General features: G+C 48.9%; 54 protein-coding genes and 1 riboswitch (2 of these 55 running past the window's edge). Of the genes, 37 read left to right on the top strand and 17 right to left on the bottom strand.

Annotated elements, in window-relative coordinates:
• Positions 1–472 carry the 5' portion of a nucleotidyltransferase family protein gene (locus EA58_RS10550; RefSeq protein WP_036752248.1) on the bottom strand. 302 nt of this gene lie to the left of the window's left edge, so only the first 472 of its 774 coding nucleotides appear in the window; its start codon is at positions 470–472; the stop codon falls past the left edge of the window.
• A 201-nt stretch (positions 473–673) separates the two neighbouring features.
• Here EA58_RS10550 and EA58_RS10555 point away from each other — a divergent pair, with 201 nt between their 5' ends.
• A complete protein-coding gene (locus EA58_RS10555; RefSeq protein WP_036752251.1) occupies positions 674–1,000 on the top strand; it encodes an HI1450 family dsDNA-mimic protein in 327 nt (108 codons plus the stop codon).
• A gap of 87 nt (positions 1,001–1,087) precedes the next feature.
• On the opposite strand, the gene emrD is transcribed toward EA58_RS10555, so the two are convergent.
• From emrD to EA58_RS10570, 3 genes are all read right to left on the bottom strand, one after another.
• Entirely contained in the window at positions 1,088–2,269 is a 1,182-nt protein-coding gene (emrD, locus tag EA58_RS10560; protein WP_036752495.1) for a multidrug efflux MFS transporter EmrD, read from the bottom strand.
• A gap of 328 nt (positions 2,270–2,597) precedes the next feature.
• Complete coding sequence (locus EA58_RS10565) at positions 2,598–3,197, bottom strand: GTP cyclohydrolase II (RefSeq protein ID WP_036752254.1); 600 nt, start codon at positions 3,195–3,197, stop codon at positions 2,598–2,600.
• A 283-nt stretch (positions 3,198–3,480) separates the two neighbouring features.
• Positions 3,481–4,776, bottom strand: coding sequence for an alpha/beta fold hydrolase (locus EA58_RS10570; protein ID WP_036752257.1), 1,296 nt, complete (start codon positions 4,774–4,776; stop codon positions 3,481–3,483).
• A gap of 158 nt (positions 4,777–4,934) precedes the next feature.
• On the opposite strand from EA58_RS10570, the gene EA58_RS20895 reads away from it, so the two are divergent.
• Complete coding sequence (locus EA58_RS20895) at positions 4,935–6,485, top strand: EAL domain-containing protein (protein WP_051642013.1); 1,551 nt, start codon at positions 4,935–4,937, stop codon at positions 6,483–6,485.
• On the opposite strand, the gene EA58_RS10580 is transcribed toward EA58_RS20895, so the two are convergent.
• Positions 6,478–7,680, bottom strand: a complete 1,203-nt coding sequence (locus EA58_RS10580; RefSeq protein WP_036752259.1) for a patatin-like phospholipase family protein — start codon at positions 7,678–7,680, stop codon at positions 6,478–6,480. The two genes, EA58_RS20895 and EA58_RS10580, sit on opposite strands and share 8 nt — an antisense overlap.
• A 357-nt stretch (positions 7,681–8,037) precedes the next feature.
• On the opposite strand from EA58_RS10580, the gene EA58_RS20900 reads away from it, so the two are divergent.
• The 5 genes from EA58_RS20900 (at position 8,038) to panP (ending at position 13,194) form a co-directional block, all read left to right on the top strand.
• Complete coding sequence (locus tag EA58_RS20900; RefSeq protein ID WP_051642014.1) at positions 8,038–8,664, top strand: hypothetical protein; 627 nt, start codon at positions 8,038–8,040, stop codon at positions 8,662–8,664.
• A gap of 385 nt (positions 8,665–9,049) precedes the next feature.
• Entirely contained in the window at positions 9,050–10,531 is a 1,482-nt protein-coding gene (locus tag EA58_RS10590) for a sodium-dependent transporter (RefSeq protein WP_036752262.1), read from the top strand.
• Positions 10,532–10,533: 2 nt separating this feature from the next.
• Positions 10,534–10,632 carry a MetS family NSS transporter small subunit gene (locus EA58_RS21575; RefSeq protein ID WP_152547988.1) on the top strand — a complete coding sequence of 33 codons (99 nt, stop codon included), beginning with the start codon at positions 10,534–10,536 and terminating at the stop codon, positions 10,630–10,632.
• Positions 10,633–10,889: 257 nt separating this feature from the next.
• Entirely contained in the window at positions 10,890–11,402 is a 513-nt protein-coding gene (locus EA58_RS10595; protein WP_036752265.1) for a hypothetical protein, read from the top strand.
• Between the two features lie 124 nt (positions 11,403–11,526).
• Complete coding sequence (gene panP / locus EA58_RS10600) at positions 11,527–13,194, top strand: pyridoxal-dependent aspartate 1-decarboxylase PanP (protein WP_036752268.1); 1,668 nt, start codon at positions 11,527–11,529, stop codon at positions 13,192–13,194.
• 79 nt (positions 13,195–13,273) lie between these two features.
• Here the strand turns inward: panP and hutZ are convergent, their stop codons facing one another.
• Positions 13,274–13,819: a heme utilization protein HutZ gene (hutZ, locus tag EA58_RS10605; RefSeq protein ID WP_036752270.1), complete on the bottom strand. Its 546-nt coding sequence runs from the start codon at positions 13,817–13,819 to the stop codon at positions 13,274–13,276.
• Complete coding sequence (hutX, locus tag EA58_RS10610; protein ID WP_235199597.1) at positions 13,816–14,301, bottom strand: heme utilization cystosolic carrier protein HutX; 486 nt, start codon at positions 14,299–14,301, stop codon at positions 13,816–13,818. The genes hutZ and hutX overlap by 4 nt, the downstream gene beginning before the upstream one ends.
• A 336-nt stretch (positions 14,302–14,637) precedes the next feature.
• Here hutX and EA58_RS10615 point away from each other — a divergent pair, with 336 nt between their 5' ends.
• The 12 genes from EA58_RS10615 (at position 14,638) to EA58_RS10675 (ending at position 27,508) form a co-directional block, all read left to right on the top strand.
• Positions 14,638–15,474, top strand: a complete 837-nt coding sequence (locus EA58_RS10615; RefSeq protein ID WP_200872175.1) for a heme/hemin ABC transporter substrate-binding protein — start codon at positions 14,638–14,640, stop codon at positions 15,472–15,474.
• Positions 15,464–16,546, top strand: coding sequence for a FecCD family ABC transporter permease (locus tag EA58_RS10620; protein WP_412177943.1), 1,083 nt, complete (start codon positions 15,464–15,466; stop codon positions 16,544–16,546). Before EA58_RS10615 ends, EA58_RS10620 begins: the two co-directional genes overlap by 11 nt.
• Entirely contained in the window at positions 16,543–17,364 is an 822-nt protein-coding gene (locus EA58_RS10625; protein ID WP_051642015.1) for a heme ABC transporter ATP-binding protein, read from the top strand. Before EA58_RS10620 ends, EA58_RS10625 begins: the two co-directional genes overlap by 4 nt.
• A 386-nt stretch (positions 17,365–17,750) precedes the next feature.
• Positions 17,751–18,761: an HTH-type transcriptional repressor PurR gene (purR, locus tag EA58_RS10635; protein ID WP_036752276.1), complete on the top strand. Its 1,011-nt coding sequence runs from the start codon at positions 17,751–17,753 to the stop codon at positions 18,759–18,761.
• 208 nt (positions 18,762–18,969) lie between these two features.
• Positions 18,970–19,073: riboswitch (cyclic di-GMP riboswitch) on the top strand.
• 131 nt (positions 19,074–19,204) lie between these two features.
• A complete protein-coding gene (locus tag EA58_RS10640; RefSeq protein ID WP_036752278.1) occupies positions 19,205–19,816 on the top strand; it encodes a TfoX/Sxy family DNA transformation protein in 612 nt (203 codons plus the stop codon).
• Between the two features lie 190 nt (positions 19,817–20,006).
• Positions 20,007–20,411 carry a hypothetical protein gene (locus EA58_RS10645; RefSeq protein WP_051642016.1) on the top strand — a complete coding sequence of 135 codons (405 nt, stop codon included), beginning with the start codon at positions 20,007–20,009 and terminating at the stop codon, positions 20,409–20,411.
• Positions 20,412–20,501: 90 nt separating this feature from the next.
• Entirely contained in the window at positions 20,502–21,107 is a 606-nt protein-coding gene (locus EA58_RS10650) for a carboxymuconolactone decarboxylase family protein (RefSeq protein WP_036752280.1), read from the top strand.
• A complete protein-coding gene (locus EA58_RS10655; protein WP_036752282.1) occupies positions 21,104–23,323 on the top strand; it encodes an FAD-dependent oxidoreductase in 2,220 nt (739 codons plus the stop codon). The genes EA58_RS10650 and EA58_RS10655 overlap by 4 nt, the downstream gene beginning before the upstream one ends.
• A gap of 13 nt (positions 23,324–23,336) precedes the next feature.
• Positions 23,337–24,527 (top strand): ABC transporter substrate-binding protein, encoded by a 1,191-nt coding sequence (locus EA58_RS10660; protein ID WP_036752284.1) that lies wholly within the window; start codon positions 23,337–23,339, stop codon positions 24,525–24,527.
• A 54-nt stretch (positions 24,528–24,581) separates the two neighbouring features.
• Positions 24,582–26,276 (top strand): ABC transporter permease, encoded by a 1,695-nt coding sequence (locus EA58_RS10665; RefSeq protein WP_036752286.1) that lies wholly within the window; start codon positions 24,582–24,584, stop codon positions 26,274–26,276.
• On the top strand, positions 26,242–26,895 hold the full coding sequence (locus EA58_RS10670) for an ATP-binding cassette domain-containing protein (protein ID WP_036752508.1): 654 nt from the start codon (positions 26,242–26,244) through the stop codon (positions 26,893–26,895). Before EA58_RS10665 ends, EA58_RS10670 begins: the two co-directional genes overlap by 35 nt.
• Positions 26,888–27,508, top strand: coding sequence for a CDP-alcohol phosphatidyltransferase family protein (locus EA58_RS10675; RefSeq protein WP_036752288.1), 621 nt, complete (start codon positions 26,888–26,890; stop codon positions 27,506–27,508). The genes EA58_RS10670 and EA58_RS10675 overlap by 8 nt, the downstream gene beginning before the upstream one ends.
• Before the next feature lie 48 nt (positions 27,509–27,556).
• Here the strand turns inward: EA58_RS10675 and EA58_RS10680 are convergent, their stop codons facing one another.
• Entirely contained in the window at positions 27,557–27,787 is a 231-nt protein-coding gene (locus tag EA58_RS10680; RefSeq protein ID WP_152547989.1) for a hypothetical protein, read from the bottom strand.
• 237 nt (positions 27,788–28,024) lie between these two features.
• The gene (gene punR, locus EA58_RS10690; RefSeq protein ID WP_036752295.1) at positions 28,025–28,927 is read right to left on the bottom strand and encodes a DNA-binding transcriptional activator PunR; all 903 of its coding nucleotides are present in this window, start codon (positions 28,925–28,927) and stop codon (positions 28,025–28,027) included.
• 131 nt (positions 28,928–29,058) lie between these two features.
• Between punR and punC the strand changes: the two genes are divergently transcribed.
• From punC to EA58_RS10725, 7 genes are all read left to right on the top strand, one after another.
• Positions 29,059–30,285 (top strand): purine nucleoside transporter PunC, encoded by a 1,227-nt coding sequence (gene punC, locus EA58_RS10695; RefSeq protein WP_036752511.1) that lies wholly within the window; start codon positions 29,059–29,061, stop codon positions 30,283–30,285.
• A gap of 219 nt (positions 30,286–30,504) precedes the next feature.
• Positions 30,505–32,991 carry a putative bifunctional diguanylate cyclase/phosphodiesterase gene (locus EA58_RS10700; RefSeq protein ID WP_051642017.1) on the top strand — a complete coding sequence of 829 codons (2,487 nt, stop codon included), beginning with the start codon at positions 30,505–30,507 and terminating at the stop codon, positions 32,989–32,991.
• A 50-nt stretch (positions 32,992–33,041) separates the two neighbouring features.
• Positions 33,042–33,392, top strand: coding sequence for a hypothetical protein (locus EA58_RS10705; protein WP_036752521.1), 351 nt, complete (start codon positions 33,042–33,044; stop codon positions 33,390–33,392).
• Between the two features lie 140 nt (positions 33,393–33,532).
• Positions 33,533–34,009: a YdcH family protein gene (locus EA58_RS21985; protein ID WP_235199591.1), complete on the top strand. Its 477-nt coding sequence runs from the start codon at positions 33,533–33,535 to the stop codon at positions 34,007–34,009.
• Positions 34,010–34,249: 240 nt separating this feature from the next.
• Positions 34,250–35,491, top strand: coding sequence for an L-lactate MFS transporter (locus EA58_RS10715; RefSeq protein ID WP_036752298.1), 1,242 nt, complete (start codon positions 34,250–34,252; stop codon positions 35,489–35,491).
• A 403-nt stretch (positions 35,492–35,894) separates the two neighbouring features.
• Positions 35,895–36,527 (top strand): LysE family translocator, encoded by a 633-nt coding sequence (locus EA58_RS10720; protein ID WP_036752301.1) that lies wholly within the window; start codon positions 35,895–35,897, stop codon positions 36,525–36,527.
• 476 nt (positions 36,528–37,003) lie between these two features.
• Positions 37,004–38,368: an FG-GAP repeat protein gene (locus EA58_RS10725; protein ID WP_081819623.1), complete on the top strand. Its 1,365-nt coding sequence runs from the start codon at positions 37,004–37,006 to the stop codon at positions 38,366–38,368.
• Between the two features lie 33 nt (positions 38,369–38,401).
• Here EA58_RS10725 and fliJ read toward each other — a convergent pair whose 3' ends face one another.
• From fliJ to EA58_RS10765, 8 genes are read right to left on the bottom strand one after another with little or no spacing between them, the layout of a single operon-like run.
• Entirely contained in the window at positions 38,402–38,836 is a 435-nt protein-coding gene (gene fliJ / locus EA58_RS10730; RefSeq protein WP_036752309.1) for a flagellar export protein FliJ, read from the bottom strand.
• 12 nt (positions 38,837–38,848) lie between these two features.
• Positions 38,849–40,165, bottom strand: coding sequence for a flagellar protein export ATPase FliI (gene fliI / locus EA58_RS10735; RefSeq protein WP_051642031.1), 1,317 nt, complete (start codon positions 40,163–40,165; stop codon positions 38,849–38,851).
• A gap of 19 nt (positions 40,166–40,184) precedes the next feature.
• On the bottom strand, positions 40,185–41,006 hold the full coding sequence (gene fliH / locus EA58_RS10740; RefSeq protein WP_235199593.1) for a flagellar assembly protein FliH: 822 nt from the start codon (positions 41,004–41,006) through the stop codon (positions 40,185–40,187).
• Between the two features lie 3 nt (positions 41,007–41,009).
• Positions 41,010–42,038: a flagellar motor switch protein FliG gene (locus tag EA58_RS10745; RefSeq protein WP_081819630.1), complete on the bottom strand. Its 1,029-nt coding sequence runs from the start codon at positions 42,036–42,038 to the stop codon at positions 41,010–41,012.
• Complete coding sequence (gene fliF / locus EA58_RS10750) at positions 42,016–43,725, bottom strand: flagellar basal-body MS-ring/collar protein FliF (RefSeq protein ID WP_152547990.1); 1,710 nt, start codon at positions 43,723–43,725, stop codon at positions 42,016–42,018. Before fliF ends, EA58_RS10745 begins: the two co-directional genes overlap by 23 nt.
• Before the next feature lie 3 nt (positions 43,726–43,728).
• On the bottom strand, positions 43,729–44,079 hold the full coding sequence (fliE, locus tag EA58_RS10755; RefSeq protein ID WP_036752318.1) for a flagellar hook-basal body complex protein FliE: 351 nt from the start codon (positions 44,077–44,079) through the stop codon (positions 43,729–43,731).
• Between the two features lie 19 nt (positions 44,080–44,098).
• Positions 44,099–45,463 (bottom strand): sigma-54-dependent transcriptional regulator, encoded by a 1,365-nt coding sequence (locus tag EA58_RS10760; protein ID WP_036752321.1) that lies wholly within the window; start codon positions 45,461–45,463, stop codon positions 44,099–44,101.
• Positions 45,463–46,347 (bottom strand): MotY family protein, encoded by an 885-nt coding sequence (locus EA58_RS10765; protein WP_036752324.1) that lies wholly within the window; start codon positions 46,345–46,347, stop codon positions 45,463–45,465. Before EA58_RS10765 ends, EA58_RS10760 begins: the two co-directional genes overlap by 1 nt.
• A 512-nt stretch (positions 46,348–46,859) precedes the next feature.
• On the opposite strand from EA58_RS10765, the gene EA58_RS10770 reads away from it, so the two are divergent.
• From EA58_RS10770 to fliD, 11 genes are all read left to right on the top strand, one after another.
• Complete coding sequence (locus EA58_RS10770) at positions 46,860–47,675, top strand: FliM/FliN family flagellar motor switch protein (protein WP_051642018.1); 816 nt, start codon at positions 46,860–46,862, stop codon at positions 47,673–47,675.
• A gap of 27 nt (positions 47,676–47,702) precedes the next feature.
• A complete protein-coding gene (gene fliN, locus EA58_RS10775) occupies positions 47,703–48,104 on the top strand; it encodes a flagellar motor switch protein FliN (protein WP_412177945.1) in 402 nt (133 codons plus the stop codon).
• A 2-nt stretch (positions 48,105–48,106) separates the two neighbouring features.
• Entirely contained in the window at positions 48,107–48,883 is a 777-nt protein-coding gene (gene fliP / locus EA58_RS10780) for a flagellar type III secretion system pore protein FliP (protein ID WP_036752327.1), read from the top strand.
• Positions 48,884–48,893: 10 nt separating this feature from the next.
• Entirely contained in the window at positions 48,894–49,163 is a 270-nt protein-coding gene (gene fliQ, locus EA58_RS10785) for a flagellar biosynthesis protein FliQ (RefSeq protein WP_036752330.1), read from the top strand.
• Positions 49,163–49,942: a flagellar biosynthetic protein FliR gene (gene fliR, locus EA58_RS10790; protein WP_036752333.1), complete on the top strand. Its 780-nt coding sequence runs from the start codon at positions 49,163–49,165 to the stop codon at positions 49,940–49,942. The genes fliQ and fliR overlap by 1 nt, the downstream gene beginning before the upstream one ends.
• On the top strand, positions 49,939–51,066 hold the full coding sequence (flhB, locus tag EA58_RS10795; protein ID WP_036752335.1) for a flagellar biosynthesis protein FlhB: 1,128 nt from the start codon (positions 49,939–49,941) through the stop codon (positions 51,064–51,066). Before fliR ends, flhB begins: the two co-directional genes overlap by 4 nt.
• Before the next feature lie 21 nt (positions 51,067–51,087).
• Positions 51,088–53,181 carry a flagellar biosynthesis protein FlhA gene (gene flhA, locus EA58_RS10800; RefSeq protein WP_036752338.1) on the top strand — a complete coding sequence of 698 codons (2,094 nt, stop codon included), beginning with the start codon at positions 51,088–51,090 and terminating at the stop codon, positions 53,179–53,181.
• Positions 53,174–53,983 (top strand): EAL domain-containing protein, encoded by an 810-nt coding sequence (locus EA58_RS10805; RefSeq protein WP_051642020.1) that lies wholly within the window; start codon positions 53,174–53,176, stop codon positions 53,981–53,983. The genes flhA and EA58_RS10805 overlap by 8 nt, the downstream gene beginning before the upstream one ends.
• Positions 53,984–54,455: 472 nt before the next feature.
• On the top strand, positions 54,456–55,328 hold the full coding sequence (gene lafA / locus EA58_RS10810; protein WP_036752341.1) for a lateral flagellin LafA: 873 nt from the start codon (positions 54,456–54,458) through the stop codon (positions 55,326–55,328).
• A 343-nt stretch (positions 55,329–55,671) separates the two neighbouring features.
• Positions 55,672–57,207, top strand: coding sequence for a M28 family metallopeptidase (locus tag EA58_RS10815; protein ID WP_036752343.1), 1,536 nt, complete (start codon positions 55,672–55,674; stop codon positions 57,205–57,207).
• A gap of 407 nt (positions 57,208–57,614) precedes the next feature.
• A protein-coding gene (gene fliD / locus EA58_RS10820) for a flagellar filament capping protein FliD (RefSeq protein ID WP_036752346.1) crosses the window boundary here: on the top strand, positions 57,615–57,671 show its 5' end (the start). 1,284 nt of this gene lie beyond the right edge of the window; only the first 57 of its 1,341 coding nucleotides appear in the window; its start codon is at positions 57,615–57,617; the stop codon falls past the right edge of the window.

The following is a 57,671-nucleotide window of genomic DNA, read 5'->3' on the forward strand; positions in this document are numbered from 1 at the left end:
GGCGATACTCGGTTAAGATAGGTTCGAGCGGGCCATTGAATGATTTGGCTGCATCCCAGCTGGGCTCAAAATCACCAAAACTGTCTGATAAATCCTGCCCGCTGATACAGATGCAGCAATGCCGGAGCCAGATCCCCCACTGAAAAATCCCTTCCAGCGACAGCACATCGCGACGCAATGCCTGCTTCACATCGATTCGGGTCACGGCTTGATGTCGTCTGGCAATGTGCCAGCACAAGCTGTGTAAACGGCTGCTTTCCTGCTCCGTCAGCGGTCGTTCGAGAACCAGGGTCAGATTCAGATCAGATTTGCCCGGGATCGCTTCATGCCGGGCCACACTGCCCGACAGATACACGCTGTGCAAAACGCCTTTAAACAGCACTTTGAGATGCTGAAGCATTTCATGAAGGCAAGGCTGAAACACCGGTTGAAACGGTTGACGATTATCAAGGATGGGAAGAAGAGAAGCCAAAAATCTGTTTCCTGAATCACAACTCAATCTGCCTGCATCATAGCATGAAAGTCGTTCAGGAATGGGGATATAGCAATTCAACCGCTGAAATCAGCAGCGCCTTCACGGTTCTGTCAGCAGATCAATCCTTCTCGTGAATAGCCATTTCCCCTGAGAGCTTGTTATACTGCCCGCTCCAATGAACATAAGATTGACCGATACATGGATAATTCAGAACTGATTTCATACGACGATGCCATCGAAGCCGCCTACGATATTTTTCTCGAAATGGCGCAAGACAGCCTCGAACCAGCCGATGTCCTGCTGTTTACAGCACAATTTGACGACCGTGGCGCGGCGGAAGTTGTTGAAACCGGCAGAGACTGGCCAGAACACGTCGGCTTCGCTGTCGAAGGCGAAGCATATGCTGAAGTACGCATTGGTCTGGTCAATGAATCAAACGATGAGCTGGATGATGTCTTCGCCCGAATGCTTATCAGCCGCGACCCGGATCATAAGTTCTGCCACATCTTGTGGAAACGTGACTGAGTCTGCTACGAATCCTATAAAAAACGGCGCTGAATTCAGCGCCGTTTTTTGTCTCAGTGATAACCCGGGACATCCGAATAAGCCAGATTAAACCAGGACTGGGGTTTCTTCCTGTGGCGTGCGTCTGACCCATATCAGGCTGGCGACTGCAAGCATCACCATGGCGACCATGATGGCACCCAGACTGAACTGATCTTTTGCACTGAGCATTGATGCAACCAGAGTCGCCAAGCCCGCCCCCAGGTTCTGCAATCCACCGAGTACCGCGCCCGCCGTACCCGCATGGTATGGGAATGGTTCAATGGCTGCAGTCGTGGTCACCGGGAAAATAATACCCGCACCGATGAAATACATAAAAGCACCACCAATCAGTGAACTCACCGTCACCATCCCTGCCAAACCCGGCAATAATATCGTCAACGCACCGAAACCCAGTGCAGCAAGCCCCAGATACAGTACACGCTGCTGACCCATTCGCTGAACCAGTTGTGCAGACAACCAGGAGCCAAGCATATATCCCGGCAATGGCAGCACAAATAGCCAACTGACCGTGGTTGGATCTAATTTCAAAACGTTACCGAGTAAAACACCCGCTGCCGCTTCAAAGACAGCTAATCCTGCAAAGGTTGCAACCAGACAAACCACATACCCCTGAAACTTACGGTTTCCAAGTACATATTTGTAGCTGGTCGTCACGCGCTCAACCCGCCGCTTCTCTTTCGGAAGCGTCTCGGTGAACTGGCTCAGAACAATCAGTGTCACCGCAGCCCCCAGCACCAGTAAGAAAAGGTAACTGGCGGACCAACCAAAAGATTCCGATAAATACCCGCCCAGAACAGGTGCAATCAGCGGAGAGAAAATCACGCCCATACTGACCAGACTGTTCACCCGATGCAATTCTGCACCTTCATAGCAGTCACGGGTCACTGTCCGGCACATCGCTCCCCCACAGCCGGTGCCCATGCCCTGAATGAAACTTGCCAGCAGGAACATCTCAAAAGACGGTGCAAACAACGCCAGTATCGTCCCTGCGATAAAAATGCTCATGCCCGCCAGCATCACCGGCTTACGTCCAATCCGATCAGACAGTGGCCCGTATACAAACTGAGATAAACCATAAGGAATCAAATAAGCCGCCATCACAGCCTGCAAGAAAGCCGGTTTCACCGTGAAAGCCGCAGCCATTTGTGGAATCGCTGGCACGTACATGGTTTGGGTCATTTGCCCAACCGCAGCCAGAATGATGATCAGAAACAGTATTTTTGCCATACCGGCAGAATAAGATTGCCCGTTCACAACCTCACTCCTTACATGAATACGAAGAAATAATGATAAATACAAGTCATCATAAAACGGCTGAACTGAAAGAAGATTGAGAGATGGACTCAGAAATCACCATCGTCCTCAAGCGCCGCTATAACAACATTTTGAGCGGGATATTATAGTTAGCCTGAAAGAACGACAAGTAAATACTGAGTTTGTCAGCACGATAGTTTATTATGATTAGGATTAGAAAAAGTAATCCAAAAAAGGCGTTTTTCTGAATAAAAAAAGCGAGCTCAGAAGCTCGCTGTTTACAACATCGTCATCACAAGAATCAGTCAAAGTGGAAACGGTGTTTCCCACGACTTGCTTTAGCACGCAGGTAATTTTCATTGCCTTCTTTCATGTGGGCTTTCGTACCGACCACTTCAGTGATTGAAATGCCTAAAGCTTCCAGATCCTGAATTTTTTTCGGGTTATTGGTGATTAACCGAATCGATTCAACACCAAGCGCCTTCAGCATTTGCGCAGCTTCCGTGAAGTCACGCAGGTCATCGCCGAAGCCCAGATGATTATTCGCCTCATAAGTGTTCATGCCCTGGCTTTGCAGCAGATAGGCATCAATCTTGTTGTACAGACCGATACCACGCCCTTCCTGACGCAGATACAGCAGAATACCGCCTTCTTCAGCCATGCGTTCAATGGTTTCATCTAACTGCTCACCACAGTCACAACGGGAAGAATGAAATACATCTCCGGTCAGGCATTCAGAGTGCATTCTGACCAAAGGGGTCGTGTTCTGTTTGTCCGCATTTCGAAAGACAAGAGCAACGTGCTCTTTACCGGAAGCAAGGCCTTCAAAAGAGAGAATATCGGCAGGGATATGGCTGTTTACACCGACTTTAAAGGGGACTCTGGCCCTTACATTTACCATCTTGTTCTATTACCTCTCACACAATCATGGTCTGACGACAACAGATGATTGCTCAGTTATCTACCGACACAGCTCATCAGAGAACTGACTTCAATACGCTATGGGTATGGATGTGTACTGATAATATCTAAAATTATGACACTAAAACAGCCATCGCCCACGACTTCTGTGTCCAATCAATGACGAGGAATTGTTATAACATAACAAAACAACGCAACACAACCCGAATCACTCGGCGAACAAGGGCAGCAGTATCAGCCTGCCCTGCCAGCCAGATCAGCCATTAACGCTGAGGCGAATCGAGTATTTCCTGAGTCATGCGAATCAGAGTATCAAGAATCCGTTCGCCATCCGCACGCAATCCATTGTGTTCATATTCATTTGTCATCCAGGCCCGGCTATTGGGTATATTTGCCAGAACCTGGCGACTGTAATCAAACTCAACGTACATGTCTTCAACGTAAACTGCTGCGGCAAGCGGCACCTTGTTCGCGGCCAGTTGGCTTCCATCATATAACGCGGGCCAGTCCGATTTTTCAGCGAGAATATTGGCAGCTTCATGCAGAGGTTTCAGGGTTTCCAACTGTTCAAACATCCATGGATAAACCATTTCCCCGGTAAAACAGAAGTCCTGACCAGACTGATAATGACATTGCGGAAATTCATCCCGGACACGCTGCGCCGACCAGCGGGACGCTTCATGCTGGCAATAAATGGATTCATGAAGAATCGCATAAATCGGGTTGGTCTGATAAGACTGCTCAGCCAGCATCGCATTCAGGAAGCTGTAGCTCAGTTCAGGCTGCCCCTTCACATCCACAAATGCATCTTCCAATTGGTAATACAGCGCCAGATCGCCGCCGCTGCGTCCAAGATTAATCCCTATCAGCTGAAATTGTTCGACCGTAAACCGCTGACCATTGGGTAGTCTGACATCGTTCGCCAGCAGGTGATCTGCAATCTGGTTACAGAGTGCCTGTGCATTCGGAAAACGACGGAAAAACGCAGCGTTCTTATCCAATAAACGACGATATGTCGCCCTGTAGACCTCATCAGCGTGGCCGGCGATCGGCGGGATCCCCCCCGTCACAAAAGCCCTTGCCAGACTCTCGGGGTAATAAGACAAATAATGCAACGTACAAAAACCGCCAAAACTTTGGCCAAGAAGAGACCATTGTTTAACGCCCAATGCTTCACGAATGGCTTCTGCATCACGCACAATATTATCGGCCCGGAAATGGCTGAGGTATTCAGCCTGCGCCTGCGCAGTCAATTCAGACAATGTTTGCGCATGAACCGGTTGACTTTGCCCGGTCCCGCGTTGATCCAACAGTAACACGCGATAGGTTTGTAATGCGCGTTTCAGCCAGCCCTGCTCCGCATCAGGACGCGGTGATGGGAAACCCGGACCTCCTTGCAGGTAAACCAGCCAGGGTAAATCGGAATCCCGTTTCTCTCTGGCAACCACTTCCCGGGCATAGACCTGAATACGAGAACCATTCGGTTGCTGATAATTTAAAGGCAGTTGAAAATAGTGCGGCTGACAATACATATCACCGACAAAGAAACCTTGTTGCATTTATCCTCCATGATCTTTGGATTAGATTGACAAAACATTTTAACAGAAAGCACTAATTATTGTCATTATTGACACATCAGATATCGCTATTCTTGCCTCTGAACTCAATCTTATGCTTGAATAAATGAAACTTTCAGGAATAGTATGTTGTCAATAATATGCTTCTTTATTTATATGAGAAATGGAAATTATCCGTAGCAATATTCCTCATTGCTATTCCTATCATTTTTTTACTTTCTAACCCATTAAATAAAGCTATCTTTACTGCTGAAGTAAATACCCGTCTGGAAAATCTGCAGGATGCTTATTTAGACAAATACCAGTCCATTGGAACAGATATTTTCAATTTATATTCCCTGCTCGAATTCAATTGTGAGGATCATGATCTCAACCTCATCCGGCATACCGTCGAACACTCTCATGCGATTCAGCTGATTGAATTCAGAACGCCAAGTGGCGTTTGTTCGAACTATGGCAAAAATGTCAGCATCATTCAGCAACAACCGTCCCAACATGCCATTGATACAACTGAAAAAAACACAATCTATAGCCTTGAAAATTACTCAGGACACCGCGTGAAAATTACATTACAAAAAAGAGATGTGATTTTAAATATTGTCACGGTTCCTTTTCAGCATATTTTTACCGAAAGCGAAGCCGGAATTGGCTGTATTGGGCTTTCACTGGAAAAAGATGGACAATATTTGCCACTCTGGCCTCAGAAAAGCAATAAAAAGTATCTGCATATCAGCCAGAAAAACTTCTATAAAGATTTTAGTTTACATGTCTATGCAAATCGTGAAGGACTTCAACGTATTACCCAACCAACCACAAGCATGGGCCAACTCTTACTCCTGTCGGGTATTTTTTGCCTTTGCATTGTGATCGGTCTGATGAGAAAAGAAACTGGCATGACGTCACTCATTGCCCAGGGACTCAAGAAAAAAGAATTTTTGCCTTTCTACCAGCCAATCTACAATCAGCGCACTCAAAAAATTGAAAGTTGTGAAGTGCTGCTACGCTGGCGGCGTCCGAATGGTGAAATGATTTCACCGGCACTCTTCATTCCAATGGCCGAGCATAACGGGCAAATTGTAGCACTGACCACATTTTTGCTTCATAAAGTAGCAAGCCAGCTACGCTCCATTTCTCCTCTGCCGCCTTGCTTTTATGTCAGCATCAATGTCACACCGATGCAGCTTCAGGATGAAACCTTCCCAGAGCATGTCTTTTCAATCATCGACAGTTATGATCTTGAGCGACGAAATTTTGCTTTCGAGGTGACGGAGCGCACCCCATTTACAGACTGGGTCTCAGCAGAAAAAGTGATTACCCGGTTTCAGATGGAAGGCATTCTTATCAAACTGGATGATGCGGGCACAGGCTATGGCGGATTCAGCTATTTACAGAAACTCCCGATTCGCACCTTGAAAATAGACAAAATGTTCGTCGATACCATAGGTACTGGCGATATAAAGAGTAATATTCTTGATTCCATTATTCTTTTTGCGACCAATGCCAATTTACATCTGATTGCTGAAGGCGTCGAAACACAAGAACAGGCCGATTACCTCACACAACGTGGCGTAACACTGATGCAAGGATATCACTTTGCCAAACCCATGCCCTTCTCAAGGCTGAAATCCGTGATGACAGAGCATGGATTATTGGCATCAGTTTCTGATAGTAGCTACGCAACATTTACCTGACACTTGTACTTCGATTCAGCAGATCAGCAAAGCATTCAAGAAATTCACGACCAACCTGTCGTCCCTGCTGGTAATCCAGATCCAGATCCTGACGGCTGCTAAGCAATGCTTTACTTTGCAGTGCTTTTTCCGGCGCGAGTTGAATCACTTTTAACGTTTCCGGTGGATGAATCAGAAACTCATTATCAGCTTTATAGCTCTGATAATACTTATTCAGCATCTCAAGAACTTCCGAGCGTTTGCCAGTCAGCGACAGAAAACGCTCCACATTCAGCCCGCTCAACCACTTGCGATAACCATTCACCGCTTTCTTATCTTCAGAAAGCGCTTGATTGAGCGCATCAGCAGCCCGAATGCCCTCTTGTTCTTTATCCCGCCAGTTACTTTTCCAGAGTTCAAATCGATCGGTGAAATCCTGCCGAATGGCCTTCACTTTATCCAATGACTCATTCAGGCTGAAACGTTCGATATACTCTGGCAAAGCCTGTTCAATCCGCCCCCGCCAGTCGTCAAAAACCCCAATGGTCTGCTGGGGAATCTGCAATGGTTCAGTCCGGATAACGATGACCAGTTCCGCGCCCCGCTTCCAGGCTTCCTGAACTGGGACAGCGGCACTGACCCCCCCGTCAACCCACTCTAAATCATGCAAGTTCACGGGCTGATTATAAAGTAAAGGAATCGCGCAGGTCGCTCGCAACACATCACGCCAGTTTTCTTCATACATTGGCAGGTAAATATCCTGCAATGTATCTTTTCGGGTCGCACAGGCCAGCGCCTGGCGGTAAGTCAGTACCCGTCGTGCCGTCGCGATGTCAAGAGGCGTATGACCATCCTGTTCAATTTGGCTGAATGCCCAGTCCAAATTCATCGGCTTTTGCTGACTGAGATACTGGTAGAGATTAAAAAACTCATTCTGAGTTGTCAGATGAGTAATGAAGTCATGGCCAAACTTATGTTGGCGGCTGATATATGAGGAAAGATTTAAAGCACCGGCAGAAGTGCCAATATAAAGCTCAAACGGATCAAAATCCGCTTCGAGAAAGGCATCAAAGACACCAGCCGTAAAAATACCCCGCTGACCACCTCCCTGTACAACCAAAGCAATTTTTCGCCGCTTCACACCTGACAACTGAGCCACAAATGTGTCAACCAGGTTGAGATCTAAGTCTCCAAGGCTAAAAGGCAAGTGATTCATCTGTTCTACTCACTCTACAAAAACAAAAACTCCCCTCGATTCTCTTATTGAAGCGCAAAGCTCAACAGAAGGAGGAAATATTCAACAGAGTGATCATAACGCTTAATGCGTGATTGCCGTCAACCCAAATCCGAAAAGGACTATCATAATGATGAAGGCGATGGTTAAAGCAATTTTAAATTCAGGGGTTAGATGATTCATACAGACTCCAAATCGACTGCCGCAACAGAGAAAAACTTCACCACTCTGTCGGCAACTGTTTCAAAAATTGTAGCTTCGCTTTGAACCTTTGACCATATGGAAAATATGGTTTTAGGATGATAATCACAATTCTCCAACTGGCAAAAGGATGAATCAATGTATTTATATAACAAATACTTACCACCTTTAGTCTTCATTTTCAGCCAGCTGATTCTGCCTGCCGCTCGGGCGAATACACATCAGCCGATTTACATCACCCCCTACTGGGGATACGCGTTTCCTGACCACATTAATGCAGATGGAGGCATAGAGATTTCTCCTGAAAAGTCTGACCTCATCGGCATCACGATTGAAGGTGATTATGGAAAGCAAGACAATTTCAATGGCCGCATCGGTTTCACAACACAGCATTTGAAAACGAATACCGATGGCTTCAGCAGCGATGACAGCTTTACCTTTTTTCACTTTCAAGCCAGCAGTCATTACTACATCACCTCAAAACTGACCAGTTTTATTGGCCTCAGCCTTGGCGGTACCCTGGTTGATGCCAGTTGGTCAAAACAGGATGTTTTATTCTCTGGGGGTGGTTTCTTCGGTTCAGACTTCTTTATCGACAAAAATATCAGAATTCGTTTAGAAGCCAGATGGCTGGCAAGCAACGTTGATGGCAAAACCAATACGCGCTGTGAGACCGACTCAGGCACGCAAGACTGTGAAATTAATATCGATAACGACTGGCTCAGCTTTTACCAGACCAACCTGGGGATCAGCTTTGTTTTTTGAGCAAACACACTAAACATTATTGTGAATGAAGTTAATAGTAACTATGTTGCAAAAGTCTAATTTTTGACTATTTATTAGTCATAGGTGCCATTTTGTTAAATAAAATAAATCACTCAATAAGAAGATGGACACAGTCAAATCTTCTATACATTTCATTAACATCTTACGATTCTCACAAAACGGAGGAAAATACCCACAATAAAGCCTGAGTCTTGCCAATAGCACAAAAGTTACTGTCTATTGCGCTAGTAAGTATCAGTGGTTAATCTCAATTCAACTGTGTGGGGTTTCAATCCAAATTTCACGCAACAGGAAGTAAATACTTAGAATAAAAAACTTAAATAGTGCTGTTTCATAGAGAATAGCAGTACATAAGGAGATACTTATGAAACGCGAACAATGGGGAACCCGAGCCGGTTTTATCCTGGCTGCTGTGGGTTCTGCTATCGGGTTGGGGAATATCTGGCGTTTTCCATATATGGCTTATGAGAATGGGGGGGGCGCATTTTTTATTCCTTACCTTTTCGCCATGCTCACCGCCGGGATTCCATTCATGATTATGGAATTCAGCCTGGGTCATAAACTGCGTGGGGCTGCGCCTAGAGCATTTTCTAAGCTGGGGGTCAAACTTGAGTGGCTGGGCTGGTTCCAGGTATTTATTGCCGCTGTCATTGCTGTTTATTACGTTGCTGTGATTGGTTGGGCCATTTCGTATATGGGCTTTGCCTTTACACAAAGCTGGGGAGCTGACACCAATGCATTCTTCTTCAGTGAATACCTGAAACTGGGAGACAATGCGCCAAGCAAGCTGGGGAGCTTACAACTCCACATTGCAATTCCAATGGTCATTGCGTGGTGCATTACTTTTGCCGCAATCTTTACCGGGGTAAAAGGTGGTATTGAGCGTGCCAGTAAAATCATGATGCCTTTGTTGTTCATCATGGTGCTGGCGCTGATCGCACGGGTTATCTTCCTTGAAGGTGCGATGGACGGCCTGAATTACCTGTTCCGACCTGATTTCACAAAAATTCTGGATGCCAAAGTCTGGTCTGCTGCTTATGGACAGATCTTCTTTACCCTGAGTGTCGGCTTCGCCATCATGATTGCCTACTCCAGCTATCTGCCAGAAAAATCTGACATCAGTAATAATGCCTTTATGACCGTCCTGATCAACTGTGGCTTCTCTATTGTCGCCGGTATTCTGATCTTCTCGGTTCTGGGTTATATGGCTCAGGAGCAGTCCAAACCACTGACAGACGTCGTTTCTGCGGGTGTCGGTCTGGCGTTTGTCACGATTCCGGCGGCAATTAACCTGTTGCCTGCGCCCTATATTCTGGGTCCGGTTTTCTTCCTGGCGCTGGTCGTCGCAGGTCTGAGTTCACATATTTCCATTCTTGAAGCAGTGACTTCAGCTGTCATGGATAAACTGAATTGGTCGCGGAAAAAAGCTTCTACGGTGGTGTGTGGTTCAGGCTTCGTCATTTCAATGGCCTTTGCAACCAATGGTGGTTTGCTGCTACTGGATCTGGTGGACTACTTCATCAACAACGTAGCTCTGCTGACGAGCTGTCTGATTGAACTCTTAGTCATTGGCTGGTTGCTGAAAGTCTCTGATATTCGCGCTTACGTCAACAAAATTTCCGAGTTTTCTATCGGTATTTGGTTCGAAATCTGTATCCGCTTCATCAGCCCAATCATGCTGGCGATCATTTTGGGGAAAAACCTCATCAACACAGTTGACCAAGGCTACGGTGGTTATGCGATGTCTGATTTGCTCATCCTGGGTTGGGGCCTGGTGGCAGTCATGTTCATTGCGGCCGTGATCATCAATGTAAAATCTTTGCCACAGAACGGAAGTGAGGTGTAAGTATGACTGCTGGTGCCATTATTATGATGCTGTTTGGCCTGGGGATTACCTGGGGAGGCGCAGCCTACTGCATCTCCGTCGCCATGAAAAATAAAGTATAACGACTCAAGAGGCCTTCGGGCCTCTTTCTGTTTCTCCCTCCCATTTTTACCTGCCCACCCCATTCTGATACTTTTAACTTTAAGAACAAAGAATTGAGTCACGTTTCATACTCTTTACACCTGAATCATGTTTCCTTATAAGATTTCTTTCCTTTCAGTTGCTTCTGCCGCTACAATTTGAAAAATAATCCTGATGTCACGGTACTTTATGTTCATTGTGCCGGTATGTATTACTAAAAATCATTCAAGGAAAAACCATGAAGTTTTCAGCTTTTGTTCTCTCGTTAGCCCTACTCCCCGCTTCTGTTCTCGCTGCCACAGAAAGTTGTGAAAGCGAGAAATATCACAAGTATGTTGATGCTTCTCTGACCTGGTATCAAAACCTCGTTCAGCTTGCCGTACAAAAAGATCCGAATCTGAAAGAGGTCGGAGACTGGTTTCTTGAAGGCAGAACACACCACTTTGAGTTGAAACGTGAAGCCGTAGACTGGTATTTAACCCATGACGAAAGCCACCTTGATTTGTCCCAGTCAATCGAATCGTGGTTAAAACTGACTCAGCAAGACATTAAATCTCTTTCTGAACAACAAGGGGCATTGGGAGATTACGCCAAAAAAGTTTTTGAAGACCGTCAGGGCGCACCACATCCAAAAAATTACGAGCTGCGCAGCGCATTTGCTGAATTGCTCACACACCCAGATGATATTGATAAGCCACTGAAAGAATACAATCAACAAATGAGTGCCATTGCATCAACAGAGTGCAAATAGTACATTTTCCCTCTCACCGGACGCCTCACGTCCGGTGTCGTTTGTGAATTTTCCCAAGACAATTACGCACATTTCCAGTACATTAGCTGGATTTGCCGACGTTAACTAAAAGTAACAATTCATTATGGCAGTGGAAAACAGACAAGCTGAAGCATCTCCTGATACTCTGCACCGTATTTTTACCGTGCCAGAAGCACCCGATTCGACACTAGGCCGGATCGAGAAAGAGATTTCCGAAAACCTGAATGCCTTTTTACAGACGCATATTGCCGCCCAGGAAAAGCCGCTGACAGAAATTGAAAAGGACTTTTCCTCTGCCACTGTGCCAGAAAAGCCCTGCTTCGTATCCGATCACACCCATTTTCTGCTGGATAAACTGGTGGCGCAGTCTGTCCATACCTCAGCGCCGACCTTCATTGGCCATATGACTTCAGCGCTGCCCTACTTCCTGATGCCACTGTCTAAGATCATGATTGGTCTGAACCAGAACCTGGTGAAAATCGAGACCTCCAAAGCCTTTACGCCACTGGAGCGTCAGGTCTTAGGCATCTTACACAACCTGATTTATGGTGAAACCGAAGCCTTTTATGAGCGGTGGATGCACAGTGCAGAGCACTCTTTAGGCGCTTTTTGCTCAGGTGGCACCATCGCGAATATCACAGCACTCTGGGTTGCGCGAAATAATCTACTCAAACCCGATGGTGACTTCAAAGGGGTGGCTCAGGAAGGTCTGTTCAGAGCCATGAAACACTATGGTTACGACGACCTGGCAATTCTGGTATCGGAGCGCGGCCACTATTCTCTGAAAAAGGCCGCCGATGTCCTGGGAATCGGTCGGGAATGTCTGATCGCGATTCGAACCGACGAAAATAACAGAATTTGTACCGACGACCTGAAAGCCAAAATTGAATCGCTGAAAGCCAAAAATATTAAGCCGTTTGCGATTATTGGTGTTGCCGGCACAACAGAGACAGGCAATATCGATCCATTGGACGAACTGGCTGACATCGCCCTGGCTCACAACTGCCATTTTCACGTTGATGCCGCCTGGGGTGGCGCAACCTTAATGTCCAATAAATACAGAACACTCCTGAAAGGGATTGAACGGGCCGACTCTGTCACCATCGACGCACACAAGCAGCTCTATATTCCGATGGGTGCTGGCATGGTGATTTTCAAAAACCCGGCACTGATGTCTGCGATTGAACACCACGCTGAGTACATTCTTCGGAAAGGCTCTAAAGACCTTGGCAGTCACACACTGGAAGGCTCGCGGAGCGGTATGGCCATGTTGCTATTTGCCAGCCTGAATATTATCAGCCGTCAGGGGTACGAACTGCTGATTAACAACAGTATTGAAAAAGCCTGTTACTTTGCTGATCTCATTCAGGCAGACGAAGATTTTGAACTGGTCTCCGAGCCTGAGCTTTGCCTGCTGACCTACCGGTATGTGCCGCGAGAAACCCAGAAAGCATTGGCCATTGCGAACGATGAAGACAAACAGGCCATTCATGAAGCACTGAATGACCTGACCCAATACATACAGAAGCGTCAGCGGGAATCCGGGAAGTCTTTTGTCTCCCGGACCCGGCTCATGCCGGAACAATGGGGCCGACGTATCACCACGGTCTTCCGTGTGGTGCTGGCCAACCCGCTAACGACAGATGATATCCTGAAAGATGTCTTGGCAGAGCAGAAACAGCTGGCGCAGACCAGCCAACAAAGTCTGCCGAAAGTCAGAGCAATCACCGCCCGTATATTGGCGCAGTCTTCTGAAAAGATCAGCGAGTAAATCTCAACACTGATAAACAATCAGTACAAAAAAACCGGACAAAGCATTGTCCGGTTTTTTATCGAGACATCAGAATCAATTAAGCCGACTTCATCTCTTTGTCTTCTTCGATCCGGCGGTGACCTTCCGTCAGATGAACGAAATCAACCAAGTCATCTCCAGACACCTGGAAAGCCTGACCAAAACCTTTTACAAACAGACCCTGCGTCGGTTCCAGACGAAATAAATTAAAATCTTCCAGCCCGCTCAGGCCATCCACAATCTCGCCAAACCGACCTTTCAACGCATCAATCCCCGCCTGCCAACGCTCCGTGTGACGTTCAACCAACACCACATCCGCTTCAAACGTCAGCCGCATTCTTGCAAAAATAGCTTTCGAGGCCGCTTCATCTTCAATCATCATCAGCGAAACCTGTGGATTTTCAAGCAGGTTACGTGCATGACGAGCAATTCGGGAAATCAGAACATAATAGCCATCTTCAAGGAGAGCGAATGGCGCATAACTGACATTCGGCTTGCCGTCTGCATCAACGGTCGCCAATTGCAATGTCTGACAAGTTTCACGAAATTCCTGGATTTGTGGGCCCAGACGATTTTGCAGTCGTTCTTGTTTCTCTTGGCTCATAACGCTTCTACTCCAACAAAAGCTCGTTTTAACGCATTAAATTTCTCGACCTGCTCAGGGATAAGCTGACGCTTCTCATCGCGGCCCAGATAAATCTTAAAAATACATTCACCGTTTTCAGCCAGAAAACCAATGAAGTAACTTTCATTTCCACGCATCGGTTTGCTCACCAACACGACATCTGATACCCGGTCCAGTTTCAAATGACCATGCATCTCTCCGGGTTTTCCCATCAGATTATAATAACCACGGGCTTCTTTGCCTTTCGGAAAAGGGGCCTTCACTTCAAAGATAGAACCCATTGAATGCACAATTGTCGTCATCATTCCCCATTCCGGGAGCATTTCCAAAATGGACTGGGCATGATTTCCATTGACTCGGGTCACCAGTTCATCTGGGAACGCCATGATGATCTCACCTTCCGTGACACCCAGTGTTTCAGCCATCAAAACTGCATGCAGATTTGGATTTTCTTCCAGCATTGAGCCGACTTTCGTTTTCAATTCCGCAAGACTGAATTTTTCAAACACGCGCTGTGCTCCTTCCTGATCCATCGCTATCTATATGATGAATGAGAATTAATCTTATTTCATAAAATGATAAGGAGAGATTTACTCTTTTGCAAATGATAATTGATATTATTTGAAAGCCATGGATAATATACCGAAGCGATAATAATTATCACTTCTAATAATGCGTAATGCGACGACTTGTATGCAAGGGCAAAGCTGCCCTTTCCACACAATTGATATTGTTCGTTTTACATGCACCAGTGAAATCACTGGATTTTCCCAACAATAAAAAAACAAGGAGTTATCATGAGACGAGCGGCACTGTCTGCTGTTTTTCTTCTGACTGCTGCCACTGCCTGGGCAGGCGATCGAATCATTAGTGCAGGTTCAGGAATCACTGAGCTCATTAATGCGTTAGGGGCAGAAGACCAACTTGTTGCGGTCGATATCACCAGCAAAACCTATGTGAACGATGACATACCCAAGTTGGGATACCACAGGCAGCTTTCTGCGGAAAGCATCATTTCCCTTGCCCCTGATCACCTGATGGGTTCCGAAGAAATGGGTCCTGAATCAACGCTTTCACTGTTACGTCAGGCGGGCATTCAGGTTGATATTCTGAACTCAGGTGAAACCATTGCTGACCTTATGCAACGCATTCATCAGGTGGGACAACTGACTGGGAAAACACACAAAGCTGAAGCACTGGCCGCTGACGTTCAAGATCGGGTCTCCAAGATTGAGCAACGTGTTGCGAATCAGAAAAACAGAAAACGAGTCCTCTTTCTGACGATTCATGGCGGAAGAGCGCCAATGGTCGGAGGCAGCAAAACCACAGCAGATACGCTGATCCAGCTTGCTGGTGCCACGAACCCTGCCGCGCAACAAGTTGAGGCTTATAAACCACTCTCAACGGAAGCAATGATCGACATGCAACCCGATGTGATCCTGCTCAGCACCCATACCAGTCAGGCGATTGGCGGTATTGACGGTCTGCTGAAAACAATGCCGCTTCTTGCCGCAACCCCTGCAGGTCAGAACAAAGCCATAATTACCGTTGATGGCACCGCGCTCATTGGCGGGTTAAACCTGAAAACACTCGAAGAAGCAGAACGATTGAATCAGAAGTTGTATGGTCACTAATCTCATGACGACAATGATCAATCGTACCCGATCCCTGGCTGGACATCGTTTACCTGTCACTTTTTTGCTGCCTGCTGTTTTTGCCCTGCTTTTATTTGCGATGGCCTCTTCCATCGTCGTCGGTCCTATGTCGATCAGTTACACCAATGTCTGGTTGTCACTACTTCCCGGGCAGGATCATGTCGCACCGCACATTGCGCTCATTATTCAGCAAGTCCGCTTACCACGAACGCTGTTATGTGTCGCAATTGGTGCTATTTTGGCCCTTTGCGGTGCAGTCATGCAGGGGCTGTTTCGTAACCCTCTGGCCGATCCCGGCATCATCGGCGTGGCTGGCGGGGCAAGTCTGGGTGCCGCATCGGCGATTGTCCTGTTCGGTACATTTGCAACATCTTTTCCATTACTGTTAACCCTTGGAACAGTACCGGTTTTTGCTTTTTTGGGCGGGGCGATCACAACCTGGCTGGTTTATGCCCTCGGCACAGATAAAACCGGCACTTCAGTGACGGTGATGTTGCTGGCTGGTGTTGCCATCAGCGCACTCTCCGGTGCGGCGTTAGGACTACTGAACTTTTATGCCGACGACCAGGCGCTGCGAGATCTGTCACTCTGGTCTATGGGTTCCCTGGCGGGTGCAACCTGGCCGGGGATCACGCTTGCTTTTTCTGCGCTGGCATTGTTGTTCTGGCAGTTCGATCGTCAATCCAACGCACTCAATGCCTTTTTACTGGGCGAAGCAGAAGCCAAACATCTCGGTATTCATGTTCAGTCCTTAAAACGGTTGCTGATTTTACTTTGCGCAGCCGGTGTGGGCGTCGCCGTCTCTTTATCTGGCGTCATTGGTTTTGTCGGCCTGATCGTTCCACATCTCGGACGCATGCTGGCTGGACCGAACCACAAAACATTGCTGCCGCTTTCGGCTTTACTGGGCGCATTGATCTTACTGATTTCCGACATGCTGGCTCGTGTCGCCGCCGCGCCTGCAGAATTGCCTGTTGGTATTATTACCGCTTTACTGGGTGCCCCATTCTTTATCGTTCTGCTGCTGAAACAAAAAGGCCGTTTACAATGATTCATCATATCGTTCGCCCCCTTCGTCCCCGAGATGAAAAAACACAACGGCCTGTTCTTTCAGCCGAAGGATTATCACTGCAACTTGGTGGTAAAACCTTACTGGATCATCTGAACATCAGTTTCCGCAGCGGAGAATTAACCGCGTTACTCGGCCCGAATGGTGCGGGCAAAAGTACCTTACTCAAGGTCCTTTGCGGCGAAATCAGCGCCCAGGGGAATGTGTACTACTTCGGTGAAAAACACAACAACTGGCACCCAACCCACCTGGCCCGGCACTTGGGTGTGCTCCCTCAGCACAGCAGCCTGTCCTTTGGTTTTACGGCACAAGAGGTCGTTGAGCTGGGTTGTATGCCACTCGAACTCAAGCGTCGTGACTGCTTGCAAATTGCGCAAGAAAGCATGGCTGCGGTTGGGATCAGCCACTTGAGCCAGCGGCTCTACCCCACGCTCTCCGGCGGAGAGAAGCAACGTGTCCATTTTGCCCGGGTTCTTGCTCAACTGAGCACTGCCGGAGACCAGTGTATTTTGATGCTGGACGAACCAACATCCGCTTTGGATCTGGCCCACCAGCACAGTTGCCTGAAACTGGCCAAAGACATGGCGCTCAAAGGCGCAGCGGTTATTCTGGTCATTCATGATCTGAATCTGGCCGCTGAATATGCAGACAGGCTGGTATTATTGAACAAAGGAAAAATACAAGCAGACGGAGATGCCTGGCACACACTGACCACAGAGAACATTGCTTCCGTCTACGGTTCACCGGTGATCATAGAATCCCATCCCCGAGGCAACTTTCCGATCGTCCTGTCTGCCTGAAGCTCGTATTTCTCACTGATCTCATACCTGGAACATCAACACAGGGCATCCAAACCGGTGCCCTGCACCGTCTGAAAAATGAAGTCACTGAAACAACTGGCAAGCCGCCAGTATTCTTGAGCTGCATCAAGATTCCCCCCACATTTCAAGAGAAACGTTGCACTGTGCGTGAGTCCTTGTAGAATGTGAGCGCAAGCGATTAACCAATGAAACGAACAGTAAAGAAAGTCAGGCTTCATATCGGTGTAAGGTATTGTCGCGTTAGCAGAACCTACGACTTGGCCTAAGCCACTCATTCCCCGCCGCTTCCTCGCTGAGAAGCGGCGTTTTAGCGTCTGGCTAAATAAAAAGGCCCTGTGCAGGGTCTGAAGACTAGAAGAACAATTATGGCAACGATTAAAGATGTTGCACGTATGGCGGGTGTATCTACAACCACAGTCTCACACGTGATCAACAAAACCCGCTTTGTGGCGGAAGCAACGCAGAAAAAGGTATTGGCCGCAGTCGAAGAACTGAACTATGCGCCAAGCGCCGTCGCGCGCAGCCTGAAATGTAATACCACCAGTACCATTGGGATGTTGGTGACAAAATCGACCAACCCTTTCTTTGCTGAGTTGGTCCACGGCGTTGAAGAATATTGCTATAAAGCCGGTTATACGCTGATTCTATGCAACACCGAAGGAAATCTGGCCAAACAGAAGGATTACCTGCGCATGCTTTCTGAAAAGCGTGTCGATGGTCTGCTGGTGATGTGTTCTGATCTGGATGATCAATTACTGGAACAGTTAGAGCGTCAGCCTGATCTGCCGATGGTGATCATGGATTGGGGTCCAGCCCGTCCGAAAACAGATAATATTCAGGATAATGCCGAACTGGGCGGTTATCTTGCGACCCGCCATTTTATTGACAATGGGCACACTAATATCGGTTGTCTCTCCGGGCAGAAAGATAAATCCACCTGCCGTGAGCGGTTGAAGGGCTTTCATAAAGCCATGAGTGAAGCCGGCCTGACGGTCAATGAAGATTGGATCATTGAAGGTGATTTCGAATGTGAATCAGCGGTGGAAGCCGCGAATGCTTTCATTGCCATGAAAGAGCGTCCAACCGCAATTTTTTGCTTCAATGATATTATGGCTATGGCCTTAATCAGTACTTTTGAGCAATCTGGCATCAATGTACCCGATGATATTTCAATTATTGGCTATGACAATATTGACCTGGCCCCCTATTTTTCACCCCCACTGACGACGATCCACCAGCCAAAACGCCGCTTAGGGAAAACCGCTGTGGAAATTTTGATGGAACGCGTGAAAGACAAAAACCATGAATTTCAGACCTTTGAAATCAATCCTGAACTCGTGGTACGCCGCTCCGTCAAAAAAATTACACATCCATAAAAAGCGATATTCACCTACAATTATTGATAGATAGCCGATATAAATTCGCATATCGGCTATGTTTATATGGAATATTACTACGCTACAGAGGAATTGATGGGATAATCAATTAATTTCTGTAAAATTTATACGATTTTTATTGGGATAAACATCACATTTTTTTGTGCGATCGATATCAACTTTGTCTTATTGATATATGATTAAACAGTCACGAACAAGGCAAACCATCTGAAAGGGTGGGACGCAAAGCTTCCGGCCTAAAAGCAAAGACTTAGAGATAAAGTTCTTGCTCATGGTAGCGGGGTTGCCGATGGATGAAGTGAAGTTTATGGGACACTTTTGTCATTTCTATGACAAAAGACTCATATTCTTATGCACAATTGAATCCTCGCTCCGTTGTTTGGTGACTTCTTTTGTTGAAATATCTAACCGAGAAAAGAAGCATGGACAAACCACTACTGAAAGATTCAATTCGTTTATTTGAGAAATTTGGCCAGATTAAATCTCGCTCAATGTTTGGCGGTTTTGGCATTTTCGCAGGTGAAACGATGTTTGCTCTGGTTGTTAGCGACAAGCTGCATCTGCGCGCTAACGCGAAAAATGAAGAAACCTTCAAACAAGCTGGCCTGAAACCGTATGTTTATCAGAAACGCGGTTTTCCTGTCGTCACAAAACACTACGCCATTCCAGAAAACTGGTGGGAAACCCCAGAAGTGATTCTGGAGCATGCTGAAGTTTCTCTCTGCGCTGCTCAGGCTGACAAAGAGAAAAAAATGCAGGCAAGCCCTAACCGCATTAAAGATCTGCCAAATCTTCGCCTTGCCAACGAGCGTATGCTCAAAAAAGCAGGTATCAACTCTGTAGATCAACTGTTTGAAGTTGGTGCTATCGGTGCTTTTCAGGCGCTGCAGGAATCTCATCACGAGTCATTGAGTCTGGATTTGCTTTGGGCGTTAGAAGGTGCAGTCAGTGGTAAACACTGGTCTGTCATTACCCCACAACGTCGTAATGAGCTGCTGTCCAAACTAGAAGTCAATTCTGGCGCTCATCACTAAGTATTCAGATTATTTTGCCAGTGTCATCATTTGCACTGGCTTTGAATGGTCTGCTTTAGCCCTGACCCTCCGTCAGGGCTGTGTAAAAAACAGACAACCCTCACAACATTAATAACAATAAAGTCAGTTAACTTTTCTTCAGCATCGCCGCCTTTAGAATGTATGTTTTGCATCAGAGAAAGGAGGTCACATGCGCTCATCGACGCCGTTTCCGGGCCAGACTGACACAATGTTCAAAGACAAATTCCACAAGTGGCCAAAACTGATGCGTTATCTGGTTTTTATCAGTTTGCTTCCTTCTGCGATTCTGCTCGTTTTAGCGCAAACACCAAGCGGCCGTGAAAGTGACCTTCTCTCCCCTAGCCTGATCGTCGCTTCCATCAACCTCATCTTAATTGGCTGGGGCTTGATTCTGAAAATCAGAGCCCGTAAATACTGGTATCGCAACTATCATATTGGTAAGACGATACTGATTGCGCTATTGCCTCTGATTACCAGTACGTATCTGGTGCTGAATACCCATGCCACCAGCTCGGCAACCAGCACGCTGCCCGGTCAGCCTGTCTCTCGTTCTGTACAACTTTCAATCAACTGATCACAAAAACTGAATCAGTCGCCTCATTTCTGAAATTTGTCCGGTTCTGAACGGTCGGTATGAAAAATCGATTCGTCCGGAGAACTTCAGGTGCGTATACCAGCAAAAAATCGTTACTCCTTCTTGATCCGTCCCTTGCTCTGGCTGCAAAAGCGTCATTTCGGCCAGCCGCTGAATCCGGCGTTACTCTGGGGTCGACGTCCAGTTCTGTTTTATCTGGTTGCCAGCTTTTTTGGTTACTTAGACAGAAAGCGCTCCCCCATTTCGGATGTCGTGCGCTCTCTTGTCTGTGTTCGGGTATCTCAGCTCAATGACTGCGCATTTTGTGTCGATGCCAATGGGATGAGACTGGCCCAGCGCTGCCAATCTGTCGAAAAAATACAGGCACTGGCTCAATGGCGGGAAAGTCCACTGTTTGATACCCGTGAAAAAGCGGTGCTGACCTATACCGAAGCGATGACGGTCACCGGAAACCATGTGACAGAACAGATGATTGATGCACTGAAAGCGTGGTATGACGACGATGCTTTGATTGAACTGACGGCACTCATCAGCTTCCAAAACCTGTCCGCGAAATTTAACACCGCCTTGGATGTTCCATCACAGGCGTTTTGCTCAATTCCTCTGAATCAGACACAAGAAGCCGAGATGGCCAAACACAATCCGCAAACTCACAACACAGATAAAAAATTATGAATCGTTTAAAGAAACCGCTGTTACTGGCCTTCATCGCCGCAGCCTTTATTGCCTGGTTCGCTTTTGATTTGGGGAACTATTTCACACTTGAACAGGCAAAAGCTTATCAGTATTCCCTGCAGGAAAGCATTGTTGCGTATCCCCTGCTGTCCAGCGCCTTATTCTTCGTTATCTACGTTGTGCTGACTGCACTTTCATTTCCGGGAGCCGCAGTGATGACCTTGCTTGGCGCGGCACTATTTGGTTTCTGGTGGAGCCTGTTACTGGTTTCTTTTGCCAGCTCACTGGGGGCCACGCTGGCATTTCTAGCAAGCCGATTTCTGTTGCATGACTGGGTACAGCACAAATTTGGCCGTCGCCTGTCCGCCATGAATCGTGGCGTTGAAAAAGATGGTCCTTTTTATCTGTTTACACTGCGCTTAATTCCTGTCTTTCCATTCTTTCTGGTCAACCTGCTGATGGGCCTGACGCCCATGCGTGGTCGAACCTTCTATTGGGTCAGTCAGTTGGGAATGCTGCCCGGAACCATGGTTTACCTCAACGCCGGTACACAATTGGGGGAAATTGAAACGCTGTCGGGTCTGATTTCACTGCCGGTTCTGGTTTCTCTGGTCCTGCTGGGTATTTTTCCTTTCATTGCCAAAAGTATCATGACAGTGATTCAGCAACGCCGTGTCTATCAACACTGGCAGCGACCGGCGCAATTTGACCAGAACATGGTGGTCATTGGTGCCGGTGCCGGAGGACTGGTCAGCGCCTATATTGCTGCCGCTGTCAAAGCCAAAGTCACACTGATTGAAAAACATCAGATGGGTGGCGACTGTCTCAATACCGGTTGTGTTCCTTCAAAAGCCCTGATCCGCGCGGCTCATACCATGCATACGATTACCCGTGCACCAGCATTTGGTATTCAGACAGAAACACCTCAGCTCGATTTTTCGGCTGTCTTGCAGCGCGTTCACCATGTGATCCGTCAGATCGAACCGCACGATTCGGTAAAGCGCTACACCACACTCGGCGTGAACTGTATTCAGGGAGAAGCAAAGATCGTGTCTCCGTGGGAAGTCGACGTAAACGGTGAACGCATTACCACGAAGAACATTGTCATCGCCACCGGTGCACGCCCGGTTGTACCGCCAATTGAAGGCATCGAGCAAGTAAACTATCTGACCTCAGATACGCTCTGGTCCATCACCGAACAACCCAAACAACTACTGGTTCTGGGCGGTGGCCCGATTGGCTGTGAACTGGCACAAAGCTTTCAGCGACTGGGCAGTCAGGTCACTCTGGCTGAAATGGCCGATCAGTTGCTGATTCGGGAAGACGCAGACGCCGCAGCGCTGGTGCTTGAAAGCCTGACTCGGGATGGCGTGGATATCAGACTGAAACATAAAGCCGTCAAATTTGAAATCCGGACCACGAGTGAGGGAGAATCCACACAATTTGCCGTGCTGGAAGATACTCAGGGCAGGCACCAGGACGTGGCCTTCGACGCCGTGGTTCTCGCCTTAGGCCGTGTCGCGAATGTCACTGGCTTTGGTCTGGAAACATTAGGGATCACCGTGAACGAACGCAGGACACTGGAAGTCAATGAATACCTGCAAACCAAATATCCGAATATCTATGCCGTTGGTGATGTCGCCGGGCCATTCCAGCTGACACACGCAGCAGGCCATCAGGCATGGTATGCCGCCGTCAATGGTCTTTTCGGGAAACTGAAGAAGTTCAAGGCAGATTATCGCGTCCTGCCCGCCGTCACCTATACCTCGCCGGAAGTGGCGCGAGTGGGGATCAATGAAAAAGAAGCAGCGGATCAGGGAATTGACGTTGACGTCACCTGCTACGGGATTGACGATTTAGATCGCGCAATTGCCGACGGAGAAGACTATGGTTTTATTAAGGTATTGACCCCGAAAGGGAAAGATACCATTCTCGGCGCGACCATTGTCGGGAATCAGGCTGGTGAACTACTTGCGGAATGGACACTTGCCATGAAATACAACCTGGGACTCAACAAAATTCTGGGGACTGTACACCCCTACCCGACAATGAGCGAAGCGAACAAATACACTGCCGGGGTATGGAAACAGGCAAACAAACCGGAACGTATCATGGCATTGCTTGAGAAATATCACCGCTGGCAGCGAGGTCGCTCTGCGCGTGACGAGAAGAAAACAGACATCGCAGATCATCAGGCGAACCTGCAGGAAAAATAAGGAACGAATCATCATGAAATTGACATGGATGGCGCTTTGCCTGGCTTTGGCTGCGACCCCACTGATGGCCACGGAGACACAAGATAAACCCATAGTCGGTGAGATGAGCTGGCATGAGATTCAGCAGAACGCACGCGGGCAAACCGTCTTTTTTAATGCCTGGGGAGGCAGCCAGCCTATCAACAGTTACCTGCGCTGGGTGGCTCGTGAGGTGAAAAGCCGTTACGACATCACGCTCAATCACGTCAAAGTGGCTGACATTGCTGAAACCTCTCAACGCTTACTTGCAGAGAAAACCGCCGGAAAGAACACCGGCGGTAGTGTGGATATGGTTTGGATCAATGGCGAAAACTTTCGCACCATGAAAACCAATGAACTTCTGGATGGCCCATTTGTGGCTCAGCTCCCCAACTGGAAGCTGGTGGATAAACGCTTGCCTGTGTACGAAGACTTTACAGAAAGTACCGATGGCCTGGAAGCACCCTGGGGCGTCGGTCAGCTGGTGTTCATTCATGACAGCCAGACCCTGAGTAATCCCCCCGCAAGTTTTGCCGAATTACTCAGTCTGGCAAAAGCGTTTCCGGGAAAAGTAACCTATCCGCAACCCCCGGCTTTTCATGGAACCAGCTTTCTGAAAGCCGCACTCATTGAGCTGACGAATGCAGACCCGGCGCTGTATGAACCCATTGACCCGGAAAAAGATCAGGCAAAGTTTGATCAAATGACAGCACCACTCTGGCGTTATCTGAACCAGCTTCATGCAGTCGCCTGGCAACAAGGAAAGCGTTTCCCCGCCAGTTCGACAGAAATGCTGCAATTACTTGATGACCGGCAGCTGCTGGTCGCCATCACGTTCAACCCCAACGAAGCCAAAGCCGCCATCGAACGGGGCGATTTACCAGCCACGGCAAAAGCATTTGCTTTTGAGCAAGGGGCATTGTCGAACATTCACTTTCTGGCCATTCCCTGGAATGCGAGTGCAAAAGAAGCGGCCCGTGTTGTGATTAACTTTCTGATGAGCCCGGAGGCTCAGGCGCGTAAGTCCAATATACAAATTTGGGGCGATCCGGCCATTCTGACCCCGGAAGCACTGGGTTCTGAAGAAGAAGCACAAGGCTTTGAACTTTATCAGGCGATTGCCGAACCTCATCCGAGCTGGCAAACCGCACTGGAGACTGCCTGGCAGCAACGATATGGTCACTGATTGTCGCCTGAGTCTGATTTTCTTCTCGCTGTATTGAATAAGTGACGTTGCAATATGTTGTTTTTGCTGTTTATTGCCACGCTGGTCATCTGCTGTTTGCCATTGGTGCCGGGACTGATTGGGATTCTTCTGCCTGCCCTGTCCTGGCTGCCGATGACAGATCTGACTGAACCGGGGTTTCAGGCTTTTGGGCTGGCGTTTGCCTGGCCTGGTATTCAGACATCTGTCTGGCTGACCCTGTCAACCGGAGTGATCAGTACGCTGATGGCCATGGTGTTTACCTTTCTGATCCTGCAAAAAAGCTGGGGTTCCCGCCGCTGGCATACCGTTGAATCCTGGTTATCCCCGATTCTGGCGATTCCACATGTCGCGTTCGCCATTGGCTTCGCCTTTACTTTTTCTTCGACAGGAATTCTCGCCCGGATCATCACCTCACTCGGGGGTGACCCGGGGCAATTTTCACTGCTACAGGATCCCTATGGTCTGGGGCTGACACTTGCCCTGGCCATGAAAGAGACCCCATTTTTGCTGTTAATGAGTATTTCCGTCCTGCAACAACTCAATGTCAGCCGGCTACTGGCTGTCGGTAGCGGGCTGGGTTACAACCAGACAGCCACCTGGATCAACGTCATCCTGCCCCAGTGGCTGCCAAAAATGCGGCTGCCCATTTTTGCCGTACTGGCTTACGGCATCTCTGTGGTTGATATGGCAATGATTCTGGGCCCGACTCGTCCGCCGACATTCGCCGTACTGGTCTGGCAATGGTTTAACGACCCGGATATCAGCCTGATGCCAAGAGCCGCTGTGGGTGCCCTGATGCTGTTGATACTGGGGCTGGCACTGATGTTGCTGTTTCGGGGACTCGAGTGGCTGCTATGCCGGGGTTATCCGCAATGGCAGTATGCCGGTCACCGCCAACATCACCTTCCGGGCCGGTCTCTTCACTGGCCGCTGATTCTGGTGCCACTGATGGTGATTCCGGTGTTAGTTACCTGGTCAGTTGCCTTACGCTGGCGATTTCCGGATCTGCTTCCCAGCCGTTTCAGCCTGAGGTTCTGGCAACAGGAAACCACCTATGTGGCAGATCTGGTCTCCACCAGCCTCCTGCTGGCTGCAATCAGTACGCTGATCGCCCTGATTCTGGCGATTGGATGTCTGGAATACAGAGAAAAAACAGGCGTCGGTCTTCCCGGCTGGCTGATCGCGATGCCTATGGTGTTGCCACAAGTGTCATTGCTATTTGGCATTCAGGTCACCACCTATCTGATCCCCGGTCAGCATTATCTGCTCTGGGTGATTTGGAGCCATGTGCTGTTTGTGTTTCCGTATCTCTATCTGGCACTGGATGGGCCATGGCGTAGTTTTGACCGGCGCTATACCCAAACGGCCAGCAGTCTCGGCTTATCTGCACTGTCAGCATGGTGGCGGGTGAAACGCCCGATGTTAATGCCCGCGATTTGCATGGCAATCGCCGTCGGTTGCAGTGTCAGTCTGGCACAGTATCTGCCCACACTCAGCCTTGGCGCAGGACGAGTGAGCACACTGACCACAGAAGCGGTCGCTTTAGCCAGCGGTCAGGACAGACGGGTCAGTGCCATTTATGGCCTGCTACAGGGATTCGTACCGTTCATGCTCTTTATCACAGCGATGCTGGCCAGCCGCTATTATCAAACAAAAATGACATCCCCAAAAACAACAAGGAATTCCGAGCCACATGTGCTTATCCGTGAAAAACCTCACTATAAATAATGGTGAACAAAGATTACTGACGTCACTGACCCTGTCAGTCGCACGTGGGGAGATTCTCACGATCATGGGTCCCAGTGGCTGCGGTAAATCAACACTGCTGGGTGTGATTGCCGGTCACACCGCACCAGACTGTCATTATCAGGGGCAGATCAGCCTGAATGATCGTCCAATCAACGCACTTGAGCCAGACAAGCGCCGGATTGGTCTGCTATTTCAGGACGACCTGCTTTTCCCGCATCTCAACGTCTGGCAAAACCTCGCGTTTGGTTTACCGTCAGCGGTGAAAAAAAACGAACGAAAAAAACGCGCTTACGAAACGCTGGCTGCGTTAGGCCTGACCGATCTGGCTTGCCAGAGCCCAGGCCAGATCTCTGGCGGACAACGGGCTCGGATCAGCCTGATGCGTAGTTTACTTGCTGAGCCGGATGCAATTTTGCTGGATGAACCTTTCAGCAAACTCGACAAAGACCTGCGTATACAATTTCGCGACTTTGTGTTCACCCAAATCAGACAACAGAATATTCCGGCACTCATGGTCACCCATGATCAGGATGATGTCCCGCCCGACGGGCGACTGTTGTTGTGGCCAGAACCATCAGCGGAGACCAGTCATGCTTGACCGTTACGCCATTCAGCTACTCAAAGCCCCCGTAAATTGCTTCGGCCGACTTTTGGATCAATCGCCCTTCAGCGCCAACCAAATCACAGTCGCCGGCTTTATCATTGGCTTGCTGACGCTACCCGCGCTGATATACAACCACTACCTGCTGGCCTTGTTCTTCATTGTACTGAACCGGATATTTGATGGTCTGGACGGCGCGCTTGCCCGCCGGAGAGGTATTACTGACTGCGGTGGCTTTCTCGATATCACGCTGGACTTTCTGTTTTATTCCCTGGTGCCTTTCGGATTCGTACTGGCTCAACCAGAGCAAAACGCTGTCGCTGGCGCTTTTCTGATCTTTGCCTTTGTCGGAACAGGCTCCAGCTTTCTGGCGTTTGCCATCATGGCAGGGAAACGGCAAATTGATAATCCTGTATATCAACACAAGTCTCTGTTTTACTTGGGTGGGCTGACGGAAGGAACGGAAACCATTGCCTGTTTTGTGCTGTTCTGCCTGCTGCCTGAACACTTTGCCTTCATTGCGTGGATTTTCGGAACCTTATGCTGGGTAACCACGGCCACCCGGCTGTGGGCCGGTTATCAGACCCTGAAAAACGTAGATAACCCATAGACTCAAGCCCCAAAAAAAGCTGCTCCTCTTGAGCAGCTGTGATTTCAGTTAACTGAATGCCGGCAACGGTTGATTCTTTTTATCTTGCCGGCTGTGAAACTTGTTAATTTCAATCTCAATCGCGTTGTAGCTACTGCTCATCAATTCTCCCAAAAAGGCCGGTGTATCTGAACGCTGGCTTTGCAGAAATGCAGCCAGCAATTTCACATCATCGGGTCTGGGGCGATAACTCAGATTTGGAAACGCGTTATAAATGTAGTCGATAGCACTAGCCAACATGCCATGATTGCCTTGTTTATTCTGTAGAGTCTGAGACAACTGATTCTGATTCATCATCACTGCATTACGTTGTATTGAATTTGACGACAGGCATCCTAAAGATTCTGAATGAAAGATTTATGACTTCGCGCAGTGTTTTTAGTGATATTCGTACCACTGCACGCATTTCAAACAACTTTGAGACACCCGCCCGTTTCTCCCCCTTGTAAGCGAACAATACGCTATTGGTATTAAGCACTACCGCATCCATTCTCTGTGAAGTTGCTCACTATCTCCCAAATAATCTAATAACCAGCTCAGCGCCGGATTCAAACTGGCTTTGTTCCAGGCCAGACAGCAGGGACTCACCGGTGTCGGATTTGCCAGCGTTCGGGTGATCAACCGACCGCTATTTAATCTTGGCGTTGCCATATGCTCCGGGACAACCCCAATGCCTAATCCGGCCTCAAGACACTGAAATGCGCTGGACCAGTCCGGAACCATAATCCGGCGCTGATTATTCATCAGCCAGGTTGTCCTTTTCGGAAGGGCGCGAGACGTATCTTCCAGACAGATCGCTGGATATTCTGCCAGTTCAGCTTCCTCGAAAGGGAATTCGTAGCGGGCAAGCGGATGCCCCGGTGACATCACAAACAGCCAGTTCAGGCTGCCCATATCGCGATAATCGAAATCACCGCTCACCGGAATTGCCGCAGTTGCGCCAATCACCAGATCGGCACGGCCATCAGCCAGCGCATCCCAAACACCGTTATAGACCTCCATCGTCAGATGCAGCTCCACATCCGGAAATGCCTGATAAAAATCGCGCACCATAGTGCTCACCCGGCTTTGCCTGACCACGGTATCTAAGGCAACCGAAACATTCTCAGCCCAGCCATTCGCGACCCGCTGTGTCTGAAGCTTGATTTGATCCATCTGTTTCAGCAACTGACGTGCTTCTTCAACAAAATATTCCCCTGCCCGCGTAAGCGTCACCTGCCGGTGCTGACGCTCAAACAGCTCAACCGCAAGTTTCTCTTCAATCGACCGGACGGTATAGCTGATTGCACTGGGCACTTTGTGTAATTCTTCGGCAGCCGAGGAAAAGCTCCCCCGGCGGGCGACGACATCAATCACTTGTAAGTCATTAAAAGAAAACATAGAAACCCCAAGAAAGATGAAAAAATGCTCACATCAATTTTTTTGAAACCAGCGTTGAAATTTTAACGTTTCACAGCATAAATCACCACGAATACAATATGAAACCTGAATTATTTACTGGTTATCAAACAATGACGACAAAACCAACAACAATGACGCTTGTCTGGTTTGCATTCCTCAGCATGCTGGGTTTTCTGGCGACAGATATGTACCTGCCTGCTTTTTCTGCAATGCAAAGTGACTTAAATACATCTTCCGGCCTCATCGGCATGACACTGAGTATTTTTCTGCTGGGTATGGCGATCGGGCAACTCGTTTACGGCCCCTTATCCGATCGACTGGGCCGAAAAAAAGTGCTGCTTGGCGCCATGCTGTTATTCAGTCTGGCAACGCTTGGCTGTGCGATGGCACCGAGCGTAGAAATCCTGCTCACCTTCCGTTTTCTTCAGGCGCTGGGTGCCTGTAGTGCAACCGTTTTATGGCAGGCCATTGTCATTGACCGTTATCAGGGAAAAATTGCTGAGAAAGTTTTCGCCACCATTATGCCGCTGGTCGCACTCTCCCCGGCCCTGGCACCGCTGGTGGGTGCAGCCATTCAATCACATTTTGGCTGGCGTGCGATTTTCCTGAGTCTGATTGTCCTGGGCGCAGCGTTAGCCGTCATGACTGCCTGTCAGCCTGAAAGTGCTGCAAAGCAGAACAATCAGGAAGGAGAACCGACAAAAATCCTGGCTGAAATGGCAATCAATTACCGACAGCTGTTCAAGTCAAAAAAATTCATCGGTAATATGATGATTTTTGCCGCCTGTTCCGCCGCGTTTTTTGCTTATCTGACCGGATCCCCTTTTGTCATGTCAGCCATGGGATATTCAAGTGAAGACATAGGTCTGAGCTATATTCCTCAAACTATCGCGTTTTTGGTCGGTGGTTATGGTTGCCGAGCATTATTAGGGCGTACAGAGGGCAGAAAAATCCTGCCTTGGTTGCTGAAGCTCTTCATTTGCAGTGCGCTGGTGATTCTGGTCATCACAATTCAGACTCAGCCGGATAATATCTGGCCGATCCTGATCCCATTCTGCTTTATCGCCGTTGCAAACGGAGCGATTTACCCGATTGTCATCAGTAAAGCACTGGAAGATTTCAAACAGTGCAGCGCAACGGCAGCCGGATTACTCAACTTCCTGCAAACGCTGGGTTGCTTTGCTGCCAGCTCGCTGGTTGCTGCTTTCGCGGAGAAAGGGTTGAATATTGTGGCTTACAGTATTGCCGGAACCTGTGTGTTTGTGCTGATTGGATTCGCATTGGTTGTCAAAAACGAACATTCAGAAAGCACAGTGGCCACCGCATCTGCGAGCTGATCCTGTCGTCCATTCTGAAATGAACCGATTCCGGCTGCTCTCGACTGACATACCGGCAATTCTCAGGAATTGCCGGTATTTTTTTCCTCTTCCGAAAAATCGTCTATTGTCATCCGTAAGTTCAAGAATTTCCTAATATGAATGAACAGTTGGTTATGCATGCCCAGAAACCCGTCACTATACTGGATATCTGGGGAGTTGCTCAGTCATGGATGATATATGAAGAAAAACCTGATCCGCTCTTGGAAACTGCTGACTGTATTGCTGCCTGTGATTCTGATTTTCAGCCTGCTGATTCCTTCTGACCACTCTTTTTTTGGGGAAAAAGATAACACCGCCGCGACGCCACCAGAAACTCAGCAAACAACAGCTAATCTCTCTCAGCCCGTATATTCATCCAGCTCGCCTTCTTCCGAATTGCACCACCTTTTCGAACGTTGGGAAAACGCAGATTTTTTACATTCACTACTCAATCACTTCAATATTCATCACGTTATTTTTAATAACTTAAATACCGTAGAAAAATTCGAAAAACTCACGCTGTTTTCACTGGTTACCTTGGGCTTATGCATTGGCTGCCTCATCCTTGCCTGGCATCTGCACAAAATGCTCAGACATGAGCAAACTTTAAAATCTGAATTGCACGACATGGTGAAAAAATACAGCCATGTGCTGAAACATGCCCCCGACGGTATGGTCATTCTGAGGCAGGACAACACCATCATCGACCTGAATCAATCAGCTTGTCAGATTCTCGATACCTCAACCGAAGCGGCCAAAACACGTCAGATTGCAGATTTAGTCACCCATGAAAAAGCCAGGGATGAACTGTCTGAATTGCTTGTTCAGGTCCATACCTCCATGAGCCAGGGAGAAAGCCAACCCATCAGTATCCTCATCACCAACACCATTGAGCCTCCCCAGCATCTGGAAATTATTGCCACAGAAACGGCTTACAATGATGGAAATGAAGTCTTGCTGAACATTCGGGATGTGACGAACTGGGTCGAGAGAGAAGAAAAGCTCAAAAGCATGTCCCGCGCATTAGAACAAAGTGATGACTCCATCATCATTACCAATGACAGGGGCATTATTGAATACGTCAACCATAGCTTTGAAGCATTTAACGACATGAATGCCAACGATCTGATTGGCAGTGATGCCGCGCACCTGATTCTCGCTACGCTGCAAAATCCGACCGAATTGGAAAGGCTGCAACATCAATTAAGACGGGGCCATACCGTCAATCGCATCATTTCTCACCGTAGAAAAGATAACAGTCTGATGTATATGGAAAAACGAATTTCTCCAATCCGGAACAGTCGTGGAAAAATCAGTCACTACATTACGACGGGAAAAGACATCACAGAGAGAGTGCTTTTTGAAAGCAAGCTCAAGCGCCTGGCACATTTCGACATGCTGACACAGTTGCCGAACCGGCTCATGCTCCAGCAGCAGATTGAAAGCTTACAGAAGCAGTCTCCTCGCCCGGAACTGGGCTTAATGACCCTGAATCTGGACCGATTTAAACAAATCAATGATTCCCTGGGACATGACACAGGCGATCAGGTGCTCATTGCTGTCAGCAAGCGTTTACAGCAAATTCTGCGTGAAGGTGACATTCTGGCCCGACTCGGCAATGATGAGTTCGGTATTTTGGTCGTATCCGATACCCGGCTGCCTGTGCTTGAAGAGCTGGCCGAACGGATTCTTCGCCATCTGAATCACCCGATCACCCTGGATAATAAAGAAGTCGTCGTCAGTGCCAGTATCGGCATCACATACTGTGGAGATGGCGAATGTACCAGCGAAGCACTGCTTCGTCAGGCCGATATCGCTTTATACAAAGCGAAAGACAATGGCCAACAGCAACAATACCGTGTCTACAATCGTGAGATGGGTGTCAACAGCGTCAAACGTCTTGAAATGGAAGCTCAGCTCAGACAAAGCTTTGGTTCAGACCGTTATCAGTTTTTCTATCAGGGTCGTTTTGAAGCCCGGACACGAAAACTGTGTGGTGTAGAAGCCCTGTTACGCTGGTATGACGACGACGGCGTCCTTCAGTCTCCCTCTGAATTCGTTCCGATTCTGGAAACCACAGGTCTTATCATTGATGTCGGCGAACGGATGATTCGAAAAGCCTGCCAGCAACTCCGGCAATGGCAACTTCAGGGACACAAGCTTCACTTTGCCATCAATATTTCAGCCCGGCAGCTGCTGAACTCGGATATCATTAATACTGTGCAGCAAGCAATACAAAGCAGCCATTGCGACCCAAGCTATCTTGAACTCGAAATTACAGAAAGTGTGGTGATGTCTGATGTGAAGCTGGCACTGAACCGGTTACGCCAGCTCAATGCATTGGGCGTCCGGATCGCGATTGACGACTTTGGCACCGGCTACTCTTCTCTGGCCTACCTGAGCCGTTTCCCGATCCAGATTCTGAAAGTCGATCAGGAATTCGTTCGTGATCTCCCGGTCAACCGGGAATCCGTCACCATTACCAATGCGATTGTTGAGCTGGCACACAACCTGAACATTCGCGTCGTGGCTGAAGGGGTCGAAAGCCAGGCGCAAGCGGATTTTCTCAGCAGTATAGGTGTAGAGGAATTTCAGGGATTCCTGTATTGTAAGCCGCTGTCTATCTCTGATTTTGAGTCTGCGTTTTTACATCCGGCTCTAGAGATAAAACACCAGTCAATGTGAGCTGACAATCAACAATAACGACTATCATGAAGCCTGAGGAGGCCAACAAGATGGACTTTAGTGATTACCTGGATAATGTACTCAAACAACGTCAGCAACAGGCAGGCCAACCCGCGAAGCAAAAACAGCAACCTCATTGGCTGCAACAACGGCAGGAAGATAAAACCAGCCAGAGTCTTGCCCGTGATGCTCTGGCAAAAGCACAGGAAGATGCATCTGTACGTGCTGAGCATGAGACCAAAGCCAATCACATCAGAATGAACGGTCGCTACATGACCGAAGAAGAAGCCCAGGCGAAAGTCCAGTTACAGTCTCAGGCCGCCCCGGCAAACCCGGATCGGATCGCTTACATTCAAAACCTCAAAAAATCATTGCGCAGCAAAAAGTATCGTTCATCCTAAATTCCCCTTTATCCGCTGCGCTCACGCCAAGTTGTGACAACGTCACTCTGGTTTTCATGCTGTTCATAGCACTTTCACCGTCATCTTGCTTGAAAATGACAACATTCGACTATGCTTAAACGAGGGTCAGTTGACCTTTCGTGGTTCATTTTTTCTGGGTAAAAGCATTTGTATCCGGGCTTGAAAGGCACCGCTCAAAGCGCTTCGCGAGTGACCTGCAATCCAGAGAAAAATGCTTTGAATCAGAACGAAGCGGCTGCCACATTTTAGACTGCCGGGAAAAGAGCATCACTCTCCATACAACAACATCAGTACATCGTTACCAAATAACAGGAGAAATGCAGGGATTTCATTCACATAAAATCTATGGAGTGACAGACATGTTAGGTGAAAATCACGCACTCTTCATTGAGTTCCCCGAAATGCATGACAAAATCAAAGAGTTAAAGTCCCAAGACGAAAACTTCAAGGCCATGACAGACAGGTATCATGAATTAGACCACAAAATACGGGGATTAGAATGTAACAACATTCCCACCGAAGACCTACACTTCACCCAACTGAAAATGGAACGATTGCAGCTCAAAGACAAAATTCACAGCATCCTGATGAACTGATCGCAACACGACTGGGATTGCCCCACCCTCTCGTTGTTGAAGAGGGTGGCGGTTCCCCCCCTGCCCGACACACAACAATAGCCCCGACCCACCGCATTTGTAACAAAACTTTTCCTCGCGATATTTCTCAAAAATTTATTGATAGAATCCGCGCCCTCCATAAGAAATACATCTTTTTTTGATTCAAATTAAGAAAAGTTTAAAAAACAGATCCATACCGTTCCGGTGTTAGAGAGGCGTATGAAAACATTCGATCGTGCCAAGCAAATCTTGCTAGCTGGCTTTTGTATTAACCTGTGTATGGGCATCCTGTATGCCTGGAGCGTATTCAAGAAAGCGCTGGTTGTTGATCTGGGTTGGTCCAATGCGGATGCTTCCCTGCCCTATACTGTTGCCATTATTACCTTTTCACTGTCTCTGTTACTGGCCGGTATTCTTCAGGACAAGTTCGGACCACGCAAGGTACTGCTGTTAGGCACCACCATGGTTGCACTGGGCATGATTATTTCAAGCCTTGCGACCAGTCCCCTGCTTCTGGTGCTGACCTTTGGGGTCCTGACAGGTAGCGGCATTGGTTTTGGCTATGCCTGCCTGAGCCCATCGGCAATGAAATGGTTCCACCCGTCTAAAAAAGGCATGGTCAATGGTCTGATTGCTGCCGGTTTTGGTCTGGCCGCGGTTTATCTGGCCCCGCTGACTTCATCTTTGATTGCTGACTTCGGGATCAACCAGAGCTTCCTGATCCTTGGCGTCGCAGTGCTGATCGTTGCGGTGCCGCTGGCCTGCACCATCACCAACCCACCGGAAGGCTTTCAGCCAACAGCGCCGGCTGCAACCACCGCCAAATCAGCGCAAACACCGAGTGTTGATGTGAACTGGCGTGTGATGATTCAAACCCCACAGTTTTACTCACTGTGGATCATGTATGCGTTTGCCTCGGCTGCCGGCCTGATGATTATCGGCAACATCACCTCAATCGCAGCCACGCAGGCCGATTTGTCTGACGCCGCTTTTCTCGTGGTCATTCTGGCTGTCTTTAACTCAGGTGGCCGAGTCGTTGCGGGCATGCTCTCAGATAAAATTGGCGGTGTGAAAACCCTGCTGATTGCCTTTGTGATGCAAGCCATCAATATGGTGATGTTTGCCACATTCGACAACGAGTTCAGCCTGATGGTCGGTGCAGCAGTGGCCGGGGTTGGTTATGGCACACTACTGGCCGTTTTCCCGTCGATTACCGCTGACTTCTACGGCCTGAAAAACTACGGTGCAAACTACGGTGTGCTGTACACCGCCTGGGGCGTCAGTGGCTTCATCGGCCCTGTTGTTGCGGCTGTCGCTGTAGATATGACCGGCACTTATACACTGGCGTATACCCTGTGTTCCGCAATGTTAGGGGTTGCCGTGCTGCTGGCGTTCATGACCAAACCCGTCAAAACGCAGGTGCTGCAGCAAAAACTGGCGAATGCCACGGCGAACGCCTGATTTCAGTTGCTTCAGCCAAATCTCAAAGCACAGCGGTTTCGCTGTGCTTTTTTATGTTCTGAGCAAAAAAAAACCCGATACCAAAAGATACCGGGCAAACAAATAGTGGTGAAAATGTTCCTAATGGGAACAGGATATGCGCTATTGTGTACCGCTTGGGAAGACTGTGTTTTAGGCTTAACAAGCTTCACGGTACTCAGGTCGCAAATCAATAGGGCGTCCAATTTTTTACAGTCATTAAACTTTTCGGCGCTGTGTACCCGCGTCGCGTATCTTTTCTCCCGCGCCTCTCCTGCATCATTATTTTTTCTGAGTTGAGGTCACACCATACATATGCAACGATTAGAACCCCAGGCAACAACGGACAAAAACGTATCATTTTCAGGGAAGGAGCCCTTGTCGAATGTTCAGCACCCTACTTTTATATTGCATCGCGTCTTTTACTGTCACTGTCATTCCGGGGCCAACCATGTTGTTGTCCCTATCGAACGGCGTGACTAAAAACAAGAAAATCATATGCTATGGCATCTTGGGTGCAGCCCTCTCAGACGCCATTCTGATCAGCGCTGTCGGGCTGGGACTTGGCGCATTAATGGCCACCTCAGAAACACTCTTTCTGACCGTCAAATACTGTGGCGTTGCTTATCTGCTGTGGCTGGCTTATCAGTTATGGAAAAACACCCCTTCCGTCACTGCCTTTACAGCCGAAAAATTACAGGCGGCACAAGCCCATCAACCCGTGATTGCCTTCCGGCGGAGTTTGTTTGCAGCCCTCTCTAATCCGAAAGGATTGTTATTTTTCGGCGCTTTTCTGCCACAGTTTCTGGATTTAACAGCGCCGGTATTCATGCAGTATGTATTCTTTGCGATTGCCACGATCGTCATTGATATCGCCGTGATGCTGGTTTACGCCACAGCAGGTTTTCAGGCTGCCAACTATCTGTCGGTCAGCCGCCTGAAATCACTGAACAGAACCTGCGCTTCTGTACTGGTCGCGATGGCATCAGGACTGGCCTTCTATAAAGAAGCAGCTTAAAAAAGCTTGAATATCAAAAAAAGAAAAGCGCCGAAAGCGCTTTTCTTTCATCAGCATAACCTTCGTTCATTTTAAATCACAATAGAGCGATCAAAGAGATTTTAGAATTAAAGCTTTTGAATCAAAGAAAGCATTCTGCATATGTGATGAACAATGATTCACTCACTTCATGACTTTGACTCAATCCATTCACGACAGCTTAAAATCGCTGCTATTCTTGCAGACAGGATTTGCATCGTCAGCTTATCCTTCTAAAGACGGGTGACATTCATCAGTTTTTAAGAGTCTGATTTCTCTTATTGAAACCCACCTTTTCTGAGCAGGGCGAAACAGACTTTGTTGAATACGTCATCTAAGAAGACCAACGGATTGACCAACAGATTTCACTTACTGAATATTTCATTCACGATGACATGATCAATGTTAACAAAGTGTGATTCCGCTCTGTTTATATCAATCAACAGGATGGATGAAAAATGAGATACCCAATCAGTTTCAATATGATCTGGAAGCAAAGTACTCGGATATTTATCGTGATATCCATGCTCACCATTGCCCCTGTGATCGCAAAAGAGATAACCTCAACCGAACATGTGCTCACTGCAAAACTCATCGCCAGCGATGCGTCCGAGTACCGGGAATTTGGCAGTGCTGTAGCAATTGATGGCAATACACTGGTCATAGGACAGTCAAGTGGTCAAAGTGTCTATGTTTTTATTCATGATGGCGTCAGTTGGGTAGAGCAGGCCAAACTGACACCGTCAGAGAATACGAGTGCATACAGCGGCTTTGGCCACGCGGTTGAAATTGATGGTGATACGATTGCTGTCGGTGCCCCATTTGAAGATCTGGGCGACGACACAAATGTGGGTGCCGTTTATCTTTATAGCCGCTCAGAGCATCACTGGACCGAGCAACATAGAATCCTTCCTGACAATCCTCATTCTTTTGAAAATTTCGGGTTTTCACTGGCACTCAGGCAAGGCAATCTCCTGACGGGCTCCCCTGGAAAAGACACTCACGATTTTACAAATGGCCAGGTCAGCTATTACCAACAGACTGGAAATCGTTGGGTACTGAAACAGCAGCTCTTTCCGAAAGATTTAGGAACAGCAGACAATTTTGGATTTTCTATCGACATCAGTGGTGACACTGCAGTCATTGGTTCTATCGGCAGCAACACCAATCTGGGAGATGCTGAGATCTTTACTTTATCTGGCGGCCTTTGGGTTGAGCAACAATCCCTGGACAATCAGAATGGCGCACAAGGTGACTCTTTTGGCTATAGTGTTGCGATCCATGGCGACACAATCGCAATCGGTGCCCCCTACGCGAGTGAATCTGAAACACCAGATCAGGGGGAGGTTTCAATCTATAAACGCACAGGAAACAACTGGTATCTGCAAGAAAAAGTCTTCTCTGATGTCCCCGTGTTTTCTCAAAGCTTTGGTTTTCATACAACGTTACAGGAAAACAAACTTCTGATCGGCACGTATCACTATGCGTCAGGTGCGGCGTTATTCATCTTTGAACGTGATGAACACGCCTGGCAACAAGTGAGCAAGCTGAGTTCTCCGGAAAGTCAGGAGGCATTTGGTATGGCAGCAGCCATCGAAGGAAATATCATCGCGATTGGTGCCCCGAATGCGGATGTTTTGGTGAACGGTCAAGGCACTGCAACTGGGGCTGGCGCTGTTTACTTATTCGAATCTATCCGTAGCGCTGACGTCGCCACGAACAATCCGACACATTCCCTGGGGAACAACGCTGCCAATGAAGCAGCAAAGAATCATGATTCTCTCGGTAAAACGTCTCAAATCAGTTCAACCCCAGTCCTCTGAAACCCATATAAAAAAGCGCCCTCGGGCGCTTTTTTATATGGCGGGACGTTTGTAACGGGCGTTGATCAGATCTTCAATGAACTTTTGTTCCTTTCTGGCCTGCTCATAGCGTTGTTTCGCTTTCCAGCGTTCCATCACGGTTTCCAGCCCTTTCACTTTGATCTGGGTCTGTTCCAGCGCTTTTTGGGTGCGCTGACTTTCCGCATGCATTAATGCCATTTCATGCTGCTGGTGGGTGATCAGACGGTTGAGCATGGCATTGACCTGCGTGGTGTTCTGCAACGCGATCGGATTCACCCCGCCAGCACCTTGCGGAAGACTGCCGGACTTCAAATCCGCCAGCGCCTCCAGTTGCTGGGCAAAAAAGCCAACCTGCTCTTGCTGACGGGCTAAATCCTGGCCCTGACGGTCACGCTGCTGCTCTGCAATTTGCTGTAGCTGGCTAACGGCTTTCAGTTTTCCTTTCATGACCCGCTCCTGTTAGCCTTGTTGCGTCTGGGTAAATAATTCAGCCAGACGAACCAGCGACTGCTGATAGTCTGTGACTTCATCCACCTGCTGGACCAGAAAATCTTTCAGCAACGGGAACATCCGTACGGAAAGATCCAGTTCTGGATCCTGCCCCGGCTGATACCCCCCCAACGGCAGCAGCTCTTTTACCTGAAGATAGTTCGCATTGAGCTGACGGAAACGGTTTGCCACCGTCACATGAGAACTTTCGGTACAGCTGCTCATACAGCGGCTGATCGATGCATTAATATCAATTGCCGGATAATGCCCCTGCTCCGCCAGAGCGCGTGAAAGCACCACATGACCATCCAAAATGGCCCGGGCAGAATCGACCACAGGATCCTGCTGATCATCCCCGTCGGCCAGAACGGTATAAATCGCAGTCAGACTGCCGTCCGGATGTTCACCGTTACCGGCACGTTCCAGGAGTTGAGGCAACTGGCCGAACACTGAAGGCGGATAACCCCGGGAAGCCGGTGGTTCACCCAGTGACAAGGCTATTTCACGCTGCGCCATCGCAAAACGGGTGAGCGAATCCATCATGAGCAGAACATCTTTTCCTTTATCCCGGAAATATTCTGCCACGCGATGGCAAAGCTTGGTCGCGCGCAAACGCATCAAAGGCGATTCATCGGCCGGTGCAGCTATCACGACCGCACGCTTCATCCCCTCTTCACCCAGGTTTCGTTCGATGAACTCACGCACCTCACGGCCCCGTTCACCAATCAGTCCGACCACAACAATATCGGCCTTGGTGTTTTTGGTGATCATGCCCATCAGCACGCTCTTCCCCACACCACTGCCCGCCATCAGACCAATGCGCTGACCTTTACCCAGCGTCAGCAGCCCGTTCATGGCACGAATCCCAACATCCAGGGGGGTATCGACCATCCGGCGTTTCATCGGGTTAATCGGCTGAGGATTGAGTGAGACTTTTTCGCCCCCTTTCAGCGGGCCCAGATCGTCAAAAGGCTCGCCAAGGCCATTCACAACCCTGCCGAGCCAATGCTCACCCAATGCCACCGTGCTGTCGCCATCCAGCGGAATCACTTTCGCACCGGCATACAAACCGCCCAACTGACGCACCGGCATCAGATAGGCGACATCCCGATCAAAACCGACGACCTGCGCTTCAATGGCTTCACCATCATCGGTTTCGACCAGGCAGCGTTGTTCCAGTCTGAACTTACAGCCAACGGCCTGAAGCATCAGGCCGTTAACTTTCACCAACCGCCCGGTGACCCGGGCAATCGGAATCGATGACATCGACGCAATCGCATCATTCATACGCTCATGAAATGCGCTGTCACTCACTGACTGCCTCCACGTGCGCTTCAGCAGCCGTTTCCTCAGGTTTCACATCCGTTGCCGTTTGCGGACCTGTTGTGGATTCCAGCAGGTGTTCACGAAGCGTTTCCATACAGGCTTCCAGCCGCGCATCACTGCTGGCATCGGCTTCTGCTTGATCGGTTACCAGCTGTACACCGCCAATCGGCATTTCTTTATCAGCCACCAGTTTCCAGCTCGGATGCAAGGTCGGATTCAGATTGTTGATCCGTTCCAGATCCTGCGGATTCAGATGAATCACCACCTTATCACTGTTTCCGGGCATACTGTCGAGTGTCTCATCCACCAATGCCAGAATCTGCTGCGGCATCAGCGTCAGTTCAGCACGAATCACCTGCTGGGCTACTTTCTGAACCAGCGAACAAACTTGCTCACGCTGTGCATGCTCCCGCTCATCCTGCCATTGCTGAATCTGAGCCTGCAGTGTATGCAAAGGGGCAATCACAGATTCGTATTTTTCACGCCCCTGGCTTTCGCCCTTGGCGTACCCCTGCTGAAAACCATCCTGCTGGCCCAGATTGAAACCTTGCTGACGTCCCTGCTCAACCCCCTGACGAAGACCTTCTTCATGGCCGTGTTGCAGGCCCTGCTGGAAACCTTCTTCCAGACGCTTTTGCAACGCAGCCTGATGTTCCTGAGGGTTAAACTGCGGATCTTCGGCTTGATGATTTAAGTCCTGAGACGCATCATCGGAACCTTGAACCACAGGTTTCACCATCGGGGGAAAACGATGAGAACGGTACTCGCCTGGATTCAGGCGCATCACTTTAACTGAACGCATCCCTTACTCCACTGTTTGTTCCTGATACAGACTCAGCTCGATTTCACCGGCATCCGCCAGTTCACGGACGATCTGCATAATATCCTGTCGTGCTCGTTCAACACGAGAAAGCGGCATGGCACCACGCATCGCCATTTCGTCGTCCAGCGAGTTTGCCATACGCTGCGGCATCGACTGCTTGATCGCCAGTTGTAGCTTGAGATCTGCACCTTTCAGTGCCGTTGCCCACATGTCCATTGGAATTTCCTGAACCAGACGATCCATGGTCGCTTCGCGCTGACGGGCAAGGATCACGAAGTCGAACATATTCTCTTCGATCTCGCTGACAACCTTCTCGTCGTGCAGCTTCAGCATTTCCATCAACTGAGCACGATCACCTTCAAAGCGGTTAATAATATCGGCAGCCTGCTTCGCACCCATCACCGATGCGCCATGTCCGCCAGAAACTTGCTGGATACAGCGATCAATCAACTGGTGCAGATCCTGCGCGATTTCATGATCAATTTCACTCAGTCGTGCAACCCGGTAAATCAGCTCATCATGCTGTTCCGAAGGCAGTTTTGCCAACACTTCCGAAGAGGTCTCCGGTGGCAGGTAGGCCAGGAAAATCGCCTGCATTTGCGGGTGTTCCTGACTGATGAACTTCGCAATCACATCGGTATCGACCCATTGCAGACGCTGCATGTTGTTGCGCAGTTCATCGCCATAAATACTGTTCAGAACGCCTTTGGCAAGATCATTGCCCAGTGCTTTCGACAGGGTATTTGACAGATAATCCTTCGATGCCCCGCGGATACCACTGTGGGCCCGAAAGTCATCAAAAAACGACTGAATCACAACCTTGGCGTTTTCACTTTTAATTCCGGTCAGTTTCGCCATAGAACGGGTGACGCGTTGTACTTCTTCGCGGGAGAAGTAACGCAGCACCTGCGCGGCTGCGTCCTCCCCCATACCCAGCAGAACCAGTGCTGTTTTGTCTACACTGCTCAGCGTTTGCATGTCTGCCGGATTAGTTGTCTCGGTTTTGCTCATTTCCATTCACCCATTGTTTGAGGACTTCAGCAACACGTTGTGGTTCTTCGCTGGCAATCAGGGTCAGGTGCTTCAGCTGGATGTGCAGAGGCGAACCAGAAGGCGGCAACATCATTTCAGCATCAGCGTCCAGACCATTGGTGGTGTGGCTTAACCCTCGGTCAGACAGACGACGGTTCAGCTCATTTTCCTGTGCCTTCTCATCCAGTTCTTTACTCAGGATGTCATCTGGCAGGTTAGCAATTTCCATCTCGCGGCGTGCTTTATCCACTCCGGTCAGGTGGCGAATCAACGGACGCAGAACAAAGAAGATCATTGCCAGTCCTAACACACCCCCGATGATGTAACGCAGCGGTTGTTGCAGCGCGGTATCCTGCCACCAAGGCATTGGGGCAACGGTTTCGATATTCAGTGGCTTAAAGTTAAAGCTCATCAGACTCAGGCTGTCGCCACGCGTATTATTCAGACCCACGGCTTCAGAAATCATCTGGCTGATTTCTGCCTTCTGAGCCTCATTCCAGGCCTTTTCATCCGGAGCCACTTTGTCGTTCAGCAACACAGAAACATTCAGTTTTTTGATTTGTCCCTGCTGGAACTGGGTATGACGTACGCTGCTGCCAAGCGCATACTGACGATTCACTTCAGAACGCTCGCTGGTATTTTTCGGCGAGTCCGTTTTGTTTTCGTCTTCAACCGTTGGCGGCTGATTGCTCAGCGAGCCCGGTACACCCAGCGCAATTTTATCGATCGAGTTATTTTCAATGCTATGTTCAGAACGCACGACCGGGTTGTTATCAACCATTTCGCGAGTTTCTTCAATCCGGTTGAAATCCAGATCCGCAGCAACCTGAATCCGGAAGTTACTTGGACCCAGTAATGGCGTCAGCATGTCAGAAGCACGCTGGATAATTTGCTTCTCCAGATCTTTCTGATATTCCAGATATTTGGTGTTCATCCGGCCATTTGTTTCAGAATCGATGTCAGCACTCAGCAAACGACCGAACTGATCAACGACAGACACCTGATCGGCTGTCATCCCGGTCACACTGCCAGACACCAGATTCACGATGGCTTCGACCTGCTCCGGCTTGAGATCCTCACCAGACTTCAGTTCAACCATCACAGAAGCGGTTGGCTTTTCACCATTCTGGCGAACGAACAGGGTTTGACGCGGAATCGCCAGATGAACGCGAGCATTGTTCACAGCATTCATGGAAATAATGGTTCGTGCCAGCTCACCTTCCAGTCCGTGGCGGTAACGTGCCGTTTCCATGAACTGGCTGGTTCCCAGAGAAGAATCGGTTTGCAGTGACTCCAGTCCGGTTGGCAGTTTGGCTTTGACACCTTTCGCCGCCAGCAACATCCGCACTTCAGCGACTTTTCCTTCTTCGACCAGCACTTGGCCGTTTGTTTCCTGCAAACGGTACGGAATCCCTTCAGCTTCAAGTACTGAAATAATTTCACTGGTATCAAAACGCTCTTGCTGACTGTAGAGCGGACGATAGCTTTGTGTAGACGTCCACAAAGCGACCACAATAATGGCGGCGACAACAGCGGCCAACGCCGCAGATAGCACCAGATTTCGCTGACTGCTGTACCAGGCCTGTTTGGCCCGGTTCAGTAAAGAGTTTTCAGAACGGTCAGATGCGGTCAATTCAGCTGCCGTTGCTTGAGTAATCATGGTCATAACTTACACCGGCATCTTCATTACATCTTCAAACGCACCGACCACCTTGTTTCTCACCTGCATCAGTGCAGAGAAAGACAGGCTGGCCTTCTGACTGGCGATCATCGCCCCGACCAGATCATCACTTTTGCCGGTTTCAACCGCAGTCATTTTTGCGCTTGCAGCGGCCTGATGACCATTCACCAGGTCAAGCACTTCAGTCATGGCTGAAGAGAAAGAAAGCGGCTTGACTTGTTGATCCAATGGGTTGGCTTTCACAGCCACTTCCTGCCCGGCCTGAGCTTGCATGAGCTGCATTTTTTCCAGCATGAGTTGCTGGGCTGTTGTTGTCTGCGTCATATTCGTCGCAAGCATGTGTGTCTCCTAATCGTCGTTATGCTGCTGAGCCAATTTGTGAAATATCAATGCCTTGCTCACGCATTGCCGCTAATTTGTATCGTAATGCCCGGGTGGTCACACCCAAGGCTTTTGCTGTCATGGTTCTGTTGCCTTCATGCTGCTTCAGTACATCAAGCACATACTGAAATTCAGCCTGTTTTTTCGCGCCGATATGGCCCTGCTCAGTGCCCATGGCGACTGGCGCAACCGGCATGAATTCAGGCTTAATGGCCTGTACCTTGCTGGTGTCGACAGGCAACATCAGATCCTGAGCTGTGATGAAATCTCCGTGCCGCATGACCAGTGCACGCTGAATAATGTTTTCCAATTCGCGGATATTGCCGGGCCAGTGGTACTGCAACATCATTTGCTGTGCATCTGATGACATCTGACAGGCACTGCCCTGCTGATATTTACGAATAAAGAAGTTTGCCAGCGGAAGAATATCTTCAGGACGTTCACGCAATGGCGGCCAATGAAGCGGCAATACATCCAGACGGTAGTAAAGATCTTCCCGGAAAGTCCCATCCTGAACGGCCAGACGCAGATCTTTATTGGTTGCTGCAATCACTCGGATATCCAGCTTGATCGTTTTATGACTGCCAACCCGTTCGACTTCGCGTTCCTGCAACACTCGCAGGAGCTTGGCCTGAAGCGCCGGGGACATTTCTGCAATTTCATCCAGCAGAATCGTGCCACCGTTCGCTTCTTCAAATTTACCGCTCTGACTGCTGGTTGCACCGGTAAAGGCACCTTTCACATGACCAAACAGCACAGCTTCGAGCATGGATTCAGGAATCGCGGCACAATTCACGGCGACAAAAGGCATTTTGCTCCGCGGCGACTGTTGATGAACGTAACGCGCCAGCACTTCTTTCCCTGTACCAGACTCACCGGTAATCAGCACGCTGGCATGGGTGCAGGCTGCACGATGTGCCAGTTGCAGAATTTGCTTACTACGCCAGGATTCAGCCACGATGTCAGACATGGGTTTCTGTAAGGCTTCAACGCGGGCAATCAGACTCAGTAACTGTGCAGGTTCAAAAGGTTTCAGAAGATAGTCTGTTGCACCCGCTTTCATCGCTTCAGCAGCCAGCAAGCCTTCATGCTGTTCAACAATCGCAATGGCAATCCGGCGCTGCTGCGGATCAGCAACGGTCTGGCTGAAGCGAACCCATTCGGTCAAAGCCATGTCTGGCAATGCAGAGCTGACTAAAGTGATCGCTGCGCGGTGAGACTGCAAACCGGCTTTGCCGGATGTCAGATAATCCACCTGATAGCCGGCCTGCTCCAGCACTTGTATCACCTGCTGCGCTTGCTGCCTGTCTGGTTCAATGAGCTGAATTGTTTTCATTAACATTACTGAACCCTGCTTTTATCATTGTTATCAGCACGCAGCACCCTCACCGTTACCCTGCGGTTTAATGCCTGGCCTTGTGCTGTCTTGTTATTGGCAATCGGATACCGGGCACCATGCGCCCTGATCTGAATCAGGCTGTCTTTTACACCGGCTTCACGGAGAAAACTCGCGACATCATCTGCACGGACTTTCGAGACCTGAATATTGCCAAGGTTGGAACCGACAATGTCGCTATGCCCGTCAATGAGAACTTTACTGATCGATTTATCCAGGCGAATGTACGCCGCCAGCTTCATCAGTGTTTCCTTTTGTTCCGTGGATACGGTGCGCTGTCCCATGTCGTACTGGAACACCATATCTCTGGCCTGTCGGTAAGACATTGCAGGCAAACGGGAGCGACATGCATTAAATTCTGCTAATGGCGTCATCATATTGACGCTGGACAGCATCAGATCGACGGGTGTGCTGGTGTTCTGGTACGTTAAAGCTATTCTCGCCCACTGACCCGCCGTCATGCCGTCGAGCATAGCGTCAACCGCACCAGTAAATCTCACTTCGGTCGGATTCACCTGCTTCCCCGGGCTCAGCGATTGCTGCTTTGGTGTCGCAACCCAAGGGCCATCCTGAAGGTATAAACCAGCGCGGTCGAACAAAGCCACTGGGCGCATGGGCTGCACTTTCAGAACCAGATCTTCACCGGCGTGAGCCACAAAACTGACGTTGCCAAAGTTTTGCACCTGCTGATTTAAGGTGCAGTGGAATGTACCGCCCCGGTATTTCCATTCGACAAGATCCATTGGCGTAGAAACAACTTCTGCCTCAACAGAACCCGCCGCAAGAGCAATTAATAAGAATGTGTATTTCTTGTTGAATGAAATTAACATTTGACCCTTCTCAGATTTTTGGTGACGCCAAAAATTCATTTATGTCTGTAAAACCAACTTAGCCATAATTATTAAACAACCAAATTGCTTTTTTATTTCTATATATATTTTCCTTGCTCAAAATCACTTTAATTCGACAAAGGTGATCTTGATTCAATTTATATTTGACGCAGCACTGACACTAAATTGACACCAATATGACATTGCTCCCAATGCTTTATTTAACTTGATATCACTTCAAAAACAGCAACTTGAGAGCAAGATCAAACCTATAAAAAGAGCGTGTCATTTTAAGTGGGCATAAAAGTCTCATCAATTCATATATAAGAAAACCCTGTATATGAAGTTATAATCAACATGTGGACTAACATCACAAATTTAAAATCAATAACTAAAACACAAGAATTAGCTCAGGCTAGACTTAGCGGAACTAATAGTGGTTAAACCCAATTCGAAGTAAATAACAATCGCAACCTGAATTTGTTGCATATGAATTTTGACGGATATGCCATATGAAAAAAATTGAGTTAAACAGTGCTCAACATTTCCCAAAGTTGAACGTTGAACATTTAGGGCGCCCTATCCATGTCATTCGGGAAGCATTGCAAAAAACCTTCTCGCAGGCAGATTCGTCAATCACTCAGGATCTGCAACGCTGGGTGAAAGACAAAAACCTGAGCTTCAGACTGTCAGAGATTCAGTTGGCCAGCAGACAGCTTGCCGATCATCATGAACACGCTTCTGTGATTCGTCACCAGTCTGGCGGCATGGTGCAGGCTCAGTTGGATCTCAATATGCTGCTGGCGCTATCGGACAAGTTCTACAATGCCGATATCGATCGCAGCCATGTCAGTGATGCCTCGAACAAACTGACTGCCAGTGACTTACGTTTGCAGCAACGTCTGCTTGAACGCCTGTGTACCCTGATTGCCGAGGGTGAACACTGGACAATGACAGATGATGCGCTTCGTTATGGCATTGGGCTGCTGGCAACCTTTACCGTCAGTTACCGCAAAAAATCCGCTGACTTCACCCTTTATCTGGATGAAACCATGTTGCAGTCCCTGATGGATGACATGGCCATTCATACCAATGATCGACTGGACGAAGGTTTCCGGCAGGTTCTGGAAAGTACCCCAGTGACCCTGCATGCCACGCTTTGCCAGAAAAAAATGCCTTTAGACGATGTCCTGAAACTACGTCCTGACGACGTGTTAAACATCGATATGCTCACCAATGTTCCGGTCCGTATCGGCCAGGAGCATTTATTTAACGGATGCGTGGCCGACAAAGATGGCCAACTCGTTCTGATTCTAAATGACAAATAAACTACACAGGACCCCAAAATGACCGATTTGAATGAGATGACTGACGTAAACGCATTCAGCGAAGACGATCTGAACTTTGATGATCTGGATCTGGATCAGCTGGATGATGACGTTGAAGCCAGTCAGGAATCCGGCACTGCCTCTCCGTTCATCCCTTACGATGAAGTGCCGTCCAGAGATATTAATTTCTTCAAGAAAATTCCTGTCACCGTCACGCTTGAAGTCTCCAGTACCGAAGTTTCTCTCGGTGAACTGATGAAAGCGGGCGAAGGCAGTGTCATCGAACTGGACAAACTCAATGGCGAACCGCTGGATGTCAAAGTCAACGGTTCCCTGATGGGCCACGCTGAAGTGGTTGTGGTCAATGACAAATACGGCCTGCGTCTGATCGATATCGTGGACTCACCGCTCAACACCGTGGAATCCTGATAATGCGCCGCAGTCTCTGTCGTGTTTTAGCCCGCGCCGGCGGGCTATGCTTAGCCGGTTTTCTGATATTGACACTTTCTTCGCACCCGGCATTCGCTGCTGATACGGGTGGCCTGACTCTGATGACAGTTTCAGACGGCACCTCCAATCAGGAATACAGTGTCAAACTTCAGGTACTGCTCCTGATGACTGCACTGAGTTTACTGCCTGCTTTTCTGCTGATGGCGACCAGCTTCACCCGCATCATCATTGTGCTGGCGATTCTGCGACAGGCCCTCGGTCTGCAGCAGAGTCCACCGAACCGAGTCTTGGTGGGGATCGCGCTGGCACTGACCCTGTTGATTATGCGTCCGGTCTGGACCGATGTGTATGAAAACGCCTTCAAGCCCTATGACGCAGGCCAGATCACGTTAATGGAAGCTTTTTCTGTGGCAGAAAAACCCGTCAAGGATTTCATGCTCAGACAAACCCAGCAAACGTCTCTGGAGCAAATGCTGCATATTGCGAACGAGCCTTTGGATCAGAAAGCTGAAGATCTGTCTTTTGCTGTGGTGCTGCCAGCCTTTGTCATCAGCGAGCTGAAAACAGCTTTTCAGATTGGTTTCATGCTGTTTATTCCGTTTCTCATCATCGACCTGGTTGTCGCCAGTGTGCTGATGGCCATGGGGATGATGATGCTTTCGCCACTGATCATTTCGCTGCCCTTTAAACTGGTCATCTTTGTGCTGGCAGATGGCTGGACCATGACAGTGGGCACATTGTCGGCAAGTTTCGGCTAGGAGAACAACCATGACACCGGAACTCGTCGTCACCCTGTTTTCAAATGCTGTCTGGATGATCATTACCATTGTGATGGTACTGGTCATACCCGGCCTGTTGGTTGGTCTGCTGATTGCTGTCTTTCAGGCGGCGACCCAAATCAATGAACAGACCCTCAGCTTTCTGCCCCGTTTGCTGGTCACCCTGCTGATGGTCATTTTTGCCGGTCACTGGATGCTCAGAAAACTGATTGAACTGTTCACGCAGTTGTTTCACAACATTCCGGGAATGATCGGCTGATGGATTTCACTTTCGCGCAAATCACAGCCTGGCTCGGGCAAGTCTGGTGGCCATTCTTCCGCCTGGGAGCTGCACTGGTCGCCATGCCTTTCTTTGGCGATGGTGCCATTCCGCTCTGGGTACGCCTGCTGTTTGCCCTGTCCATCAGCATGTTGATTGCGCCCCTGATGCCCGCGATGCCGGCGGTGGATCCCCTCTCGCTCAAAGCCATCATACTGGCATTTGAGCAAGCCATTTGGGGCGTCTTTTTCGGCTTCATCCTGCATCTGCTCTTCACCACCATGACTATGCTGGGCCAGATTGTTTCCATGCAGATGGGGCTGAGTATGGCCATCATGAATGATCCGGTAAACGGCATGTCTGTTGCCCTGTTGGGCCGGATGTTCCTGATGTTCAGTACACTGCTGTTTCTGGCGCTGGACGGCCATTTAGTGGTGATTGATATTCTGGTTCAGAGTTTTCATATCTGGCCGGTCGGCTCCGGAATCAGTGAAGCCACACTCCACCAGGTGATTTCTATGGTCAGCTGGATGTTTGCTTCTGCCCTGGCGTTAGCGCTACCGGCCATTATTTCAATGCTGCTGGCGAACATCAGCTTTGGCGTGATGAACCGGGCCGCTCCCAGCCTGAACATTTACGCTCTGGGCTTTCCAATGACGATGTTATTGGGTTTGTTCAGCATGCTCATCGCCATCAGTGGCGTTCCGACACGCTACACCGAATTTGTTCATACCACATTGCAGGCACTGACCCGCTACGTCGCAGGAAACGGCATATGAGTGATCAGAGTACTCAGGACAAAACAGAAAAGGCCACGCCCCAGAAAATCCGCAAAGCACGGGAACAGGGGCAAATTCCCCGTGCCAAAGATCTGACTGCTGCGGTCATTTTTCTGGTCGTGGTTTATTTCTTTTCCATCCAGATCAATACCATTTGGGATGCCATGAGCGGTGTCTTTCGTTTCAACATGCAGCTAACCCGCGAAGACTTGCAGTCCCCCTGGAAGGGCATCGAACATGTGGGCCAGAGCCTGGCGATTGTGATCGAATTACTGCTGCCGCTGTTCATGGTGATTCTGCTGGCGGCTATTGGCGGAAGCCTGCTTCTGGGCGGATGGCTGTTTTATCCGGCAGGTGTGATGCCCAAGCTGTCAAAAATCAGTCCTCTTTCCGGAATCAAGCGTATGTTTTCAACCCGCTCACTGGTGGAGTTGCTGAAATCATCGCTGAAAGTCACCGTGCTGCTGTTACTGCTTTATCTGTATCTGAATGCTCACCTGGCTGAACTGCTGGCGATGCAAAACCAGTCGCTGCGACAGGGTGTCGTCGCGATTATGCAGATTTTGTTCGATGGCGTACTCATGATGGGCATCGCCCTGCTTCTCTTCGGTCTGTTAGACGTTCCCTACCAGCGTTGGGAACACCTGAAACAGCTGAAAATGACCAAGCAGGAAATCAAAGAAGAATATAAAAACAGCGAAGGCCGCCCGGAAGTCAAACAACGCATCCGTCAGATTCAGCAACAGTTTGCAAGACGAAAAGTTGAAAAGACGGTGCCACAGGCAGACGTTGTGATCACCAACCCGACCCACTATGCCGTGGCGATCAAATACGACCCGGCCATGTATGACGCCCCTTTTGTGGTCGCCAAAGGCGTCGATGAAATGGCGCAGCATATTCAGCGTATTGCCCGAGAAAACAATGTTGAAGTGTTGAATTCACCACCACTGACGCGGGCAATTTACCATACAACGCAGTTGGAACAGGCCGTGCCGAACCAACTGTATATTGCTGTGGCGCACATTCTGACCTATGTCATGCAGTTGAAAGCCTTCCGAACCGGCAAAGGCGGACAACCACAGCCATTACCGACTTTTGTTATCCCACGCCACCTACAGTATTAAGGCAGGAGAGAGATCAAACCCATGCTAAACCGGCTACCTCAACTGAACCATTTTAAGCGCAGCTATATCAGCATTCCTGCTGCGCTGCTCATGATACTGGCGATGGTCATGTTGCCTTTGCCGCCCATGCTGCTCGACGCGATGTTTACGTTCAACATTGTGTTGGCAATTATGGTGCTGCTGGTCAGCACAACGGCAAAGCGACCGCTGGATTTCTCCGTATTCCCGACCATTCTGCTGGTTGCGACCCTGCTCCGCCTGACACTGAACGTTGCATCGACCCGTGTCGTGCTGCTGGAAGGCCATCAGGGGGGGGATGCCGCCGGTAAGGTCATCCAGGCCTTCGGTGAAGTGGTCATCGGCGGTAACTATGTCGTCGGTATGGTTGTATTCGTCATTCTGATGATCATCAACTTTGTCGTGATCACCAAAGGTGGTGAGCGGATTTCCGAAGTGGCCGCTCGCTTTACCCTAGATGCCCTGCCCGGTAAACAAATGGCCATTGATGCCGACCTGAACGCCGGTCTGATCGATCAGGAACGCGCCAAACAACGCCGAAAAGACGTCGCCAATGAAGCCGACTTCTACGGCTCAATGGACGGTGCATCCAAGTTTGTCCGTGGTGATGCCATTGCCGGTCTGCTGATTCTGTTCATCAATATTATTGGTGGTGTCAGCATTGGTGTGTTCGAATTCGACATGACCGCAGCGGAAGCGTTCAAGACTTTTGCCCTGCTGACCATTGGTGACGGTCTGGTTGCTCAGATCCCTTCCCTGTTGCTGGCCACTTCTGCTGCGATTATTGTCACCCGCATCAATGACAGTGATGATGACATGGCAGAGGCCATGCGAAACCAGCTGTTAGCAACCCCGGCAACCCTGTTTATCGCAGCCGCAATTATGGCGATTGTCGGCAGCGTACCGGGCATGCCACATCTGGCATTTTACGCATTCGCCGCAGTCCTGGCCTATGCCGGATGGCGACAAGCGAAAACACCACAGCATGATACGCAGCTTGAGCAGGTTGAACAGCTCAGTCACGCAATGCGCCGTGAAAGTGAGCAGACACTCGCCTGGGAAGACATTCCGCATGTACACAGTCTGTCACTGCAACTGGGTTTCCGTCTGGTTCATCTGGTAAATAAAGATCAGGGTGCCCCGCTCACCCAACGCATTCGTGGCATTCGGAAAACTCTGTCTGAACAGGTTGGCTACCTGCTGCCGGAAATCAGTATTCAGGACAACCTCAGCCTGCGTCCGAATCAGTACACCATTGCGGTGCACGGTGAGATCATCGAGCAGGGTGAAATCGAACCGGATCGTCTGATGGCCATTGCTGTGGGCGAAACCTACGGTGAGATTGATGGGATTCTGGGCACTGACCCGGCTTACCAGCTGCCAGCGGTCTGGATTGAACCCAGCGATAAAGCGAAAGCCCTGAACATGGGATATCAGGTGATTGATGATGCCACGGTGATTGCAACGCACCTGAGCAAAATCATGAAGAATAACCTGGCCGATCTGTTTACGCATGACGATGTCGAAAGCATGATGCAGCGCCTGTCGGCACAAGCGCCAAAACTGGCTGAGGCATTAGGCAATGCCATTACGCCCGCGCAGCAATTGAAAGTCTTCCGTCAGTTGTTGCAAGATCAAGTCCCGGTGAAAGATATCCGCACCATTGCCAATACCATGCTGGATAGCGTTGAAAACACCAAAGACCCAATCCTGCTTGCAGCCGATGTCCGTTGCAGCCTGCGCCGTACACTGGTGAACCTGATTAACGGGGATCGGAAAGATCTCAACGTCTACACATTGGCAGATGATCTCGAACAAATTCTGCTGCAATCGCTACAGCAGGCACAGGCGAACGGTCAGGTCGCGCTGGACAGCTTCCCGGTCGAGCCAAATATTCTTCAGCAATTCCAGCAGAATCTGCCGCTGGTGAAACAACAGCTGAAACAACAGAATATGCCACCCGTTTTACTGGTCATGCCACAACTTCGACCACTTCTGTCACGTTATGCGCGTACATTTGCGCAAGGTCTGGCGGTCTTGTCTTATAATGAGATCCCAGAGCACAAGCAAATCAACGTGGTAGGAAACCTTGGCTAAGCTGTTTACCGACACCGCCCTTGGCGAACATACGAGAGGGCTGCTGATTCAGGCAGCCCGGACACCGGATGATTTCATTCTGTTAGAGGCCATGCAGCATAATGATATTCGTCATGCCTGCCAGCCCATCCGGCATACCGAATCCAATGAGGTGACCTTCCAGCACCTCACCCTGCGTTTCGGCAGCAACAATGAGCAAAGCGTTTATCGTTTTGACCTGTCAGATGAAATGCGTTACGCCCTTGACTTGTTTGGCCTGCTTCTGGCGATCAAACATATCAAATTCCAGCAGGAAACCATTATCCCGAGTCTGATAAATCCCTTAGTTGTGCCTTTGCAGGCGGAGACCCTGCTGAACTGGGAGCCCGGTCATCAGTTTCTCACGGCGTTGTATGAGCACCATGGGAAGGCTATGCGAGATATCGTGCCCTGTATTCAGCTCTTTCAACCCCATTTAGACCCAGAGCAGCTCAGTGCCTTGCTCCGTTGGCTGCATGATGCCAGTCTGGCCGTCTGGGTTGATCTGCGATTACCCACCCCCTATTTGCCTTTGCTGGATAAAACGCCACCGGCTGCGATTAAAATGGCTCAGATGAGTGAAGACACCAGCTTTAAGCAAGGGCTGTTACCTGTGATTCGCTTCCTCCGGCAAAACGACATCGACTTTGTGGCCGGCCGTGTTGCCACGCAGCATGACCTGATCCGATTTAGAAGATTAGGTGCCGGATATTATTTTGGCTATATCAGCGATATTCCGACGTCCTTTTCGGCACCCAGAAAACTAAAACTCGTTCAGTCATGATGACAGATAAATAAAAAACGCCAGCCACACCCGCTGGCGTTTTTTATTTATCTCAGCAACCACCGCGACAATATCGTGTCATTTTGATGAAACCCACGGTTCCATCGAACAAATCTGCCTCACCGATCAGAGTCAAATACGGATTAATCCATCCTCAATCAAATCATTTTTGAATCTCACTTCAAGCCAGCTTCCCTGATTCAGGTCATTTTATTATTTTTTTCACCATTCATTTTAGAACTTTAGAATACAATCAAACAATTGTTTTTTAAGGGTTTTCGTCGATTTAAACATCAATAAAGACATCCGACCAATGTGAAAAAATCAATTTTTTTTACTTTCCTGATTAATCTTCTCAGAGCCTCTTCCGCCTCATATTAGCGAGTAGGAATGACGGCCACACGGAACAACATACGACATTGTGTGGCGTTAAAAAAACCAATATGAAGATGTAAAACTAAGGAGAATTTTCATGGCTCTATCAATGCACACCAACTACGCATCTCTGGTAACGCAAAACACTCTGAACGGCACAGGTAACATGCTGAACAAAGCCATGGAGCGTCTGGCGACTGGCTACCGCATCAACTCTGCTGCTGACGATGCAGCTGGTCTGCAAATCTCTAGCCGCCTGGAAGCACAAACGCGTGGCATGTCAGTTGCAATGCGCAACTCACAAGACGGCATCTCTATGATGCAAACTGCTGAAGGTGCACTGGACGAAGCAACCAACATCCTTTACCGCATGAACGACCTGGCCACTCAGGCTGCGAACGGTACAAACTCTGTCAACGACCAGCAAGCACTGCAAGCTGAATTCGCTGAACTGACCAGCGAGCTGGGCAGCGTGATGGCAAACACCAAATATGCAGGCGAAACTCTGTTTGGCACAGGTGGTGTGAAAGGCGGCGGTATCACTCTGCAAATTGGTGGCTCAACTGCAGAAACACTGAGCTTCTCAGGTATTGATGCCAAAGTTCAGAACGTTGTTAGCGCACTGGCTGCTAGCGGTACAATTGCATCACTGACTGGCTTTGGTGGCGCAACTGGTACAACTAACCAAACAGCAGCCCAAACGGCAATGACAACCATCACAGCAACTCTGGACACTATCGGTGGCGCACGTGCTGCACTGGGTGCGAACATCAACCGTCTGGAACACACCATCACTAACCTGGGCAACATGGTTGAGAACACCACTGCTGCGAAAGGCCGTATCACTGATACCGACTTCGCTGTAGAAACTTCAAACATGACGAAGAACCAGATGCTGATGCAAGCCGGTACTAACGTACTGTCTCAAACGAACCAGCTGTCTGGCATGGCAATGTCTCTGCTGCGCTAATCCCCGGATTAGACTCAGAAACAACGACCAAAGTCACTCAAATATTAAAAGCCCCGATTTCGGGGCTTTTTTTCGTTATAGCTCGCAAAAACAGAAGTTCACTGATCATTTCCTCCCGTATTGCTTTCCACCTTAATTAATCATTTTAGCTATAGATAACTCTGAAAATTCAAGATTCAGCAGTTTTAAGTGGCGAAAAAACAGACACCGCAAATTAATTATCACCCTATTGACAACTTTGTGACAACTTATCATTACGCATTGAATACAAAGAAGAATTTCGCTTTTCTCTGGAACTGACTTAAGTTTTGTTGGTTTAACAAAAAAATAACAGGGAGAACATATGAAAAACACAACAACGGCATTGGCACTGATCATTTCTGCGGTATGCACACAAGCCTATGCAGACGAAGAAGATAAGGTCTGGATTTCGATTGGTTCTGATGCCACCCAAACACTGAAATCGGTGATGCAGTCACAGGCACAATCGATTCTGCCTGATTCACTGGCAAGCAACAGCAAAGCATGGGTCGGTCAAGTCAATGACAAACAATTAGCCGAGTTATCTCACCAAATGCATGAAGATCATCACCGCTGTGGCGGTTATATGGTGCATTCTTCAGCAGAGAGTGCAATGGCAGCCAGCATCATGCCAGAAACTCTGGCAGCCTTCCCCATTCCGGATATCACACAGCAAGATATTGTGAATGCATGGTTACCGCAGATCAACGCATCCGCCATCACAGGCACCATCGGCTCACTGACCAGTTTCATCAACCGTTTCTATACAACCACTTCTGGTGCACAGGCATCTGACTGGATCGCAAATGAATGGCGCTCGCTCACAGCTTCACTACCGAATGCAAGTGTTCAGCAGGTTTCTCATGCTGGTTACAACCAGAAATCTGTCGTGCTGACAATCACAGGCTCTGAAAAACCGGATGAGTGGGTTATCATCGGCGGTCACCTGGACTCCACCATCGGCTCCCACACCGGTGAAAACAGCGTTGCGCCCGGTGCAGATGACGATGCATCCGGCATTGCCAGCGTCACCGAAGTGATCCGGGTCTTATCAGAAAACAACTTCAAGCCGAAACGCAGTATTGCTTTCATGGCTTATGCCGCAGAAGAGGTCGGCCTGCGTGGTTCGCAGGATTTGGCAAACCGGTATCAATCAGAAGGGAAAAATGTCGTTTCCGCCCTGCAGCTGGACATGACGAATTACAATGGTTCTCCTGAAGATATCGTCTTTATCACGGACTATACCGACAGTAACCTCACCACCTTCCTGACCCGACTGGTCGATGAGTACATTCCCACGATCACATACGGCTTCGATCGCTGTGGTTATGCTTGCTCTGACCATGCATCCTGGCATAACGCAGGTTTCCCGGCGGCGATGCCATTTGAATCGAAATTTAACGATTACAATCCGAAGATCCATACCATGCATGACACGCTGGAGAACTCCGATCCCACAGGCGCACATGCGGTGAAGTTCACCAAGCTTGGTCTGGCATATGCGATTGAAACGGCGAATGCAACCGGCGGCACCACCCCACCACCCACCGGAAATGTGCTGAAAGATGGCGTTCCTGTGACAGGTCTGTCCGGTGCAACTGGTAGTCAGGTTCGTTACAGTTTCGAACTTCCAGCCCAGAAAACACTGCAAATCAGCACCAGTGGCGGTAGCGGCGATGTCGATTTGTACGTTTCTTTTGGAACTGAAGCCACAAAACAAAACTGGGACTGCCGACCTTACCGTTACGGCAATAATGAAGTCTGTACATTCTCCGGCGCCACGCCAGGCACCTACTCCATTCTGCTGAATGGCTATTCTCAGTACAGTGGCGTCACTCTGAAAGCCTCAACACAGTAACCCTGTCCAAAAGACAGGCCTGTACCCAATTGGCCTGTCATTCGTTCTCTATCACACCGGAAACCTGCAGGTTTCCGGTTTTCTTTTTTTATCTGCATCAAAGCCTACCACTTCCATTACATCTTAATGCCTTCAGCCAATATGCCGCCCTCATTTGTTGGGATGTTACATAGTCGATACAAAATTCTATGTCATCGGTCCTACGGGAATATCTATCGATTCCAGCTGATACGGAATGGCTTTCCGCACTGGAAGCGGACTTCATAAGCCGGAAGGTCCAGCGGAAACCCGATCGGAAATCTTGCTTCCGCCAATCGGAGTCTGAACAGATAAATCCTATTAAATTTAGTAATTTACCTTAATGGCACACTATTTGCTTTAGTAGCAATAAATAAAGGAGTTTTCCCATGAGTTCCATTGATCCGATCAGTATGGCGCAACAGCTTGCCACTTATGAGGTACAA

It is taken from the genome of Photobacterium galatheae (assembly GCF_000695255.1).
GTDB classification, from domain to species: Bacteria; Pseudomonadota; Gammaproteobacteria; order Enterobacterales; family Vibrionaceae; genus Photobacterium; species Photobacterium galatheae.

Coding starts and splice junctions, on each gene's coding strand:
- EA58_RS10765 (WP_036752324.1), bottom strand. CDS start 46,347: ATGTTAATTTCATTCAACAAGAAATACACATTCTTATTAATTGCTCTT.
- EA58_RS10670 (WP_036752508.1), top strand. CDS start 26,242: ATGTGCTTATCCGTGAAAAACCTCACTATAAATAATGGTGAACAAAGA.
- EA58_RS10680 (WP_152547989.1), bottom strand. CDS start 27,787: ATGTTGGCTAGTGCTATCGACTACATTTATAACGCGTTTCCAAATCTG.
- EA58_RS10595 (WP_036752265.1), top strand. CDS start 10,890: ATGAAGTTTTCAGCTTTTGTTCTCTCGTTAGCCCTACTCCCCGCTTCT.
- panP (WP_036752268.1), top strand. CDS start 11,527: ATGGCAGTGGAAAACAGACAAGCTGAAGCATCTCCTGATACTCTGCAC.
- EA58_RS21575 (WP_152547988.1), top strand. CDS start 10,534: ATGACTGCTGGTGCCATTATTATGATGCTGTTTGGCCTGGGGATTACC.
- fliF (WP_152547990.1), bottom strand. CDS start 43,725: ATGACCATGATTACTCAAGCAACGGCAGCTGAATTGACCGCATCTGAC.
- fliE (WP_036752318.1), bottom strand. CDS start 44,079: ATGCTTGCGACGAATATGACGCAGACAACAACAGCCCAGCAACTCATG.
- fliP (WP_036752327.1), top strand. CDS start 48,107: ATGCGCCGCAGTCTCTGTCGTGTTTTAGCCCGCGCCGGCGGGCTATGC.
- EA58_RS10640 (WP_036752278.1), top strand. CDS start 19,205: ATGGACAAACCACTACTGAAAGATTCAATTCGTTTATTTGAGAAATTT.
- EA58_RS10660 (WP_036752284.1), top strand. CDS start 23,337: ATGAAATTGACATGGATGGCGCTTTGCCTGGCTTTGGCTGCGACCCCA.
- EA58_RS10720 (WP_036752301.1), top strand. CDS start 35,895: ATGTTCAGCACCCTACTTTTATATTGCATCGCGTCTTTTACTGTCACT.
- emrD (WP_036752495.1), bottom strand. CDS start 2,269: ATGGCAAAAATACTGTTTCTGATCATCATTCTGGCTGCGGTTGGGCAA.
- EA58_RS10745 (WP_081819630.1), bottom strand. CDS start 42,038: ATGAGCAAAACCGAGACAACTAATCCGGCAGACATGCAAACGCTGAGC.
- hutZ (WP_036752270.1), bottom strand. CDS start 13,819: ATGAGCCAAGAGAAACAAGAACGACTGCAAAATCGTCTGGGCCCACAA.
- EA58_RS10615 (WP_200872175.1), top strand. CDS start 14,638: ATGAGACGAGCGGCACTGTCTGCTGTTTTTCTTCTGACTGCTGCCACT.
- EA58_RS10675 (WP_036752288.1), top strand. CDS start 26,888: ATGCTTGACCGTTACGCCATTCAGCTACTCAAAGCCCCCGTAAATTGC.
- punC (WP_036752511.1), top strand. CDS start 29,059: ATGACGACAAAACCAACAACAATGACGCTTGTCTGGTTTGCATTCCTC.
- EA58_RS10715 (WP_036752298.1), top strand. CDS start 34,250: ATGAAAACATTCGATCGTGCCAAGCAAATCTTGCTAGCTGGCTTTTGT.
- punR (WP_036752295.1), bottom strand. CDS start 28,927: ATGTTTTCTTTTAATGACTTACAAGTGATTGATGTCGTCGCCCGCCGG.
- purR (WP_036752276.1), top strand. CDS start 17,751: ATGGCAACGATTAAAGATGTTGCACGTATGGCGGGTGTATCTACAACC.
- EA58_RS10625 (WP_051642015.1), top strand. CDS start 16,543: ATGATTCATCATATCGTTCGCCCCCTTCGTCCCCGAGATGAAAAAACA.
- EA58_RS10555 (WP_036752251.1), top strand. CDS start 674: ATGGATAATTCAGAACTGATTTCATACGACGATGCCATCGAAGCCGCC.
- EA58_RS20900 (WP_051642014.1), top strand. CDS start 8,038: ATGTATTTATATAACAAATACTTACCACCTTTAGTCTTCATTTTCAGC.
- hutX (WP_235199597.1), bottom strand. CDS start 14,301: ATGCTGGAAGAAAATCCAAATCTGCATGCAGTTTTGATGGCTGAAACA.
- EA58_RS10565 (WP_036752254.1), bottom strand. CDS start 3,197: ATGGTAAATGTAAGGGCCAGAGTCCCCTTTAAAGTCGGTGTAAACAGC.
- EA58_RS10815 (WP_036752343.1), top strand. CDS start 55,672: ATGAAAAACACAACAACGGCATTGGCACTGATCATTTCTGCGGTATGC.
- EA58_RS10580 (WP_036752259.1), bottom strand. CDS start 7,680: ATGAATCACTTGCCTTTTAGCCTTGGAGACTTAGATCTCAACCTGGTT.
- EA58_RS20895 (WP_051642013.1), top strand. CDS start 4,935: ATGCTTCTTTATTTATATGAGAAATGGAAATTATCCGTAGCAATATTC.
- fliH (WP_235199593.1), bottom strand. CDS start 41,006: ATGCGTTCAGTTAAAGTGATGCGCCTGAATCCAGGCGAGTACCGTTCT.
- EA58_RS10620 (WP_412177943.1), top strand. CDS start 15,464: ATGGTCACTAATCTCATGACGACAATGATCAATCGTACCCGATCCCTG.
- EA58_RS10665 (WP_036752286.1), top strand. CDS start 24,582: ATGTTGTTTTTGCTGTTTATTGCCACGCTGGTCATCTGCTGTTTGCCA.
- EA58_RS10700 (WP_051642017.1), top strand. CDS start 30,505: ATGAAGAAAAACCTGATCCGCTCTTGGAAACTGCTGACTGTATTGCTG.
- fliJ (WP_036752309.1), bottom strand. CDS start 38,836: ATGAAAGGAAAACTGAAAGCCGTTAGCCAGCTACAGCAAATTGCAGAG.
- EA58_RS10705 (WP_036752521.1), top strand. CDS start 33,042: ATGGACTTTAGTGATTACCTGGATAATGTACTCAAACAACGTCAGCAA.
- EA58_RS10655 (WP_036752282.1), top strand. CDS start 21,104: ATGAATCGTTTAAAGAAACCGCTGTTACTGGCCTTCATCGCCGCAGCC.
- EA58_RS10570 (WP_036752257.1), bottom strand. CDS start 4,776: ATGCAACAAGGTTTCTTTGTCGGTGATATGTATTGTCAGCCGCACTAT.
- EA58_RS10725 (WP_081819623.1), top strand. CDS start 37,004: ATGAGATACCCAATCAGTTTCAATATGATCTGGAAGCAAAGTACTCGG.
- lafA (WP_036752341.1), top strand. CDS start 54,456: ATGGCTCTATCAATGCACACCAACTACGCATCTCTGGTAACGCAAAAC.
- flhA (WP_036752338.1), top strand. CDS start 51,088: ATGCTAAACCGGCTACCTCAACTGAACCATTTTAAGCGCAGCTATATC.
- EA58_RS10760 (WP_036752321.1), bottom strand. CDS start 45,463: ATGTTAATGAAAACAATTCAGCTCATTGAACCAGACAGGCAGCAAGCG.
- fliQ (WP_036752330.1), top strand. CDS start 48,894: ATGACACCGGAACTCGTCGTCACCCTGTTTTCAAATGCTGTCTGGATG.
- EA58_RS10770 (WP_051642018.1), top strand. CDS start 46,860: ATGAAAAAAATTGAGTTAAACAGTGCTCAACATTTCCCAAAGTTGAAC.
- EA58_RS10645 (WP_051642016.1), top strand. CDS start 20,007: ATGCGCTCATCGACGCCGTTTCCGGGCCAGACTGACACAATGTTCAAA.
- fliI (WP_051642031.1), bottom strand. CDS start 40,165: ATGAATGATGCGATTGCGTCGATGTCATCGATTCCGATTGCCCGGGTC.
- EA58_RS10590 (WP_036752262.1), top strand. CDS start 9,050: ATGAAACGCGAACAATGGGGAACCCGAGCCGGTTTTATCCTGGCTGCT.
- fliR (WP_036752333.1), top strand. CDS start 49,163: ATGGATTTCACTTTCGCGCAAATCACAGCCTGGCTCGGGCAAGTCTGG.
- flhB (WP_036752335.1), top strand. CDS start 49,939: ATGAGTGATCAGAGTACTCAGGACAAAACAGAAAAGGCCACGCCCCAG.